We start from the raw sequence: 55356 nt of genomic DNA, 5'->3' as shown, positions 1-55356 counted from the left end.
TTTGGAGCCAATACCAGGGATTTTTTTGATCAATGTTTCAAGATCCGCCTTGCGCTTGTCATAGCGAGGATCAGTACGCAAGCGGTTAAGGTAAGAAGACATCGCCCCTACATTCGGAGAAATTGACATTTCATTGTCATTCAGCACTACAATCAAACTCGTGCCATTATGCCCGGCATGGTTCAAAGCCTCATAGGCCATGCCCCCGGTCATGGCCCCATCCCCGATCACTGCCACAACATGATGATCTTCGCCCAATAAATCCCGGGCTTTGGCAAAGCCCACCGCCGCTGAAATTGAGGTACTGGAATGCCCTGTTTCAAAACAGTCATGAGCGCTCTCTGCCCGCTTGGGGAAACCCGAAATCCCGTTATACAGGCGCAAGGTCTTAAAATCCTCACGCCGCCCTGTAATCAGCTTATGTACATAAGTCTGATGCCCTACATCCCAGATAATTTTGTCGCGCGGACTGGCAAAAGAACGGTGCAAAGCCAAGGTCAGCTCCACTACGCCCAAATTAGGGGCCAGATGCCCGCCATTCGTCGCTACAACCTGAATCATTTCCTCCCTGATTTCCTCGGCCAGCTTCTTAAGCTCGGCATAAGTGAGAGCCCGTAAATCCTGGGGTTTATGAATTTTTTCGAGCAGACTCATTTTTTCTCCCCCCGCGCTTTTTCGGCTTGGTCAAAGTCCATCCTGTAACTTTTTCCACCGTAGCCATTAATCTTCCGACGATCGCGATAATCTCATTCGCTTCTTGCATGGCGAAGGTTTTGCCCGCCGCCTTGCCGGTAATCGTAAGGGATGCTGCCAGAGCGAGCATTCCGGTACTGAGCCAGATTTCATACGCTGCCAAAGTTGGATAATAACGCAGCAAATCGACGACAATCGTGGCTGCGGTGACCCCGCTTAAAGTCCCTGCCACATCCCCCACAATATCATTCGAAAAGTTTGCCACGACGTCTGCATTGCGGACAAGATAAACAGCCTGCTGCGCGCCAAAGACACGGTTGGCTGCCCGCGCATGGTGCGGGGCTTCTGTCGCCGCAGTCGCCGCCATCCCTATGATATCAAAAACAATCCCTGTCCCAATTACTGCGAGCAAAAACAAGCCGGCCATAAGCAGAGAAGAATGGCGCACAAGTAGTTCTGACCCTATCCCTACTAAAGCTGCTGTCAGAAATGTTCCTACGAAAATCAGTAACAGGTGCTTCCAGCCCTTTGTCTTCTTAGAACCCAAATACCATACCCCTCCCAAACCTAAGCAATCAGCCCGACGATAATTCCAAGCAGGGCACCGCCAAAAACCTCAAATGGAGTATGTCCAATCAGCTCTTTGAGGCGCTCCTGCGCCAGGTCAGAACTCTGGTGAAAACGCTCAATCAGCTGGTTGATGACTTCTGCCTGCTTGCCTGCTTCCCGTCTGACCCCGGCAGCATCATACATAACGATCAGGGCAAACACTGCCGCTACCGCGAAGAGCGGAGACTGCCAGCCATAGTATTTCCCAATTCCTAACGCCAAAGCACAGACCATAGCTGAATGAGAGCTGGGAAACCCACCTGAGCTCAGCAGCAGAGTTAAATCGAGCTTTTGCTGAACGAAGAGGGTGATGCCAACTTTTAATACCTGGGCAATCATCCAGGCCGTAAGGGCCGAGACGAGAATCGTGTTGTGCAGTATGCCGGGAAAAATGGTCATTTTTCACTCCTTAGTGTTGACGTTGTTCAATATAGTCAGCCAAGCCGCTGAGAAAAGCAGCGCTTTGCCCTAACGGCTGAAGCGCGCGTTTCGCTTGGGCAATTTGCTCCTGCAGATGTTCTTTTGCACCCTCTAAACCAAGCAAGGACGGATAAGTAGCTTTATGTTGGCGCACATCGCTCCCCGCAGGTTTCCCTAAAGTCTCACTGTCCCCTTCAACATCCAGAATGTCATCTTTAATTTGAAAAGCAAGCCCGAGTGCTTGTGCATATAGGGTAAAGGCCTTCACTTCCTCCTTTGACCCTCCGGCCAAGATTGCACCTAAGCGTGCCGCGGCCACTAATAAAGCCCCTGTCTTGGCTTTATGAATATTCTCTATCTCGTCCAAGCTCAAGGAGTTTTCTTCCCCAGCCAAATCTTGAACTTGCCCTAAGACCATGCCGCTTTTGCCTACAGCAGCCGCCACTTCACGCACTGCTTGCAGTTGCCGCTCAGGGGGAATGGGCAAAGGCTCAGCCAAAAGCTCAAAAGCATAAGTGAGCAAGGCATCTCCGGCCAAAACAGCCATCCCTTCCCCAAAAACCTTATGGTTTGATAATTTGCCCCGCCGGTAATCATCATTATCCATAGCCGGCAGATCATCATGTATCAGCGAGTAAGTATGAATAAGCTCCAAGGCGCACGCTGCCGGTAAAAGCAGCTCTGTCCTACCGCCCAGAGCTGCTCCCGCCGCTAAAGCTAACACCGGGCGAATGCGTTTACCCCCGCCCAAAAGGGAATAACGCATGCTCTCGTTCAGCACATCTTCGCCCCACGGCAGGTTGGAAAGAAAACTCTCCACCAGCTCCTGATAAGATTTATATTCAACAGCGAACATTCTCGGACTTCATCCTTCCGCATGCTTTTAAGCGCTCGTTTACTTAACTAAAGATTGGCCTTTTCCAGCTTAAGCTCACCCTCAGGCCCTTCGAGCAAAATCTGCATCTGTGTTTCCGCCTGGTCCAGCATGCGGTTACATTCCTGCACCAGTTCTATCCCTTCGCGGAAGAGGGCTAAGGCGTTTTCAAGCGGGATATCTTTCTGTTCCAAGCTCCCGATAATTTGCTCCAAGCGCGCTACACCCTGCTCAAAAGAAACTTCATTCGTACTCGTCTCTTTTACCACGAGAATATTATCTACGCTTTCCAAAATCTCAATATTATCTACGTTTTCCATTACCTCACTCGTATCTACACTCCCTGGTTCTTCGAACAGCTCTTGTTGAATCTCTTGTCTTTTTGCGCTCACGCTTCATTCTCCTTTGCCAGCACCTGGCATTTGAGGGCTCCTTCCCCCAAACGCACTCTTACCTCCGCCTGCACTTCCACTTCCCGGGCCGAACGCACCAGATTGCCCCTGGCATCGTAAGCGAGGGAGTAACCCCTCCCCAGAATGGCTAAAGGGCTTAGGAGGTCAAGTTTAGCAGCCAATAATTTTAGTATACCATTTTTATCCGAAACAAATCTAGTCATGCCGTTCGCGAGCCTGTCTGCGAGTATATCCAAGTGCTGGCGGTTCTGTTCGATGCGCCAGAAGGGATTGACCAAGGGGCCTCTCCCCGCCAGGAAGTCAAGCTTCTGCCGCTTGCCCGCTATTTGTCCTGCCAGTGCCTGCCGTAATCCCTGGGACAAGAGATTCACTTCAGCATACAGCTCCTGCAAAAGTGGCGCAGCCAATTCCGCGGCAGCTGACGGCGTCGGTGCCCGCAGGTCAGCCACATAATCCGCAATCGTGACATCCGTTTCATGCCCCACGGCGGAAATTACCGGAATGCTTGATGCTGCAATAGCCCGGGCCACCTCTTCCGTGTTAAAAGCCCACAGCTCTTCTAAAGACCCTCCGCCTCGGCCCACGATGATAACGTCGACCTCTCCGTAGCGGTTAAGTCGGGCCAGTGCCCGCGCAACTTCCTGCGGAGCGGCTTCCCCCTGCACGGCCGCAGGAGCCAGTACCCAGGAGATACGCGGATTGCGCCTGCTTAGGATATTCAAAACATCATGCAAAGCAGCGCCCGTTGGACTGGTGACAATCCCGATACGGCGCGGCACGCGCGGAATAGGCTTTTTGCGGTTGGCGTCAAATAACCCTTCTTCCGCCAACCGCCCCTTAAGCTGTTCGAAAGCCAAATAGAGCGCCCCCACTCCGCTTGGCTGCAATTCCTCCGCATAAAACTGAATATTGCCGTCGCGCTCATACATGCGCACACCGCCCCGGGTCAGGACTTTCATCCCGTCTTGCGGCATGAATCCTATCCGCTCGGCCCGGCTCTTAAACATCACAGCCTTAAGACTCGCATGTTGATCCTTAATCGTAAAATACCAGTGCCCGGACGGGCGGTGATTTTTGAAATTCGATATTTCCCCGCTCACCCAGCAGCTTTGGAAATCCCCTTTTTCAGTCAGGGTGCGCCCGATTTCACTAGCAAGTTCGGAAACCGTCCAAATTTTCGGCACACTATCACCTCATGTCCATCATACACAAAAAAGGGCAGACCTTGCAAGCAAGATACGCCCAAATACCGTTTATCTTATATTAAACTCCGTTAAAGCATTTGCGCCAACAATTCGAGTAATTATTCTAAATTTTCAAATTTAATTTGCTATAATTATAGCAATCATCAAGATTGGAGGTATGGGCTGATGCCTGAAGATAGGCAAGGGCAATTTTGGAACCCCAGGACAGAAACGATGCCACGCACGGAACTTGAACGCCTGCAGCTGCTCAAACTCCAGCGCGTGGTACGGTTGGCTTACGAGCGCAGCCCCTTTCACCGCCGCAAATTTGCCGCAGGTAATTTTCATCCTGAACAGTTAAGAAGTTTAGCTGATCTGGAGCGCATCCCTTTTACTACGAAAGAGGAGTGGCTTGAAGAACAGGAGCGCTACCCGACGTTCGGAGAAATGCTGACTGTCCAGGTGGAAGCGGCCGTACGCTACCACACCACTTCCGGCACCTCAGGCCATACTCCGCTGCGGGTCCTGGACAGTAAAAAGGACTGGCAATGGATTGCGGAAATGTGGGCTTACGCTTTTTGGGGCTTTGGCGTAAGACCGCGGGACATCGTGTATTTCGCTTTCGGCTACGGCTCTTTTATCGGCTTCTGGGGCGCTCACTATGCCTGTGAAAAAATCGGAGCCTTAACCATTGCCAGTGGCGGGATGTCCAGCGAAAACCGAATAAAACAGATGATCGAGGTTGGTGCCACTACCCTCTGCGCAACCCCTACTTATGTGCTGCGCTTGGCCCAGGTAGCCAAGGAAATGGGAATCGACCTCCTCAGACAATCAAAGATTAATAAGATCATCCTCTCCGGTGAACCGGGTGGAAATGTACCCGCAACCAAACGTCTGATAGAAGAAACCTGGAACGCCAAGTGCGCTGATACTGCTGGCATGACCGAAATCGGCACCATCATGGTATTCGAATGCGCAAGCCAGCCAGGGGGCACCCACATCCTCGAGGAACACCTCGTTGAAGAGACCATCGATCCTAAAAGCGGGCAGAAGCTTGGTTATGGAGAGCGGGGAGAACGCGTGATAACCTCTTTCGGGCGCAGCTTTATCCCCTTAATCCGCTACCGCACAGGGGATCTTGTGGAAAGAGTTCCTGCCGCCAGTTGTGACTGCGGCCGCACCTGGGATCTCTATCTGGGAGGTATTTTAGGCCGAGTAGACGACATGAAACTCATCAGGGGCACAAATGTCTTTCCTTCAGCAGTGGAAGGAGTCGTACGCAAATACTCCGAGATCGATGAATTCCAAATTGTCCTTACCCGTGAAGAAGGAATCAGAGATGAAATCACAGTGCTAATCGAGCTTAAACCTGACGTCCAGGATCTTTATGCGGGGCTTTCCCAACGCCTCAGCAAGGATTTAGCCGAAGCTCATGAAAACTTGCGTTTCAATATTGATTTGGCAGTGCCGGGCTCCCTGCCCCGGTTCGAGCTTAAAGCCAGACGTTTAGTTGATAAAAGGGGGATCAGCGCATGAATACAAATCTCGCTTTGATGGACAGCAAAACCAACCTCTTTGGGCAAAGGCTTAATCCTAACGAAGAACGGATCTGGCAAACATACCTCGAGCTCAAAGAACTGGCTGCCCAAACAGACCTCCCTCCGTTCGCTCTTAACAATGTCCGCTCTGCCCTGGCCTTGATGTGGCAGGTCGTAAACGGTCTCAACATTGAATATGAAGAGCTGGATGAGGTCGGAGTCTAGCCCCTAAGCCCAAAGTTACTGGGAGGGCTTAATAAATAATGTTTAATTCTAGAGACAGTTTGATTAGGAGGAGAAAGAATGAAAAGAAATAGTTTCCACAGTTTTAAGCGCATAGGCGCAAGCTTGCTCGCGCTCACACTCAGCCTAACATTACTCTTAAGCGGTTGCGGCAGCTCCCCGAGCAGTCAGGGCAGCACCCAGAACAGCGGCCCCAGTAAAGAGCCCGTCAAAGTCGGGGTCATTGTGCCCATGTCCAACGTCTACACCACTCTTGGGGAAAACCTCGCAAACGGCATGACCCTGTATTTCGATGAAATCGGCTGGAAAGCCGGAGGAAGGGAAATCAAGCTTATCAAAGAAGACGAGGAGAACGATGCCCAGGCCGGCCTGCGTAAAGCCCGCAAACTGGTCGAGCAAGATAAAGTGGATATGCTGACCGGTATCGTGAACAGTTCTATCGCTTTAGCGATCAGGGACTATGCCGACCAGAACAAAGTTCCTTTCCTCGTCTCCCATGCCGGAGCGGTAGATTTAACCCGAGCTAAGAAAAGTGATTATGTTTACCGCTCTTCTTTCACCAATGAGCAAGTGAACTATCCTAACGGCAAATGGACCTATGAAAACCTGGCTAAGAAAGTGTTTATCATTGCTCCCAACTACGCCGCGGGCAAAGAGCAGATGAACGGCTTTAAGAAAAGCTTCACTGACGCCGGGGGCACAGTAGTGGGCGAAGCCTGGCCGCCGCTCAGCACTAATGACTACGGTCCCTATTTACAGCAAATAGCCCAAGCCAAACCGGAAGCCGTGTATTCTTTCTTTGCCGGTTCTGATGCCGTGAGGTTCGTGCAGCAGTATTCCGAATTCGGGCTTAAAAAGACCATCCCACTCAACGGTTCCGGCTGGCTTAACGCCGAGGACGTGCGCCTAGCCCAGGGAACAGCGGTAGAAGGGGTCAAAGGCAGCCTCTACTGGATCCTCACCTTGAATACTCCGGAAAATAAAAAGTTTGTGGAGAATTTCAAGAAGAAATTTGGCAAAGACCCGAGTGGAGAGGCTGTTGAAGGATATGATGCCGCCCGCGTGATTGCTGAGGGCCTAAACCTGGTACAAGGAGATACCTCTGACAAACTCAAAGTCGCCAAAGCCTGGGGGCAAGTTAAATTCGCGAGCCCACGCGGACCGCTTGAGTTTGACCCGGACACCCACATGATTATCCAAAACATCTACCTGGCCGAAACCAAAATGGTCGATGGCAAATTACAAAATTCAGTCATCGCCACCTTTGAAAAAGTGGCCGATCCGCTCAAGTAAAGGAAATTTACTTCAGGTGGAGCTTTAACTCCATCTGAAGTAAGTTGAACTTATCTGCCCGGGGAAAGGAAAGATCCTTATGAACGAGAGCATGGAAATCTTAGTTATGCAGTTGTTGAACGGTTTGGCCTACGGAATGCTTTTATTTTTGCTGGCAGCCGGGCTGTCCTTGATCTTCGGAATCATGGACATACTCAATCTGGCTCACGGATCGCTGTACATGCTGGGGGCCTACTTGGCCTTCAGCATGGCAACTGCCTTTGACAGCTATTGGCTCGCTTTAATCTTCGCTCCCCTCTTGGTCGGACTGGCGGCCATCGGGCTGGAGCTTGTCCTCCTTCGCCCCACTTATAATAAGGGCCACTTGAATCAAGTGCTTCTCACTTTCGGTTTAGCCTATGTTTTCAACGACTTGGTGCGCTGGGTCTGGGGTGCCAGTATCCGCTCCCTAACCCCGCCCACCGCTTTAAGCGGTTCAGTCGAGATGTTGGGACAGACCTTTCCTCGTTATAGGCTCTTTCTCATCTTGTTCGGGTTCATAATAGCCTTGCTCTTATGGTTTTTCCAGGAAAAAACCCGTTGGGGCGCTATTATCCGTGCCGGAGTGAGTGACAAAGAAATGGTGAGCGGGCTCGGCATCAATATCCGCTTAGTCTTTACCCTCGTCTTCGCCCTGGGGGCAGTCCTGGCCGGGTTAAGCGGAGTGGCTGCCGGCCCGGTTTTAGGCCTTTACCCGGGAATGGACTTTGAAATCCTAATTTTTGCTTTGATTGTAGTAGTGGTTGGGGGGCTCGGCTCTTTCACCGGCACCCTGGGCGGCAGCATAATTATTGGATTGGCAGATACTTTGGGTAAGATTTGGTTTCCTCAATTCAGCCTCTTTCTCATCTTCGCCATTATGGCCTTAGTCTTACTGCTAAAGCCCGCTGGCCTGTTCGGAAGGAGGGCAGTCTCATGAAGAAGCAGACTTTCCTTCTTTTTATCGCTTTAGGATCAGCCCTGGCGGTGTTTCCGTGGTTAGCCCCTGCTTACCCTTTAAGCATCCTGACTGAGATCTTAATCTTTGGCCTTTTTGCCGCCGGGTTGAATTTGCTCATTGGCTACACCGGCCTGGTTTCTTTTGGGCATGCCGCCTTTTTCGGGTTTGGGGCTTACACGGCCGCCATCATAAGCAGCCGCCTCACTCCCAATATCTTTCTTACCCTGACCGCCGCCATCCTCCTGTCTGTGGTCGCTTCTTTAATAATCGGGCTGTTGGTTACGCGAGCCTCCGGTTTCTATTTCCTCATGCTCACCCTTGCTTTTTCTCAAATGGTGTATGCTGCAGCTTACCAATGGGAAAGCCTGACCGGTGGTTCAAACGGCTTTTCCGGGATAGCCCGCCCGGAGCTTTGGCCTGGCTTCACCCTGTCCGGCCCTGTTCATCTTTATTACCTGATTCTGATCGTCTTTGCCCTCGTGATGCTCGGACTGCGTCGCTTCCTCGCCTCACCCGTGGGCAAGGTGTTAATCGGGATTAGGGAAAATGAAGCCCGTTTACAAGCCGTTGGTTATAACACCAAGCGCTACAAACTCCTCTCTTTCACGGTGGCCGGAGGGATCGGCGGGATTGCCGGAGCCCTTTATTCTTATTTCAATGGCTTTATTTCTCCCGGAGAGATCTACTGGACCATGTCCGGGCATGCCATTATCATGGTCATCATCGGCGGTGCCGGAACTTTAAGCGGTCCGGTTTTGGGAGCGGCTTTTCTCATCCTCTTCCAGAGCTTTGTCAGCTCATACACTGAGCGTTGGGCCAGCATCGTGGGCTTAGCTTTTATCCTGTTTGTGATTTTTGCTCCCAAAGGAATTATGGGGCTTTTCTCCTCACTCCCCTGGCGCAAGCTCACAGACAAATTAAAAATGCGGGCGTTCCCCAAACTTAAGCAAGGGAGGGAACAGGCGTGACAGCCAAGCTCGGACACGTCAGACTTGATCTATTACAGACAACATTGCGGGTTGAGGGTCTAAGCAAGAATTTCGGCGGCCTGCAGGTTTTAGACAGACTGTCCTTTAGCGTGATGCCCGGCGAGCGGCGCGCAATCATAGGTCCTAATGGCGCGGGCAAAACGACTTTATTCAATTTGATTACCGGAGAACTGCCCCCGTCCCGCGGGCAAATATTTCTCAGTGGCGAAGACATAACGTCCCTGCCTAACTACGAGCGGGCACGCCGCGGCCTTGGCCGCACGTTTCAGAAAAACAACCTGTTTTTAAACCTAACAATACTCGATAATCTGATCCTTGTCCTTCAAAAAAAGAATCACCACTGCCGGAACTGGCATCAACGACTAGACCACCGCAGCTTCCCCCATCTCTATGTCGAAACAGAACAACTTTTGGAAACATGGGGGTTAGCCGAGCGCAAACACCACCTAATCAAGGAACTGTCCTACGGCGAGCAGCGCCAAGTGGAAATCCTGCTGGCGCTGGCCTCAAGCCCTTCCCTGCTCCTTCTTGATGAGCCGACTGCCGGAATGTCCGTAGCCGAGACCCAGCGCATCTTTGAGCTTCTTGCCCAACTGCCGACGACGATTACGATCCTGATCATCGAACATGACATGGATCTCGTCTTCGGCCTCGCTGACCGCATCACAGTCCTCTACTACGGCAAAGTACTTGCTGAAGGAACACCTGAAGAAATCCGCTCCAATCCTAACGTACAGGAAGTTTACTTGGGCCAGTCCGTAGAAGCAGGGGTAATCTGAGGGCTAAAGTGTTCAGCAGAATTCAGCGAAGCAAAGTGTAAGATTATGAGGTTGGATAATTCTGTCGGGGGGGATAGTATGCTCGAAGCAAACGCACTTGAAACCTATTACGGAGAGAGCCATATTTTGAAGGGTGTAAGCTTTCACTTGCCCAAGGGCACCTTGGCAGCCCTGCTTGGCCGCAACGGTATGGGCAAAACCACCACGATCCGCTCTCTTATTGGTTTTACCCCACCGCGCCAGGGCAAGGTAATTTTCCAAGGCAAAGAGATCCAAAAGCTCCCTCCCTATCACATTGCCAAATTGGGCATCGGCCTGGTTCCCCAAGGCCGGGGAGTGTTTCCGAATCTTTCCGTGAAGGAAAATTTGGTCATGGCCGCTCGTGCAGGGAACCGCATGGGCTGGAACCTTGAACGGGTTTATACCCTGTTTCCGCGCCTTAAAGAGCGGGAAGGCCACTTGGGCGCAAAGCTTAGCGGCGGGGAACAGCAGATGCTCTCCGTGGCCCGCGCTTTAATGACCAACCCTGACCTTCTGCTCTTAGACGAGCCCTCAGAAGGCCTGGCCCCCCTGATCGTAAAAGAGTTGGCCAACATCCTGGACGAACTTAAAAAGCAAGGGCTCTCAATCCTCTTAGTCGAGCAGAACATGCACATGGCCTTAGGTATTGCCGATCATGTATTTGTCCTAAACAAAGGAGAAATAGTGTATTCCGGTACCCCACAGCAATTGGCCGCAAATAAACAAGTGCAGGCACAGTATTTGGGAGTCGGGGGATGAGATTTATATTTCCTTCACGCGTTACGGATGCGTTCTGCGATCTTGGCCGCCTTCTCGTTCAACGTAGTCGACAAACAGATCACAAACTCCTCCCCGCCGTAACGCCCTAGAAAATCGCTTGCACGGCAGAGCCCATTGACATGAGCAGCAAACTGTTGCAGCACGCTGTCTCCCGCTAAGTGACCATAGGTATCATTAATGTTCTTGAAACTATCAATGTCAATGAGAATAATGCTCAAAGGCAGTCCTTCTGTTTGGGCTAGCTCAACTTCAAACTCCAGGCGTTCCATAAAGGCGCGCCTGTTCAGCAAATTGGTCAAATAATCTGTTCGTGCCAGGTGCTGCGCCCGATCCCTGGCTTTTTCCGCCTTAACTCGTTCTTCTATCAGTTCAACCAAGCATGATCTGGGCTCACCATAAAACGCGTGGCTGTAAGTGCTCAAAACCCTTAACACAACTACAATATCCATGTCACAGTATGGAGGAACAGTACCATTCGCGATCGGGCCATAGAGAATAATTTTTTCAGGAGTGGCGCAAAGGCGTAACCCCCATGCCTTTAACATTAAGACATGGGGGTTTATTACATGTTCTACAGCAAACCTTTAAACTGACCAGGAAAAACAAAATTCATTAGTCGTTACAGTCTGCTTTGCACGACTTCCACAGTCTCTTCAGCTAGCGTAGCAGCTTGTTCAAACATCTGTGCCCGCTCAGTCTTGACCTTCTTTTGGTACAATTCGTCTTTGATCTGAGGCAGGTTAATGTCCACGCTGAACATCGCGGACTTAAGGGCGCTTTCCGCTAAGTAAGCAGCCACGCCGACATCGCTGATCGCTCCTTTGTTGCCGATGGGGGCCAAAGCATGGGCCAGCTTTAAGACTTCAAAACAGTTGCGGGCGATGCCGAGCGGGGTATCAGTCGCTGAAACCAAAACATCCTGCATCTTGGTAGTGCGGGCCGCTTTTTGCTCATCTGTCTCTTTCGGAAGTTTGAGCACCGCCATAAAGTTGGAAAACTCAGCAATATCCCGGCTTAAGCCTTTCTTTAAGGAGTCAAGCAATTCCTTCCCTTTGCCTAAGATCTCCTGTACTTGCGGTTCAACATCTTTATATTTTTCCTTGCCGACAGTCAAGTTGGCAACCATGCATACCATGGAAGCAGCTAAGGCTCCCACATACGCTGAGACACTGCCGCCGCCGGGAGTTGGGGCAGCACTGGCAGCTTGGTTCAAGAATTCCTCAGCACTCCATTGCCATACATCCATTACCGTCCCACTCCTTGCAGTTTAATTCCTTTAAGGACATTCTTCATGATGAGGGCCGTTGTCAAAGAACCGACTCCTCCTGGAACCGGAGAGATCATGCCTGCCACTTCCTGCACCGCCTCATAGTCCACATCCCCGCAGATTCCGTTCGGAGTCTCGTTTATTCCGGCGTCAACCACAATCGCACCGGGCTTAATCATATCTTTCTTGATAAGCTTAGCTTTGCCCACGGCCGCAACCACAATGTCAGCCTGGCGGGTAAACGCACCCAAGTCAGGGGTCCGGGAGTGGCAAATCGTTACGGTCGCATTATGCTTCAGAATCAGGAAGACGAGCGGTTTGCCAACGGTTTCTCCACGCCCGACAATTACAACATGTTTGCCGGAGATCTCCACCCCGGAACGAAGCATGAGTTCAATACAGCTTTGGGGGGTGGCTGGGAACAGCCCTTCTTCCCCGCTTAGGATATAACCGCGGTTGATGGGGTGCACTCCGTCCACATCCTTCTCGGGTAGGACTGCTTTCATCACGTTCTCTTTGGAAATATGTTTTGGCAGCGGAAGTTCGATCATAATCCCGTGCACGGTATTATCGTTGTTTAAGCGTTGAATTAGGCCAAGCACTTCTGGCTCCGGGGTATCTTCGGGCATTGGAAACAGTTCAAAGGCGATACCCAAGTTTTCGCTTACTTTTTGTTTCGATTTGGCATAAACAACCGAGGCCGGATCATCCCCCACCAAGATAACCGCCAGTTTGGGATTCACGCCTTTTCCCTTCCACTGGGCCACTTCCTGCTGGATTTCTTCTTTCAGAACTTTCGATACTGCTTTGCCGTCAAGCAACTGAGCCAAATAAATTCACTCCTTTCACATAATAACAAGGTAACCCCGATTAAAGGTAAATTTACCTATCGCAAGTTTGCCCAAATTAGAGAAACCTGACTCCACTTTAACCATTGAGGCTGTCCTAAAGTCAGCAATTATTCGTTCAGCGTATGTAAGTGCCGGGCCCAAAGGCCCGACACTTTCTGCTCAGCAATCTGCTATCTTAGTTTTTGCTTTTCAAATAAGCATCGATGGAAGCAGCCGCTTTCTTTCCGGCACCCATGGCCAGGATAACGGTGGCTGCACCGGTTACAATGTCCCCGCCGGCGAAGACTCCCGGTTTGGAAGTAGCTAGAGTTTCTGGATCAGCGACTATATTGCCGCGCTTGTTCAGATCAAGCCCAGGAGTAGACTTGGTTACGAGTGGGTTCGGCCCTTGTCCGATAGCCACAACCACGGTGTCTACCTCGATTTCGAACTCTGACCCGGGAATTGCCACCGGGGACCGACGCCCGGAAGCATCCGGCTCGCCCAGCTCGTAACGCAGACAAGTCATGCTCTTAACCCAGCCGCGCTCATCTCCGTGAATGGCTACAGGATTAGTAAGAAGCCGGAATTCTACTCCTTCTTCCTCTGCGTGCTCCGCTTCTTCTTTACGTGCGGGCATTTCTTCCCGTGAACGTCGGTAAATGATCGACACTTCCTCCGCGCCCAGGCGCAAAGAGGTGCGGGCACCGTCCATGGCCACGTTGCCGGCTCCCAGGACAGCAACTTTTTTACCGACTTTAACCGGGGTCGCATATTCCGGGAATTTGTAGCCTTTCATCAGGTTGGTCCTGGTTAAGAACTCATTTGCGGAATACACCCCATTTAAGTTCTCGCCCGGGATACCCATGAAGTAGGGTAGTCCGGCTCCGGTGCCGATGAAGACAGCATCATAGCCATTTTCCATTAATTCGTCCACTGAGGTTACTTTGCCTACGACCTGGTTCGTGAGAATTTCGACGCCCATCTTTTCCAGGTTGCCGATCTCTCTCTGCACAATCTCCTTGGGCAGACGGAACTGCGGAATACCGTACATCAAAACGCCGCCGGCTACGTGGAGCGCTTCAAAAACAGTAACCGCATGCCCGGCTTTAGCCAAGTCTCCGGCACAGGCAAGTCCCGCAGGACCGCCACCGATTATAGCCACTTTTTTACCGCTCGGTTCCGTTTTGGCGATGGCGCTCTCGCCATGCTGCATCTCATAATCAGCGGCAAAGCGTTCGAGACGACCGATAGCCACAGACTCTCCTTTAATACCCAAAACACACTTGCTTTCACATTGGCTCTCCTGCGGACAGACGCGGCCGCAGATTGCAGGCAAGGAATTCTTGACTTTCAGCACCTCGGCAGCTCCGAAAAAGTCCTCTTCAGAGATCTTTTTGATGAAGTCCGGAATGAGTACTTCCACCGGGCAGCCGGTGCGGCAAAGCGGCTTTTTGCACTGGAGGCAGCGCTGAGCCTCTTCAACAGCCATTTCGCTCGTATATCCTAAAGCAACTTCGTTAAAGTTATGCGCCCTTTCGTGCGCGTCCTGGCAAGGCATTTCATGACGCGGAACTTTCAGTGCCATTAGTGATGCCCCCCTTCACACTCAAGTCTGGCTTTAGCCCGGTTCTCTTCATCTTTGAAGTAGGCCAGGCGCTGCATAGCTAATTCCCAATCAACCAGATGCCCGTCAAATTCCGGTCCGTCAACACAGGCAAATTTTGTTTCGTCCCCAACACTGACACGGCAGGCCCCGCACATCCCGGTACCATCAACCATGACCGGGTTCAGGCTGACAATCGTCTTAATCCCCAATGGGCGGGTATAATCACAGACTGCTTTCATCATGATCATGGGACCGATCGCCCAGATCATATCTACTTTCTCCCCACGGTTAAGGATATGAGCCAAACCGTCAGTGACAAAGCCTTGAATGCCCATGCTGCCATCATTAGTGGCAACTACTATTTCATCACTGGCCGCCCGCATTTCATCCTCCAGAATCAGAATGTCCGCGCTGCGGGAGCCAAGAACAGAGATCACCTTATTGCCTTCTTCTTTTAATGCCCGGGCAATCGGATGAACCGGGGCAATCCCAAGGCCGCCGCCGATGCATACGACAGTACCGTATTTTTCAATCTCGGTCTGCATACCCAGGGGACCGACAAAGTCAAGGAAAGCGCTTCCTTCTTCCATTTGATTAATGAGCGCCGAGGAATAACCTACGTCTTGAATGACGATAGTGATGGTTCCCTTTTCACGGTTGAAATCCATCACGGTGAGAGGAATACGTTCGGATTTTTCATCCATGCGCACAATGACGAACTGGCCAGGCTCAACCTTAGCCGCTACAGCCGGAGCTTCGACTTCCAACAGGACGATCGCGGGAGCCAACTGTCTTCTTTTTACTACGCGGTACACTCTACACTCCTCCTTGTACAATTCTAGAAATTCCTTGGATAATTCATGATGCCTGAGATATTTCCTGCTGATGAAAGGGATCTTAGTCTAGTTGAATATCTTGCAAAATAAATGAGAGCAAATTTTAGGCAACGTAACCTTAATATTAAGCAGGGGCACCGAAAAACGAGCCAAATTCCAAAAAATCGGCTCGTTTATGATCCCTTAATCACCTTGTCTATTATAACACATTTTTTGAGTTTATTAAGATTCAGCAAATAAAAATCAAAAGAGAAATTATTTTGCCTGCAGTGCATACAAATATATTGAGCTAATCGGCATGATTTGATTAAATGCTCTTTTTCAGTTGCCCCTGTTCATCCTCTTAACTTCGCCGAAATCTCTGCGCAGGCCCGCATGATCAAAGTTCCCCACTCCGTAAACCTTTCCGACGTCGAGCGGTTGGATGGCCAAGCAATGCTAATAGCCGCAGCCTCTCGCCCCGGATAACTCTGGACCACTGCAGCAATTGAATGCACGCCATTGGCAATTTCATCCTTGGCGATGGCATAGCCCCGCTTGCGGCATTCCTCTAACTCTTGCATTAAAGCCTGCACGTTTACGATAGTCTTTTTTGTAAATGCTTCAAAGGGCAGGCACTTTGCCAATATGCTTTCTACCTTGTCCTCAGACAGGCTGGCCAACATCACCTTTCCGGCTGCCGTACAATACATCGGAGCGCGGTCACCTACTTTTATTCCGTTATGAATATGAGATGATTCTATCTTTTGCACATACAGGACTTTTCTTTCGTCCAGTACCGTAAGATTGACAGTCTCTTTGGTCTTCTCAGCCAGCTTAGTCATTACCGGCCAGACACACTCCCGGATTCCCGTCTTCTCCAAGACATCATGCCCTACCCGCAAGAACTTATATGCTAGCAAGTAATCCCCGTTAGCAGCATCCTGGTACAGATAGCCGCAAGCCTCAAGAGTCTGAGCCAGCCGGCAGACAGTACTTTTCGGCATCTCAAGCTGAAGACTTAGCTCTTTAAGGCTGATCCTCCCTTTATCAGCCACGCGATCAAGTATTTCCATAGCCTTTTTTACAGATAGAATCATAGCTAGTGCTCCATTCGTAAAATTTTAGCCACAACGGCGAACTACCCCCGCTCATCAATCCACGGACCGTCATCTACTCTGAACTGCTTGTGGCAGAATGGGCACTCTAGCTCTATCCCTGCATGCCTCAACTCGTAGTCGCAATAAAACTTGCCATGGCAATCCGGACACTCGATCCAGAATATTCTGTCCATCTAAGTTCCTCCTTACTGTGCGTGTTTACGCTACCTATACTCACAGCTTATACATACTTTGCTGATACACATTCGCTTTCAACTTAATCTAGCCACTCTTCAGGGCGAACTGCGTCCAAAGCTTGCCCCGGTACGCGAAACATTACCGGAAATGGTTTATCTAAGGGCCGAGTCGCATCAATAATCATCTTACTATACCCCATTTCGGTGTTGAAAACCGAGCGCCCCACATTGTCAATTACGTTTACATCCCTTTTGGGATTAACCATAGAGAGAGCAGCCCAGATTACATCTGTCTCATTAAAAACATCGATGTCATCATCGACCACAACGACAGCCTGGAAGGTCCAAGATTCATTGAGAGCGACGAGCGCCGTTTGTTTTCCCTGTCCTTCCTTTACCTTCTTGATGGAGACATAACACGAAAGCCTTCCGATCCCTGACATAGGCATATGAACCGCCGTGACATTCCCAACTTTGGATTGCAAAGTGTTAAAGACGCTTCCTTCTTTGGGAATGGCACCTAAATTCCAGTGTTCGTGGTGCCCGGAAAAAACGTCCTGCATGATAGCTTCCCGGCGGCGCGTGATCGCTTTGACCTGCATAGCCTGACGCAGGCACTGCGCCTGATAATGACGGGTCACTTCCCCGAACGGATCCACTATTTCTTTAACCCCTGGAATGATTTCCCCTTCAATAATTATTTCGGCATCAGCCGGCACTAGGAAGTCCTTACCCCAGGTCACGGATGGTGCCAGCCTTAGCGGTTCTCCTAAGAAACCGCCGATAGCTTCATAATCATCGCGTTCGAACCCGGTCAGAGCAAGCGACCCAAGATAGAAAGCAGGGTGGTGTCCTAAAATTGTAATAATCGGTGCCGAAATGCCCAACTCTTCATAGCGGTTAAGAATTCTTTCGAGGTGGGGAGAATGGATAGAAACACCCAAATAATCCGGTTTCCCCTTATAAAAGTTCTTGATAAAACTTAGGTCATAGTTGCCGCTGTCCGGGTCTTTCATACAACAGGTCATTGTCAGCACAGGCCCTAAATCCATTTCATAGTGCCGTACGATCGGCAAAGACCCAACATCCACCGCTTCTCCTGTCACGACCACTTCCTGAACCGGTGCTCCTTCTTTAATTAGTTCAGGAAGAGTGAACAGCCTTTCCCGCCGTGCGTATTCGAGACTCAACGGCATTTTGGCGTCTTTCGGCTCTAAATCGAGAGCCAAGGCACAACGCTCCCTGCTGGCAAAAATATTCGAAACCAATTGCATTTCTGAAGAAGCTCCATCTACATTTTCCGTTTCCTTAAACAAAACCGCCGGAAACCGTTCCTGCTTAGTCAGATTCTCGAGCAAGGCTGTAACTTCGAAGTGTTGGGGACTGATCTTTCGTGAGACAGTCTTCAGTTCTTCCGGATATTTCTCCCTGAGTAGTTCTAAAAAATTGCTTAAATCTTTAGGCACCAGGCAGACCTCCTTTAACAAATTTCTTTTTCTTCTGCACGTTCTGATTACGCCTTTCGCCTTTTCCGTTTAATAATGTGGAACGTAGTTTAACCATATGGCATATTAATCGTAGCATGGGCACACCCCTTTGACAATGTAGTTCAAGGGCCATATCGGACTATTCAACACCTGAAAATATTAATTAGGGCGTTATTTGCTTGATAAAACAAAAAAGTAGCCCACCCTGAAACGCAGCTACTTTTTCATTCTCTTTAATTGGCGCCACTTGCACAGCTGGTTATACCAGAGCGGAACGTTCCCTCGTTAGCAGCACTACTCCGATGGCATTGTCACGGCTCCAATCAGGTTTAGCCCAGTAAAGGGATGCCTTTTTACCTCCTGTTTTAGTTAAGCGGCGCTCGATTTCCTCGCGCAGATAGCGGTTGGCTGCCACCCCTCCTACAATTAAAACTTCCCTGATTCCGGTGGATTCAATCCCCTCTAGAATTAACTTGCTAATAGTACGGGCTACACACCCTTCCACAGCCCTGGCCACATCAGCAGGAGGTGTGCCCTGTTCCAACAGGCGGCGGGCTGCTGTTTCTACGCCTGAGAAACTCACATCGAAGCCCTGTACGGAAGACGGGAGCAAAGACTCGGCACCAGGGCGCGCTTGCTGAGCCAACTTTTCTAAGGCAGGCCCAGCCGGAAACGGAAGACCAAGGAGAACACCTACCCTATCTACAAACTGCCCAGCGTGGAGATCGGTGGTGCCGCCAAGAATCTTAATTTTAAAACTACCTGGGCTCTCTTTTTCCACCAGCAGGAGTTCCGTCGTTCCACCGGAAATATGTACTGCAAGTATCTTAGAGAAATTAGGATCATCAACCACTACAGGGACTGAACTATTTAGAAAAGTCCCTTGAGAAGAACTAGTGCCCTCACGCAGATTCGAAGACAGATCACATGAGTAAATCCCCGCCGCCACATGCCCTTCCTGGTGGGTTGTTTCAAAGAGAGTTACCCCCCGAGCGCTCGCAATCCCTGCCGCTACAGCGTATCCCGCCGTGAAGACCGGCATGTAAGAGCCTTCCTGCGGACGCGGTTTCATGCTGACGCCCACACCACCGAGGTCTTGCCATAATTCCGAAGGAATTGTTTGAACCAACTGAGGAAGGTTTTGCACATGCTGAAAAAAAGCGGCTGATTGGGCCAAGCCTGTCTCTCCCTGGGGAACATCGAGGACACGCCTGGCTTCCCAAATCAGCCCGTGCTCATTCACAACCGCGAGCGATGTAGTATAAGCGCTGGTATCTATGCCAAGGAAATTCATCAGGAATCCCCCTGCTTTTCCTTGCCACTCTCATCTAACAACCTGTCAAGAACTCCATTTATAAACTTAGCTGATTCCGCTCCGCCAAAACGTTTTGCCAGTTCTATCGCTTCATTAAGGCTGACCGGACCTGGTATATCCGGACGATAAAGCACTTCGAATGCTGCTAGGCGTAAAAGGTTGCGGTCCACCCCGGCCATTCTCTCAACCTTCCATTCAGGTGCAAGTTCCCCCAGCCGCCGGTCAATTTCCGGTAACTTGTCCAATGTTCCTCGAACAAGTTCCAAGGCGAAGGGAACACTGGTATCAGGCACACTGAATTCAGCAGCCCAGTGTTTAACCACTGTTTCCACTTCTTGTTCATCTTTCGTTAGGTCTAACTGAAAAAGAACCTGCAGAGCGGTCTCGCGAGCCAGTCTCCTACTCATCTTTTGCCTCCAGTCGAAGTAATGTCCTACCAAAAATGTACTCTGCGATTGTGCTACCTATTAAAAAAACGCTCAAGCCAAGCAGGCAGGTCTCTGTGCTCATCATAGCGCTTACCCAGGAAAAAACCGACTATAATAAATAATGACAAAATAACAACCTGCCAAAACCCAATGATCACTACCAGAAAGCCTAGCAAGAGACCTACACCTGTGCCAATCAATTTTCCCGGGTGCGTTTCTAATGCCCAGAGAAAAAACCGGGTCATTTTCTCCCCCAGTTGGGCCCAAAAACCACTCATTTTACGCGGGCTGGGCGCATGTTTTCAAGACTGCGCACCAGCACCTTCACCTCAGCTACCCGGATTCCGGTATAATGTTCAACATCCTCTTTAACCCGAAGTTGCAGTTCTTCCGCAGTTACAGGGATTACTACTTCCGGGTTAAGCTGGCTGATCACTGTTATTTCCAGGCCGTCCTCGCGCGGCTTTAGATTCGCGGACACACTGCGAACCCCTTGTACATTTTGCGCGCCCTGGCTAATGATCTCTTGCACCGCTTCCTGAGTAACCCTGACTTCCCCGTGCTTGGAAATTGTGTTAAAGACCAGAGCAGGGGTCTGGCGCGGGCGAAAAAAGAGCAAAAGTCCGAGCAATAACAGCAGCAAGGCAACTGCTGCACTTTCCCAGGTATTATATTTTATCCAATCCAAGCCCCCGACAAGCACCGCATAGGGCCAAACCCAGCCTGTGGCAATTGCGAAAACCCAAACCGCAATGAGTACCAACAAGGCTCCAAACGCGTATCCTAACATAGTGCCACCTCTTTCAGAAACCCCCCCTGGCTTGCCAGGGGGGGTTTATTACTACTTCAGACGGTGTTCTTCTTCGGTTTTATCCGGCAAGGCCCGGAAGTTGACACCCTGTACATGTACGTTCACTTCCACTACTGCAAGCCCTGTCATACTCTCAATGGCATCCTTCACCGCTTCCTGAACTTTGACCGCCACTTCTGGAATCAATACGCCATATTCAACTACGAGATAGATGTCTACCGCCGTCTCTTGTTCTCCAACTTCAACCTTGACACCTTTGGCTAAATTCTTATTGCGCCCGAGCATGTGCGCCAAATCTCCGACGAAGCCGCCGCTCATGCCTGCAACTCCATCTACTTCAGAGGCGGCCAACCCAGCGATAATCTCGACTACTTCATCAGCAATTCTAATCGCCCCCAGCGAACCTCCCAGTACTTGTTTCTCCATGCCGTCACCTCTTTTGCCGAATTTAACCAATAATTCATTATTTATTATAGCAGAATAACGGGTACCTGGCAAAGTGCCTTTGGGTAAGATTTTTATAAATCAGGTCATCCAGGATTACTCCCCTAAAATCCGGCGCTGAATGAAGTTAGTATACACTTCTCCGCGCCTGAAAAAAGCATTATCCAATACTTTCAGGTGAAAAGGGATGGTCGTTGGCACGCCTTCCACCACAAATTCCTGCAAAGCCCGCTTCATGCGCTGGATGGCTTCTTCACGGTCAGCACCCCACGTAATCACTTTTCCGATCATGGAGTCATAATAAGGAGTGATCGTATACCCTTGGTAAACAGCACTGTCCACACGTACTCCTGGGCCTCCCGGAGGGTGGTAAATTTCCACGGTGCCAGGCATAGGGATGAAGTTCTTATCGGGGTTTTCCGCATTAATGCGGCACTCGATCGCCCAACCGCGGATTTGCACATCCTCCTGGTTAAGATTCAGCGGTTCGTCAGCCGCAATTCTTATTTGCTCTTTCACCAGATCCAACCCGGTAACAAGTTCTGTTACCGGATGCTCGACCTGAATGCGGGTATTCATCTCGATAAAATAAAATTTCCCATGCCTGTCGAGCAAAAACTCTACCGTACCAGCGCTATAATAATTGGCCGCCTGAGCTGCTTTAATGGCAGCTTCCCCCATTTGCGCCCTGAGCTCCGGGGTTAAGGCGCTGGAAGGGGCTTCTTCAAGCAGTTTTTGATTTCTTCTCTGCAAAGAACAGTCGCGTTCTCCTAAATGAATGACATGACCGTGTTTGTCAGCCAATATCTGAAACTCGATGTGCCTGGGCTCTTCCACATATTTCTCAAGATAAATTTCAGAGTTGCCAAAAGCAGCCTGAGCTTCAGCCTGCGCCGCCTGAATGGCTTTACCCAGTTCTTTCGAATTCTGAGCAATGCGCATCCCCTTGCCGCCTCCGCCCGCCGATGCCTTAATCATGACCGGGTAGCCGATGTCGGCAGCGATTTTAGCTGCAGTCTCGACATCCGTGATTAATTCTTTGGATCCCGGAACAACCGGGACTCCGGCTTCGATCATCGTCTTGCGCGCTTTGGCCTTATCGCCCATTATTTCAATTGCCGTGGCCGCGGGGCCGATAAATGTAATCCCGCACGACTCGCAGATTTCTGCAAAACGGGCGTTTTCTGCCAAAAAACCATAGCCGGGATGGATTGCATCCACACCGGTCAGTTCAGCGGCACTGATAATATTAGGGATATTAAGATAGCTCCTAACACTGTGAGCCGGGCCGATACAAACAGCCTGATCCGCTTCTCTTACATGCAAAGCGTCCCGGTCTGTTTCTGAAAACACAGCCACCGTCTCAATCTCCAGTTCCCGGCAGGCCCGGATAATGCGCAGGGCAATCTCGCCCCTGTTCGCGATAAGGATCTTTCTAAACATAACATTCTCCTTATTTTTGAATCTTAAAAAGGGGTTGGCCATATTCCACCGGTTGCCCGTTATCAACTAATATCTCTACTACTTTACCCTCAATTTCAGCTTCAATCTCATTCATGAGTTTCATAGCCTCTATAATGCAGACCGCTTGCCCTTCACGCACATGCTGACCTAGTTCTACAAAGGCGGGCGCATCAGGGGCAGCTGCGCGGTAAAAAGTGCCAACCATAGGCGAAGTAATATATTCACCTTCGTCAGCCTCCGCCCTATTCATTGCTTGAGGGGTCTCAGAAGTAAGAACAGGAGCAACCTGCACAGGTGCAGCCACAGGTGCAGCCGGGGCTGTAACTGGAAGCGCAACGGCCATAGCTGTCCCTTTGCGAATAGAAACTTTTACTCCTTCACTTTCTAGATTCAATTCTGAGATTTCAGTTCCATCTATAATCCGAATTAGCTCTTTAATCTCGCTTAAGTTCATTTTTTTAGAATCCTCCTTTGATCTAAGGGTCGGAGCTGAAATAGGCGCTGATGCTGGCGCAGGCACGACGGGCGCTGGCCTAGCAACTGCAGTTAAAGCGCCGCCCTGCTGCCTTTCTTCCAGAAACTTCTTGGCTACCTGAGGAAAGAGAGCATAGCTTAGGACATCTTCTTTCGAGAGGGCAAATGACGCACTCTCTCTTTCAGCTTTGGCCAAGCCCGGTTCGAGGAGATCAGCCGGTCTCACCGTAACAACTTCATCGTCTCCGATGATTTTTTTCTGAATCTCAGGATTGATTGAAGCTGGCGGGCAGCCGTACAATCCCCGCACATAAGCCTTAACTTCTCCAGGCACTAATTTATAGCGTACCCCGCTCAACACATTTAATACGGCCTGAGTGCCTACGATTTGACTGGTTGGAGTTACCAAGGGCGGGTAGCCCAGATCAGCGCGCACTTTCGGGATCTCGGACAGGACATCATGAATACGGTCAATAGCCTTTTGTTCTTCAAGCTGGGAGATCAGATTGGTGATCATCCCCCCCGGCACTTGGTGTTCAAAGACACGCATATCTGAAATACGCGTAACTCCCCGCTCAAAGCCTTTATTTTTACGCAGATTATCAAAATACTGGGCTAGCCTGAATAGCTGATGAATATCTAGCCCGGAGGAAAACTCCGAATCCTGCAAGGCTCTGACAACTGTCTCCACCGGAGGCTGGCTGGCCCCGAAGGCTAATGGCACACTCGCAGTATCAATTACATCTACCCCTGCTTCCGCAGCCTTCAAATAAGCGCCAACCGCCATGCCACCGATATAGTGGCTGTGGAGCTGGATCATCACTCCCAGTTCACGCTTGAACAGGGACACTAACTCATAGGCCTTAAACGGAGTGAGCAAGCCGGCCATATCCTTGATGCAGAGGGAATCCGCGCCTAACTCCACCAGCTCGCGCGCAGTCTCCAGGTAATGCTCAATGGTGTGAACAGGGCTTACCGTGTACACAACCGCCGCTTGTACATGCGCGCCTGCCTTTTTGGCAGCCTTCATCGGCACGACCATATTGCGCACGTCATTAAGGGCATCGAAAATGCGGATAATGTCAATCCCGTTTTTCACAGACAGAGAGACAAACTCCTCAACGATGTCATCAGGGTAATGCTGATACCCGACTAGAGATTGCCCCCGCAGGAGCATCTGCAAAGGGGTTTTGTGTACATGCCGTTTAATCGTACGCAAGCGCTCCCATGGGTCTTCTCCAAGGTAACGCAAACACACGTCAAAAGTAGCGCCCCCCCAGACTTCAAGGGAGTGATACCCAACTTCATCCAGTTCAGCTAAAACCGGCAGCATGTCTTCAGTGCGCATACGGGTAGCCCAAAGGCTTTGATGTGCATCCCTCAAAGTAGTGTCTGTAATCTTAACAGATTTCACTGCCGTTTCCCCTTTCTTATTCTCCTAAATTTAAAGTCATTTCCTGCTCCGGGTGAATTTTTTCACCTTTAGTTGCCTACATTAAAGTGAAGATAATGACCCTTACGCCCAGATAAGTGCACCTAAACTTAAGATAGAGTTAAAAACTCCATCTCAGGTAAGTCTTCTTTATTATATGGGTCAGCAGGCTCTTTTTCAATTAAATAACGGAAAGTATACAGTATTTGTGCCTTTTTCTGTCCTTTAATGAATCGCCCTTTTCTTAAAGCTTCCGCCCATGACATCATGCACATCGGTTATCGTCACAAATGCATTCGGATCGGTTTCATCAATAATTGATTTAAGTTTCGCGACTTCCAAGCGGGTCACAACGGAATAAAGCGCCCCCTTTGCTTCTTTGCTGTAGCAGCCTTTTCCTTCTAACCTAGTAACTCCCCGTCCTAAACGAGCCATCAATCGTTCAGAAATCTTTTCCGGATGATCCGATACGATCATAACCGCTTTTGATTCATCCAACCCTTCGATCGTCAGATCGATAACCTTAAACGCAATAAAATAGGCAATTAAAGAATACATGGACTTATCCCAGCCAAAAACGAAACCAGCACTGCTTAGAATAAAAAGGTTAAAAAACATAACAATTTCTCCAACCGAAAAGCTCGATTTTTTAGAGAAAATGATCGCTACTATTTCCGTTCCATCTAACGAACCCCCATATCGAATAATTAGCCCTACCCCTATACCTACGATAATCCCACCGAATACTGCTGCTAGAAGCACATCCTGGGTCAAACCCGGCACAGGGTGAAGAACAGATACTCCGATCGCGAGGCTGCTTACCGCGAAAGCAGTGGAAAGCACGAAGGTTTTTCCGATTTGGTAATATCCGAAAATTAAGAAAGGCAAGTTTAAGATAAGAATAAAAATTCCCAAGGGTGTTTTCGTAAGATAGCTTAAGATAATCGATATCCCAATAATCCCGCCGTCAACAATGTTATTCGGAACTAAGAATATTTCTAAGCCCACTGAAGCAAAGGCTGCACCCAGTAACAAAAAGCTATATTTCTTTATATTGCGCCAAACACGCTTTTTTCCCATTCTCTTCCTCCTTTTCAAAATCCCAGTCTAGAAATATTTTATTATAAAATCCCTAGGCGCACAACTATACAGGTCTTAGGGCGGTCAATAAAAAAGGCTGCCCTACTTAACAGCAAGGCAACTTCAAGAATTAGCATTAAAAAGTTGGCACGATGCATGCCCTGTACAGCCGACAACCTCTTATAATACCGGTTATTTCCTAAAGGAGCTTTAGGGCAAATACTTAGTGACAGTCCTTAACAACTCTTCCGGTCGGAAAGGCTTCACCACAAAATCGAGTGCGCCCAGCTTCAGGGCCTCCCGTACCATGCTTTCCTGAGCAATGGCGCTGCACATCACTACCTTGGCCTTGGGCTCGAGCGCGAGCATCTCTTTAAGAGCGGCTAATCCGTCTAACTCAGGCATGGTAATATCTAATAATACAAGCTCAGGCTTATGCTCCCGAAACAGGCTCACAGCCACTTTGCCGTTTTCTGCTTCCAATATGTCCGTATAACCCCGGCGAGCCAGTATTTGCCGAATCATCAACCGCATAAAACTGGCATCATCCGCTACGAGAATCGTGCTCATACCCCGACGCCCCTCACTCTCACGACTTAAGCAGACGAATTTTTTATTATACCGTATCATACAAAGTTCGATATTTTCAATCGAAACCCCTATGTACTAATAAGTCAAAATACTTCCTATGCTACATCAATAGATAGATTCGCGCTTAATCCTAAATTTCCTTCCCGCTCCCTAAACTTCTATCTACATTAACTTCTATATACATTCTTGTCCGCTGACCAAGCGCAAATTCTTTATGACTAATGCCGGGAAAAGATAGCAATCCGCTCTACTCTGGTCTTTGTAATACGCACTACGACATCTTGAATCAAGTTAACTTCCTCAGGTGTGAGGCCGGGAGTGTAAACAACTACATTTACACTGTCTAAAGCCAAATTCGCGATTGCGTCTTTGAAGCCTTTAATTTTTAAGAGGTTTTCAATTTCACTCTCCTTTTCTATTTTATAACTTAGTTCGAGCCACTTTTCCTGGGCTTGCTGCCTAGTGCTCTCCTCTGAAGAATCCAAAAGTGCCGCGAGCATGTTTTTGCTTTCCTGGCGGAACTTTTCCCGCTCCAAGCGGTAGTTAACAAAATAGTTCTCACCCTTGCCTTCCGGTGGGATAATTTCACTCTGAAAAACAATATTTGATGCGGGGAAGGCATTTACAGGCAAACTGTTCTTCTGGGGAGAGCCGGGAACTGACTCTTTCTTAGCAGTAAAGGCAAAAAGAGCTGCTACCGCAAATATTGCTATGAAAGCTAAGGCCAAGAAGATAATACGCCGCCGTCCTATGATCATGATCACAGGCCTTTCGATCTTGGCCATTTATGCTCCTCCCATCGGCTGTACCGCAATCTTGGCTGCCGGAATGTTGAGCAGGGTACGGACTGCGGTGTGGATTGCTTCCCTGACTTGAGCATCGCGTGCTCCCTCAGCCACGATCAAGACTCCGGCAATTTCCGGGCGTTCCTCCATCACGATGGCCGGCTGAGAAGCTCCGTTGGGTATGACGACCTGGTTGTTTTCGTTTACTTCAGTGGTTTCCCGGGTTCCGCTCTCCTTATCTGTTTCTTTGCTCGTCCGTTTAGTGACATTTTCGTTTCTAACATATTCATTTTTTAAGCTGGTTTCGAGAGTAACAGTGACCTGTACCTGACCCACACCAGCCATCCGCGCAATGGTCGACTGAATTTTGTTTTCTAAATCTTTTTCCAGGGCATTAAGCTTGGTGGTCTGAGCTGTTTCCGGAGTGGTTTTGACTGGGGCCGCGCTAGGGATTGCACTATCCTTGCCAAAAAGAACCAACCCCCCTGAAGCTACGACCACGACAGCGGCTATAACCAGCATCATCACCTCGCGCGGAACAGGCTGATTAGCTTTCTTGTCATTCTTTCCTTCTTCCTTTTTAGCCCCTTCTTTCTTCAACTCCTGCTTATCTTTGCCCCAGATATTAATTTGATTCATAATCTTGCTCATGACGCCGTCCCTCCTTATCATTCCTCAACTATCACCTTATCCTCCGGCAGGCCCATAAAGGATGCCACCTGCTTGCGCATCTTCTGCGCCCGTTCCGAAAGCTCGCTGGGCGGCTGCCCGATCTTAACCGGTTCAATAGGCTTCACTCCACTAAGCTTAATCTTAATCAAGGAAATGCGCGGCTGATCAGTTAGATCCCTTCCGCCCTCTTCCAAGTCAACCTCTACTTGGGCTTCGCTAACTCCCTTTACAGTCATAGCTAGGGCCTGTACCTGATTGACGATAATCCTCCTGAACTGCTCCTGCACCGCATCCTGCCCAGCTCTGGCTCCCTGTCCGTCAGCCATAACCGGCAAATCCTGAGGCGCTGTCATCGTCCAAGCCGGCACCTCCATGGCCAGGGGTGTACGCAAAAGGTCCGTGATCGGTCCGAGCACAGCCGAAATCACGAACAGACCCATCACCAGCTTGACAAAACCGCGCATGGATGTGTTGGGCAACAGCATTTCCAAAAAGCCTGCCAACAGCAGGACTACCGCAATATTGCGCACCAAAGTATGCAAAGTTTCCATCATCTCTAATGACACCTACCTAACTCAACGCAGCATAACGCTCAAATTGCCGGCTCCTACAACCACAGCTACCGTCATAAAAAACATAATTGCCACCGTTGCGACCGAACCTGCAATATTAATCAGGCTCTTAGCCATGCTCTGCAGGCTGTCGGCTAAAGCCTTTTCCCCCAGGGGCTCGATGAGGGCGGCTGAAATCCGGAAAGCAAACATAATAGCCAGAATCTTTATGATCGGGCTTAGGCAGATAAAAGCAATTGCAATAATCGCCACAATTCCCAGGGCATTCTTGATCAAGAGTCCGGAAGTTACCACCAATTCCACAGCATCCTTAAAAAATTTTCCTACCACCGGAATTAGATCGGCTGAATATTTCGCTGTTCGAAGCGCAACCCCGTCCGCAACCCCGCCGGTCACTCCCTGAATCGCCATCAGTCCGATAAACAAAGTAAGGGTAAATCCGAGGCTGATTTTCCCGATAAACTCCATGAACCCGGCTAGCTTGCTCACTTTGAACTGCTCTGAGATATGATTAAACAAATGGAGCACCGCACTTAAGAAAAAAAGAGGCAAAACCACGGTTTTAACTATGGTAGCGAAGAAAGTAAGGCTTCCCATTACCAGTGGCTTGAACAGCGCCGCTGTCGTAAAGTTTCCCATCGTCAACAGCAGGGTCAACATCACGGGGAACGATGCCTGCATCAACCCCACCATTTGGTCAATAGCGTCCCTGCTCATCTTCATTGTTTCTTGGAAAGTGGCTAAAGCTATCCCAAGTAAAACCAGATAAGCCATGATCTCTGACATCTTGCCGATACTGCCCCCGAAGGCGGACTGCAATTGCTGCAGGACGGCACACAAAACAGCTAGAATAAGCAATTTTCCAATTAACGGCCCGGTATTAAGAATCTCACGCGTTAAGAAGGTGAGTAGGGCTTTGCCGAGTTTATCCGGCTGCAAGCTCAATTTTCCTTGTTTTAAATCCTGGAACATTTGACTTAAGGAAAATCCGGGCAAAGAACCCTGCACATCAGCATCTATCTTTTCTAAGAAACCCCTGACTTGCGTAAGATCCAGCTCTTTGGCAATGTCCACACTCCCCGTCGCACCCTGCTCACCGCCTGCAGCCCTTGCGTCCGGGGCTGCCGCTGTTAAGCCTGAGCCCAGAGCAGAGTCTGCCGCCAGCACCGGGGAAGTTGTCCCACTGGAAATTAAAAAAAATAAGAGCATGATCAGAAAACGTACCACTTACATCACCTCACCCTAAGAGCCGGATCAAAGATTCAAGGATGGCCGTAATAATCGGAATTGCCAAAATCAGCACCGTTACTTTGGCTGCAATCTCCACTTTGCTGGCCAGCGCTCCTTCCCCTGCGTCGCGGCAGATTTGGGCTCCAAATTCCGCCACATAAGCGATGCCCACGATCTTGAGCACAATCAGCAAATAGTAAGAACTAATGCTTGCCTGATCAGCCAGGTTTTGGAGAAGGTCTATGATAATTTTTATTTTCCCAAGAATAAGCAAAAATATTGTGACTCCGGCTAGTATGGTCAACTGAAGAGCAATTTCCGGTCGGAACTGGCGCAAGACTGCGCCGAATACTGTGACAATCAGGGCCAGGCCTACGATTTGCCAGATATCCACCATGATCCTCCTAATATAACTGGAATACGCTTTTAACCAAGCTGAACAAGTCCGAAATGGACTGGACCACAATATAGAGGGCCACGACCACTCCCAAAATCGTTACAGCCTGCGCCATTTCGCGGCGGCCTGACTCATTGAGCAGCATCACTAAAATTCCCACCAAGATACCGATCCCGGCGACTGTTAGCACAATGTTAAAACTCATACCCCATCTCCTCCTTGTCAAATTAGAATGATTACTCCGGCAAGGCCGCAGAGAAAACCGAGATAACTCCACATTTTCGCCTGCTTTTCCGCCCAAATCCCTGCTTGTTCCTGGAGCAGAGCGAGCTGCCTTTGCACAAGTTCGAGCTGTTTGTGCTGCTGCTGGCGGTCAGATTGCCCTAAACCCTTGCCGAGATCCTTAATCACTTGCCAATCCTCCAGCTTGAGTGCAAACTGTCTGGATTGTGCCCTCACAACACCCTTCCAGGCCATGGCCGCACTTTCCCCGCTCAGCAGACGGTTCTTGAGTTCGCCGAAGAATCCTTGCCAAGGTCTCTCCACTCGTTCTTCCAAAGATGCGAAGGCCTCGGGCAGCGGCGTAGCTCCCCAGACTATTTCCGTATCCAAAAGAGAAAGGGCCGTCAGGAATTCCCGCAGTTCCCGGGGTCTGCGCCTAATGCGCCCGGCAATGATTAAGCCGATTCCCCCGCAGCCCGTAATTAACCCTACACACCCGAGAATAAGCATAGGCTCCTCCTAAAACTCCAATTACTAAACAATCGGCCCTAGCCCTGCCTTAGTTCCTATCGTCTCTGATCTAGTTTCTTCATAAAGATTACGTCCTGTCAGGGTATCAATAATCCCCGCGATCGTCCCGGGCCCGTGCTGACGGTTTAAGAGCACTATCCGCGTAAAAACTTTCTCCGTAAAGAGGATTTTCAAGGTCGGCCTGTGTAAAGCTTCGTCCCAGGAAGAGGCATGAGCTGTCGCTAATATTTTCACCCCTGTGCGCAGTGCATCGGCGAGCGCAGATACATCATCCGGATGACCCAATTCATCCACTGCTATAATCTGGGGAGCCATTGAGCGCACGAGCATACTCATCCCTATCCCCTTAGGGCATCCGTCTAAAACATCTGTACGCGGTCCAAGATTATACGTGGGAATTCCCTGGCGCATCCCGGCCAATTCCCCCCGCTCATCCACAACGCCGACAGTCTGACCCCTGAGTCCCAGCTCAGGGATCCCTGTGCTAAGGAGGTAAATCAAATCCCTTAGCAAAGTGGTTTTACCCGCCCGGGGAGCAGAGAGCATAAGAGTATGACAGAAATCTCCGTCAGACTTTAACAGAAAAGGTATGACCCCCCTGGCACTGCCCCTGATTTCCCTGGCCAGGCGAAAGTTAAGCGCGGATATGTGCTTGAGGGTTTGGACTTCCTTGCCTCTTAAAATAGCTTCTCCGGCAATCCCGACCCTGTGCCCCCCCGGCAGCGTAAAAAAGCCTTGTTTCAATTCCTCCTCCGCCGCATACAATGAGCTTTGCGTCAGCCGTTCCAGGGTTAAAGCCAAGTCTTCACGACTTACTAAGTAACCTTCTTTTTGGCGGCTAGGGACTCCGAGAGCATTCAGAAAAATGTCGCGCCCGCTGCCTTGAAGCAAAAGAGGTTGTCCGACACGCACCCGGATTTCCTCAACTTCCGCCAGAGCAACCTTTCTGATCTGGGCAAAGATTATATTTAAGTTCCCTCCAAACCAGGGCGTCACCCCAGCCCATTCAAGCGTTGAGGATAGATTAGTATGCAGCAACAACCTTTGTCCCTCCTTAATAGAAAAGGTATGTGCAAGTTGTTCGTTTTAGACATGCTTTAGATGCGGGACTTGTCATTTTAAATTAGTTAGAGCCCGGTTTTATAACCAGGCTCGTTATCGAATAAATGTAAGTACTCAGTAGCCAGGAGTCAGAATGAGATAATCGGTGAAAACATTTGAGGACTTGATGGTATCGCAGAAGGCGGACTTATTCTGAGTACTGATCCATTCGGCCATGAGCTAAATTTCTAGGCCTCATGGCGTGAATGTTTCCTTAGCCGTTAAGTCATTCATTGATAGTCAGGGGCTTCGGCGATAATGTCCACAGGACACTATCGTACTGGACATTCACGTTACTGAATTCTGAATACCTGAATCTGTTATAATTCAAGTAAAATCGGCAGTATCATGGGCCGCCGTCTCGTCTTTTCCCACAGGTATTTGCTGAGAGACTCATATACAGCCCCTTTGAGGATGCCCCATTCCCAGTTGTCCTGGCGCAGCTGCGCTTCCAGAGCAGAACCCACTACCTTTTTTGCACCCTCTACCAATTCTCCCGCTCCTTTCATAAAGGTAAACCCCCGCGAAATAATATCCGGCCCGGACGAAATCTTATACGGGTTACCCTTGCTCAGAACAGCCACCACGACCACTACACCGTCCTGAGACAACTGTTGCCTGTCACGCAACACAATTTGCCCGACATCCCCGATACCCAAGCCATCGACATAGACACTTCCTGCTTCCACACTTTCCCCTAAAAACATGTCCTCAGGCCCCAGTTCTACCCGCGATCCTAGTTCCGTGATGGCAATCTCCTTGTCACTGTAGCCTAAAGAGAGGCCGAGCCGCCGGAATGCTGCCTGGTGCCGCACTTCCCCGTGATGAGGGATTAGAAAACGCGGTTTAGTGAGCCGAATCACCAGCTTGATCTCGTCCTGGCTGGCATGACCGGACACATGAACTTGCGCCAAGTCTTTACTCACAACTTCCGCTCCAATTTGGTAAAGACGGTTAATCGTGCGTCCGATCAGTTTCTCATTGCCGGGAACAGGAGTAGCAGCGATTATTACTAAATCTTGAGGAAGCACGTTCACTTGGCGGTGATTCCCGGTAGCCATCCTGGTCAAGGCGGCCATAGGCTCACCCTGACTGCCTGTGCTTAAGATCAGCACGCTTGTTGACGGTATTTTGGTGGCATCCGCACTGTCAATCAGGATATCGTCCGGCAAATGCAGATACCCCAGTTCGCGCGCCACATTCACCACCTGCTCCATACTACGCCCGACTACGCTCACCTTGCGCTTATAATGCTCGGCAGCGTCAATCGCCTGCTGAATGCGGTGAACATTGGACGCAAAGGTGGCCATAATAATTTTCCCTTGCGCCCTGCCAAACCAATCGTGCAAGGTACCTCCTACGACCTTCTCCGACATCGTAACTCCCGGACGTTCCGCATTGGTGGAATCACAAATGAGGGCCAAAACCCCTTCCTGACCCCAGGCAGCGAGTTTGCCCAAGTCCATCTCCATTCCGTCTATTGGGGTATAGTCAACTTTGAAATCCCCGGTGTAAATCACGCGTCCGACCGGTGTCAGCAGGGAATACCCCACAGCATCCGGGACAGAGTGAGTCACTCTAAATCCCTCAACTTCAAACGCTCCAACCTGCACCGGCACCCCGGGTTCAATAATATTTAGATAGGACTCAGGATAGCCGCTATTGTCCCTGAGCTTTTCCCGGGCTAAGCCAATCGTCAATTTAGTGCCATAAACCGGTATGTTCAGCTTGGGCAGAATGAAGGGCAAGCCCCCAATATGATCCTCGTGGCCGTGCGTAAGGAAAAGGGCTTTGACTTTATCCTTGCGTTTAATTAAATACGAGATATCCGGGATAACCAGGTCAATTCCCAGTAGCTCGTCATCCGGAAACTTAACCCCGCCGTCAACGACAACGATCGAGTCACCATACTCAAAAACAATCAGATTTTTCCCGATTTCACCGGTCCCACCGAGGGGAATCACACTTAATTTCATGGCAATAAAAAACCTCCTGCGCTGGCAAATACATTCAAATCTTGCCCCACAGAAGGTATTTTAATGCTTCTTAATTTAGGCGCGTTGGACATAGCTGCCGCTGCGGGTATCAATGATGAGATCGTCCCCCTCATTCACGAAGAAAGGAACTTGCACGATTGCTCCGGTTTCCAAAGTTGCAGGTTTGGACCCGCCTGAAGCCGTATCCCCTTTAATTCCCGGGTCAGTAGCCACAACTTTTAAGACCACGGTATTGGGCACATCAACGCCGATAATATTGGTACCAAAGAACAATGTTCCTAAGTTCATGTTTTCTTTCAGATACTTAATACCATCTCCGATTTGCTCAGCAGTCAGAGACATTTGCTCATAACTTTCCGTATCCATAACAATGTAAAGGTCACCGTCTTTATAAAGATACTGCATTTCCCTCCGCTCCACATGGGCTTTCGGTACTTTCTCACCGGCATTGAATTTGCGCTCGGTTACGCCTCCGGTCTTGACATTTTTAAGCTTAGTGCGGACAAATGCGGCACCTTTGCCAGGTTTAACGTGCTGGAACTCGACAATCGTAAACACATCTCCGTCAAGTTCGATGGTGACTCCGGTTTTGAATTCATTTGAAGAAATCATAAATTCCCTTTCCCCCTCTATAAAAGTTGTTATAATTAGCTTGTCCAGGTTAAAGCTTCAACTATCCGCTCTTAAGCCTAACTCCTACTCAATAATTATCAAATCTTTAGGCGAGTGCGTCAAGACCTCACACCCGTTCTCAGTCACGAGCACCATATCCTCGATTCTGACCCCGCCAAAGTCCGGAAGATAAATTCCAGGCTCAACTGTAACTACCATTCCAGGTTCAAGCACCCTTTCTTCACGCGGGCTTAAATTCGGGCCCTCATGAATGGCCAGTCCTACAGAATGGCCGAGGCCGTGCCCGAAATACTCGCCATATCCGGCATCTTCGATGATCTTACGGGCAACCCCGTCAATTTCTTTGCCGGTACGCCCTGGCCGCACGGCTTCAATTCCTGCCTTGTTGGCAGCAAGCACTAGGTCATAGATGGCGCGCTGTTTCTCATCCGGCTCTCCCAGACACAGAGTGCGGGTAATATCTGAACAATACCCCTGATAAATGGCCCCATAGTCCAAGGTCAGGAATTCTCCCCGCTGCACTCTCTTGGAACTTGCAACCCCATGCGGCATCGCCGACCGCCAGCCGGAAGCAGCGATAAAATCAAACGAAGGCCCGCTCGCTCCCGCCTGCCGCATCTTAAACTCCAAGTGCAAGGCTATCTCTTCTTCCGTTTGGCCAACAGCCACAAACTGTAGAATATCACCGAAAGCATCATCCGCGATCCGCACTGCCTGCCTGATCAGTTCAAGCTCGGAAGCGTCCTTAACAGAGCGCAAATCATTAATAAGGTCGGGACGCGACACAAGCTGGGTCTGAACCAAAGCTTGCTCAAGCTTGGTGTAATCTTCGAAGGTAAGGAAATCCCCTTCAAACCCAAACCGCTCAATATCCTGGCCGACCTCAGGCAATTCCTTAAAGAGTTCGCTCCCGATTTTTACGACTTGGAACTCAGCAGCCTGGTCGGCGGCTTGCTTAAGATAGCGAAAATCAGTTAGAAGAATAGCCTTATCCTGAGTAATGAAGAGCATTCCCGCGCTGCCGGTAAACCCGCTGAGGTAGCGCCTATTCTCCGGGCGCATAGACAAAAAAGCATCAATGTTTTCCACAGCCATCTTCGCCCGCAGTCTCGTCAAACGACTCACTTTGCTACCTCCTGGCTCTTAAGCCACCTAATGGCGTATTCCATGGCCAGCACATAACTATCGGCCCCCAAGCCGGAGATCTGCCCCCGGCAGACAGGGGCAATCAGGGAACGGGATCTGAACTCTTCACGGGCATGAATATTAGACAAGTGCACCTCAAGTGAAGGCACACTTACCCCGGCAATCGCATCCCGCAGGGCATAACTCGTGTGGGTCCAAGCTCCGGGATTAATAATCAGGAAATCCTCCTGGGTAAGCGTATGGATCCAATCGAGAAGAACTCCTTCATGGTTGGTCTGACGGCAATCTGCTTCAAAGCCCGCAGCCTGCGCCATCTCAGCCAAGCTGGCGTTAATTTGTTCTAAGGTCAGCCGCCCATAATGTTCCGGTTCCCGGCGGCCCAGCAGATTTAGATTAGGACCATTAAAAATACGGATTTTACGCACTTAACCACTTCCTTGTCACTCACCCCAAAATTTTAACACAATTCCTCTCCCTAGCATAGTCTTTTCCGGCATTAAGGAAATTTACTCACTGCGCTTATCTCGAGAAAACTTTGCTCTTTGAATTTTTCTACAGATTCCCGACTGCAGTCATGTTTACCGGAACTGCTGCCCGGGTGGAATGATCATGGTATACCCGCCATTCGTACCTTCGGTTCTCTCAGACCCCTGCTGCTTCTCAAATCTACCAAAACTGCCGGCTTTATCTGTCTCACCTGTTCGACCTACTTTTTCGGCTCTTTCAGCCTTCTCCGCCCGCTCCGCTTTATCTACTCCCTCACTCATTAGGCGCGGGGAATGAACAATATTTACATTGCTCAACATGATTTGAACCTCAGTGGGTCCGTTTGGTCCTGAGGGCTGGATTTGGCGGATTTCGGCACGCGGCATAATTAAGTGAATTTCATGCGGAATCTTGCTTTCCCCAATTCTTTTTACCTTAAACTGAACTCCCGCCACTTCCATTTCTATCTCATCGAAATGCTCCCCGGCAAATTCCTCTCCGGCACCGGTGCTCATCTCCGCATACTGCTCTTTGTTCCTTAGCTCCGCTTTAATCTCGGGCATCACCACTTTTTGCCCAACCTGCAGCATCACCGGATTAAGCTGTGCATTAGCCCTGATCCAGTCCTCGCACGTTCCTCCCAGACGCTGGGCCAAAAGAAAGAAGTTGTCCCCGGGCTGAATGATATATTCTCTGTGCATTGCAATCCCTCCTTATCCAGATTATGGGATCAGGAGAATGTCTTGTTACACGGTTATGATTGGACTAATTCTGAAAGTTCGTATGCCGCTAACCTTTTCAATAGTAAAAATCAGAGTCGAATCAGCAAAAATAAGGAACAACCAAAGTTTTTTCTGCGAAATTTAGCGGCAATAATCAGAATATCAAGAATTTTATACTGTGACTAACATTATCTGTAATGGTATACTTAAAGAAAAAGGGAAACAGGAGATAAGCTGATGATTAGTGTAGCAATCGTGGAGGATGATCTCTTCTTTCAAGAGGAGTTAGCTAAACTCCTGGCATCCGTTCCAGAAATCGATCTGGCAGGAACTTTTACCAACGGAGAAGAGTTTTTATCCTTCGTCCAGGAACACAGGCCGCAAATCCTCTTCTTAGACATTGGTTTGCCTGGAATATCGGGAATTGAGGTCGCCGATCGTGTTCGTAAGGATTTCCCTTACATGGAGATCGTTTTTATTACAGCCGACGAGAATCATGGTAGGGATGCGATTCGTTTATATGCCTCGGACTACATTAGTAAACCTCTGGATTCGAATAGATTACATGAAACATTGACTCGGATTATAAGAAAACCTCCTGTCCCGGAAAAGAAAATCGAACTAAAGTGTGAGGAAAAAATAGAGATATTGAATCAGGAAGATATCTATTTAGTGGAAGCTATTATGAAGAAAACTCTGGTCTATACAGGGACCCATATTCTTTCGTGTACGCAATCACTGAAAGAGATGGCTGCTCAATTGGATACTCTCATGTTTTTTAAAACCAATCGTTCTTACTTAGTAAATGTGAAACTTGTAGAGTCAATTAAACATAGTTCCCGTACATCGTATCAAATTTATTTCAAGGGGAAAGAATACCAGGCTTACCTGCAAAAAAAGTTATACCCGGAGTTCAGGGAAAGAGTCAAATTCTTCTCCGGCGAAGGAGTGAGTAACTATAAACCACGGACTGGTTGAGACAATTATTTTTTCCATCCCTGAAGCTATAGTTATCGTTCTTTTAGCCTCTAGCATCCTCGAACAAAAATTTACAGGGGGCCGTTTGGTTGCCATGGGAATTATTTTCGGCTCAGCCTCTCATTTGATCCGACAGGTTACAGGAAGCTATCTTCTAAATATTATAATCTCGAGTATCGTACTAATTGCTATAATAAAGCTATTCGGACCGCGCCATATCTTTGAAGCGGTGACAGCGGGTTTGATGTCTATTTCACTCTACCTGGCCATTGAGTTCCTTAATGTGAAAGCCATCCAAATGTTTACTGGTATCGATCCAATCCGTATGGAACAAGATTTTCTCCTACGAACGCTGTGGTTCTTTCCGCAAATTCTGGCGGCAGTCGCTCTGGCTCTAGCTATTAGGTATTTTCACTTTCATCAATCACATGAGTCAAATGCAAAGGATTAAGTAATGAAGAAAAATGCCTATAATACGGCCGCATTCTTTTTTACCATTCAGTCGATCTTGATGGTAATATTGGTAAACAACAATTATATGAAGAAATATTCTTTCCTCCAATTTTACCATCCCGAACTGGTGGAATTGTTCTTTGGCATAATTATTCTGTGTCTAAACTTAGTAGCATTAATTGTCGTGAGGAACCTCTATCTCAGTGGTTTGGAAGCACAGCAATTGAAAACAACCGCCCTCAAGTACACCCACATTGTTGAGCAAAACCAGATTTACCGGCAGCATCATCATGATCTTAAGAATCACCTTAACGTAGTTCTTGGTTTGTTAACACTGGGCAAGTATGATGAATTGAAGGACTATCTGAACTCTTATCTTCGCACCATCGATGGCGACTTGCTTATAATTGAAACTGGCTTAGACGAAATCGACGTCTTGCTCTCGTCTAAATATTATCTAGCGAAGAGTAAAGCGATTCAATTGAATCTAACCATCGCAGCAAATATTAATTGTAGTAGGAAGTATATTATGGATCTGGTGTCGATCCTGGGAAATCTTTTGGACAACGCCCTGGAAGCTGTTGAAGGTCTCGAGCAACCTGAGCCTTTGGTAAGTATTCATTTCCGGCAGGACCCCCTGGAATATATCTTCGAAATAGCCAATCCGCACAGTACACCAAGTCCAAGTGAACCAGAAATTTTTCTCAAGGAAGGTTTAAGTACTAAGCAAGAGGGCAGAGGGCAAGGTCTGTTTATTGTGAAAAGGTTGACAGAGAGATTAGGTGGGAGCGTTGCAATTAACGCAGGTGACGGGCAGTTTAGAGTAAAAATCGAAATTCCCAAGCATAGATTGGAGGATTGAAGTCTTTTGTTTGATCTAGAGAGCACTGCCCATCGCCTAACCGGTCATTTGCTAAAAAATACTCCGATTGAGCCTGTGCAAAAAGCCAAGGTGGAATATGGCTTATCCTTGTTGCTGGGCGTTGGAACAGAACTGGTATTGACCGTGGCGGTGTCAGCCCTTTTTGGCACCGCTCTTTATACGCTAATTATTATGTTGTCAGCTTTATCCCTGCGGCTATTTACCGGCGGAGCCCATTGTTCTAGTTTCCGCCGGTGTTTCGTTTTAACTATGGTCTATTTTATTGGATTGTCCTTTCTCGTGAAAGCCGCGTCAACCAACATGGAATTTAAGGTGCTAATGTGGATTTCAATGCTTTTTGTCCTAGTGGCCATGCCGTTCATTTGGAAACCCAAGCGTTTTACTTTGTTGATATGGATGATATGCGCCAGTCTTCCTATTATTGGATTGCTAACCGACCCCGGGACCGGCTGGCGAATTCTGACTCTCCCCGTAGCTGCAGGGTTAGCCTTTCAAGCTTTTATGTTGAGTACCCCGGGTCGAAAAATTGTTTTGCAAAGCGACAGAATAATGCAACGTCTCGGGATATAACATGAACTGTCTTTTCATTCCCAAAAATGACACTTTCATTCCGAAATCCCCAATTGTTGGGGTGGATGTAGTAAAATGTCTACAAGGGATATCCCGAAAATCTAATAAAAGAAAGGAGAGGACGAATATGAAACCCGAAAAAAGGGTTATATCTTCGTTGCTTACATCTGTGCTGGCTTTCGTTGGAACATTGGGCATCACAACCCCTACTTGCCTGGGATGGTTCTATGAGCCAAAAAAACCGGAAGGGTTGAAGTAACTTAAGAATACAAAATCTCTGGCAAGTTACGGATGGAGGAAACAACACAAAAAGTAAAAAGAAAGGGAAGTAAAAATAATTATGAAAAAAGTAAAAATTCTTACAGGTTTAAGTATAGCTACTTTATCAGTTGCACTCCTAATTGGATATTCTAATGTGGCTCTCTCTGACAGTAAATATTCAGAAACTGAATACGCGGACCAAAAAAGAGTTATTAATACTTTTGATTTAAACACTAAAGATTACAAACCTCTGTCTATAAGAGAGGTATACGATAATAATATTGCAACAGAATCTTCTGAAATAAGGGGGAAAATAGCATATGCTATTCATATCTTAACTCAGGATGAGGACCTAAAAGTAGGAGACTCGAAACCCACAATTTTTCTCGAAGGAAATGATAAAGTTTCTATAGGTATCAAACATCCTGATGGAACTATCACTCTTACGCAATTTGATATATCTAAAGAAAAACCAGAAAAAATCGCAAAACGAATTAAGGAGGCTAAGAAATGAATAGAAAAATAACTAAAACTCTTGTTATAACCGTAACTTTGATATTAAGTTTAACAGCAGTTGCTTATGGGTTTTCATATGATAAGTATTCCGTAATAAACACCAATATTTTTACAGTGACAGGTACATCGGTTACAACTAGCAGTGAAAATGCTGACCTTATTACAGATACTTTACTATACCGAGATGGTACTATCGTAGCCACCAATTCTGCTGACCAATGGTATGGTACTTATCAACAAATATCAGCAAATGCAAGCAATCAAATTTATCTTCAAGATTGGGAATCTGTTGGATGGCATTATGTAAAATATGGCGGAGAACTTTATAGTGCAACCAGTTACGCATATAAATCATATTAAATATAATCTTTTAATCAAGTGAGCAAATGCTGCACAAATCTGTGCAGCGTTTTTCCTCAAACTCGAGTTAGCCCTTGAATCGGCTCGTGGAAGGTCTCCGAAGTTTGTCTTCAGAGACCTTCCTTTTCCTCCCAAAAATGGTCTGGTACTTCCCGGAATTTGTCTTATGAATCGACGTTGAGGGTGGAATCGCTCTCTTGAATATTTAGGGCTTGCTAGCCAAACCCAGATTTTTTGTCAACCGACTAAAATCTCTTTTGTCAGAAGAACCAACGGGAAACAAACTTTACTGGGAGTCTGCTCCTTTGTATAGCTGGGAATTCGGATCTTCCCCGGATAAATCAAAATATATTCTGTTGACCGGGAAAAGAAATACACTTGAGATTCATGAGACGAAGACTGATAGGTACAAGCTATCGTTTACATACCCGGTCCGTATTTTGGAGGCAGGCTGGTTGGATAATGAAAACGTCTTTTTGGCCACAAGATATAGCCTTTTCATAGTGAATATTGTTAATGGCGAGCAAGTCCAGGTAACAGCAGACAGCTCTGAGGTTTTCGCTAAAGCAACCCCGAATATCGAAGAACCATATATTTCCTGGGCAAAAAACGTTAAAAAGATAGGTGACAAGCTTTATTATAACGGTGTCCGTGATCTTCCGCATTTAAGATCCAGTATTATATATCGCGGCGACAAATCCGGAGAACAAGAGTTACTAGAAAACGCAATCCTACGGATACCGGTAGATAATCAGCATTTCGTCTACTTTAAGCAAGCAGAAGATGGATATGATGGCACATATTTATATAATATAGAAACGGGGAGGTCCTCACTTATTACTTCGGAAGACTTACTAACTAAGTCAGACGGCGTATATGCTATTTCAAATTCTAGAGACGTTAGGAACTTATCCCATTTGCCAATATGTTTTGGAAATTTACGATTAATGACCTTAGAAACCTCAGTGATTGAATAACTGCAAATGATTAAATGGTGTTTCTCAATGAGTAGAGTTAATAGTTTACTGGATAGGGATGAATTGGATAACACAGCCGACACCAGGATATTGGAATCAATAAATACCCGCAAGGCATTACTTTTTCCGTTCATTCCACATTTCCTCCCGAACCACTTCTAGTTCATTCAGAAGATCTTGTTCGGTAATGCCCTTTTCCTGTGCCTCTTTACTTAGGGTATCTTGTAGCTCACGTAAAGCAATTAAGCTGGCCTTAGTGATCACAACTTTGCCGTTGTCTTCCAGGAAAGCAACTCGATCACCCTCGTTTAAGTTTAATAATTCTCGAATGCTTTTCGGAATTGTTACCTGTCCTTTAGAGCTGATTCTTGATACTTCCACAGCGCAACCACCTTTCTACGTCCTTACTTCTTTACTTTCTTTACTTTAAGTATACTTTAGCAAACGAACCAGTGCAATTCCTAAGTTCCGAAAATTATTTTGGTAATGGCACCTCGTAAAAAATCTGCAGGAGTAAATTTCCGCCGCCTTCATTAAGGGTAAGTTCCTGGACATGGATCGCATAGGAATCGTGTTTCTCCAGCTCGCTGACAGCGGCAAGAATCAGGGGCCAGGATCCCTTTAAGCGGAAGCGGAATAAAGCTCCCTCCAGTGTCTCAGAATTCTGAGCACTGTTTTGTTTTTGCGTGGTAGTTTGGCTTTTGCCGCTCACACTCTCCATGTTTATGCTTGTTGCATCCACGCCTTGGGCCCGAAAAGTTTCTTGGCAAAGCCCAACAATATTCGGCAAATCCTCGATCCGGGGAAGAAGCAGCGAATCCAGTGAAGATTTACCGGAGACAACTTTCTCCCAAGATAGTCTTTCTTGCTCTAAGGACTCAATATTTTGAAGAACAGGCCTTAATCCCAGCAAAGACAAAGAAAACAGGGCTATTCCCGTAATCATAGCCCCCACCAGCATTAACCGCAAAATATTGTCTCCGGAATTTGTTTCCGCCTCTTTATTACTTCGAAGATAGAGAAGTACTGAGCGTAAATTCAATGTTTTCCCCCTCCTGACGGTAAGAGGTGAGGAGAGGCTGACGCCAGCCCATATCCTTCAGCCCTTTCATAATATCTTCCACTTCCCCGGGAGCTGAGGCTCTCCCTTTTAAGTTCAGCCCTCCCTGCCTGTACTCCAGGCTCGTAAAAGCTATCCTGGGAGAGAAACTTGTTTGAATTTTAGCCAGGCCGTCTCCCACTTGCACAGGATGAAACAAAACATTCTGCCAGTCTTGGGCCAGGGATGCACGCTTTTCTTGCTCCAGCTGAATACTTTGCCCTTCCTGCCGCAATATTCCCACTTCTTTGGCCATGGCTAATTCTTGTCTGTGCAAAGGTATCAGGGAAAATACCAGCAAGATCAGAGACAAAATCCCCGCTGCCAAAGCAGTACGCCAAAACTTAAACTTTCTCTTTTTTTGCTCATACTCATGCCAAAGATTAAGTTTATTGCCCTTCATGCTACAAGCTACAGCATAACTAAGAAGTGTAAGCGTAGGGCCTACTGCTTCGTTTGTCTTAGTGGCCTCCATGCTATTGGTTTGAGCATCAGCAAAAGAAGAAAAAGCAGAAGCTTCTTCCCAAAGTGGGGCCAGTCCTTCTTGCACCAAGCGCACTGCCAGCAGCCGCGCCTCCCCCCCGTTGGCGATAATCTTTGTAAGCGCGCTCCGGTTCTGTTGAAGGGCATAATACATAAGAACCCGGCGCACGAGAGAGGCCTGTTCAGAAATGTCGGAATCCGTGGTAAATGTCCGTACAACCTCCGGAATCTTCCCGTTAAATACCACTAACTGGATTTGCCCCTGTTCCACTTCCACATAGATAACCTGTTCGTCACTTCCGCTTTTGAGCATGTGCCCAAGATGCACTAAGGCAAGCCCCACACCCTGCACCCGCAAACCTGCGTTAAGCAGCGGAGCGGTATATGATTCCACTATGGAGTGACGGGCTGCTCCGATCAGAATGTGCCACCTGTTTTCCTGTGGGCTTTCCTCCAATGTCTGAAAGTCGTAGAGCTTGTCCCCTGCCGGAAAAGGCACTTCTTCTTCTACAAGATGGCGAATCGCCTCTTGCCTATATCTTACAGCAATCCATGGTAACGAGAAATGCCGGATAAATCCGAATTGTGTAGGCAGGGAGAGAAAAGCAGGAAGTTCTGATACCCTATGTCCCAGCTTGCCCAAATGTTCTCTTAAAGTTGAAGCAAGCTCCGCGGGCCGCTGAATGACCCCTTGTGTCACCACTCCTTGCTCCAGCGAAATCCGGTCATAAATGACTTCGTTCCTATTTAATATGCCGTTAAAAACATCTCCAGCATCTCCGAAGTTCCGTCCCATAGGAAAGCGGAGCAGGCGAACTTCTTTATCCGTAATTTCAACGACTAACCCTTCTTTGTTCACCACAACGCTCCTTTCTCAGGACGAAAAGATCAAAGACCAATAGAGGGCAATAATACCCTGACCCCAAAGGAGGCAAACCACTGCACCTAAAGCCAAAAACGGCCCGAATGGAATCTGCTGCCTGAATTCCAACCGGCGCAGCAAGAAGAGAACCCCACCGATAAGCGAACCGGAAAAGCTAGCCAAGAAAACAGCCAGAACGATCAGTGGGAAGCCCAAGAAGGCACCTAAGGCGGCAACCAACTTTACATCCCCCAGCCCCATCCCTTGCGGATAAATTAAAGCGATCAACCAGAACAAAGCTCCTGCGCCCAAGGCACTGGCCAGGCTTTCCCATCCCGATGGGCCTCCCGGAACAAGAAATGCCGCCACCAATCCAATTCCCAAGAGCGGCAAAACCAACACATCCGGTAGGGTCAATGTATCGATATCGATGAATGTTAAAGCAATAAGAATAGAAATAAAGACTAGGTTAATGCCCAAACGCCAGTTCAGCAACCCCTCATTCTGCCATGTTGCCGCAAAGAATAACGCGGCAGTCGAAAATTCCACTGCGGGATAACGCCAGGAAATAGGGGAGCGGCAGCTTCCACAGCGGCCTTTAAGCATAAGATAACTAAACACAGGCACTAACTCCCAAGGTTTAAGAAAATGCCCACAGGCAGGACAATGGGAAGGAGGAACTGCCACTGATTCTCCGCGCGGCAACCTATAAATAACTACATTTAAGAAACTGCCGATCAGTAGTCCGAATATGCCACAAACGATACTATAATAAAGCAATCTTAGATCCCCCCTAATTGGTGTCTGGCGAAAAAGTCCCGATCAAGGGGCTTTTCACCACGATCTAATAGGCCGATGTCCAGAGCACTTGGGACAGGTCTGAATTATAGGTGCAAACCTCTGCTCCTGAACCATCAGGTGTAAGGTAAATCACAATAAGGTTAGAGGGTGTAGTATCCGGCCAGCTTGCCGGAATCTGCTTCACTCCGAAGCCCTTGTCCTCATCGGCCGCTCGCTGCTGGGTCGTGGACTTGTCCAACTTACTTATATATTTAGGTACAAAATTAGCATTCTCAATTGCGCCATTATTTACAGCATCATTCATTTCATCTATTGTAGGGTAAACACCGTTTTCCACCTGGTAGCGGTCCAAAGCCAGCTTAACCTCGTGCCCGGTTGCAATATCAGCATTTACGCGCGCTGTTTCCGCGGCGGACGTAAGTTTGGGGATGGCCACAGCAGCTAAAACAGCCAAAATTACGACCACTGCCATTACTTCAACCAAAGTAAAGCCTTTGTCCGGCGAGTTCCTCAGTTCCTGTGAGTTTGCCAGTCCATGAGAATTTGCCGCTTCCCGTAAGTCAAGCATCCGTCCGACCTCCTCTCACTCGTTTGATCCCTGTAATTTACTATCTTGCTTTCTTAATAATGACTTATCTTCGTATTAGTGTATCAACTTAGTGGATCAACTTGTCCTTAATCAACCGCTTGGTGGTATTAACAGCCTGGCTGCTAATTTTAGTTTAAACGAACAGTTGTCTCAAACACAGGGAGCAGTACCCCGACTGCGGTCATCCCAATCACAAAAGCCAAGAAGCTGATCAAAGCCGGTTCCAACATGCGCACCAGCCGTTCCAGCTTAGTTTCCAGTTCACCACGCAAGATCTTAGCCAGCTGCTTGAACATATAATCAAGCCTGCCGCTTTCTTCTCCGACAACGATCATCTCAGCAGCGGCAACCGGAAAAAGTCGGCTGGCCCTGATAAACGGTGCGAGCGACTTGCCTTCATGCACTCCCTGACTAAGGTCATTAATCAGAAGCTGCATCTCGAGGCTGCGCACACTGGCAGCAGCCAGACGCAGGGAATCAAGCAAGGATATGCCCGCATCCAAAAGCCCTCCGAGAATACGGCTGAATTGCACTAAGTCAGCCTCACGGTAAAGAGTGCCAAAGAACGGAACAAGGGCCAATGTTTTTTCGAGACGAAGTTTCCAACTGCGGCTATAATTAAATCTGCGGGCCATAAGCACGAGAGCGAAGACACCGGCGAGCAGCCACAAAAACACCGGAATCTGTTTTCCTAATCCAAAAATGACTCTAGTCAAAAAAGGAAGCTCCGCATCCATCCCGGCAAACAATTGCTCATACATGGGGAGTACCCACCAGCTCAAGATATGGATAACAGCCAAGCTCCCCGCCAGCAAAAGCAGGGGATAGGCCAGCGCACCCTGAACTTTGCGCCAAAACAAGTATTCCTGCTCCAATTCCGCTGCCGCTTCATGCAGAAACTCCGCCAGACGTCCAGTGCGTTCCCCGGCCTTCACCATAGCCGTTAGATAAACTGTGGGCGCAGGAGTCAGAAATTGGAGTGCCTCAGACAAGTCACTTCCTGATTCGATCTTGGCGGCAATTGTTTGCCACTGGTCCTGCTTATGCTTATCCTTTTCCTCAAGGGAGAGGATGTGCAAAGCACGCAATAAGGGGATACCCGCTTCTAATAACACCGCCAGCCTGCGCGTGAGACTGACCCATACATATTTTGACTCTCTTAAAAGCCAAAGGGTTTCCAGAATCTGCTGGCGAGGAGTGATACTCAGAGGGTAATAACCCTGTTTCCTCAACCAAGCACGGATTTCCTCCACCCCGCTTAAACTTGAGACACCGCCTCGCAGCCGTCCGCTTTCATCGACGGCCTTCCAGTCATAGGACAAGGGTTTCATCGCCGCATTCCCTCGGGGTTAAGCATTTTCTCCTGCGCCACCTCCGGGCTTACTAATCCCTGACGTACCAAATCCTGCAACGCTTTGTCCATTGTTTGCATGCCTAACTTGCCGCCGGTTTGCAGGACTGTAGGAATCTGATGGGTTTTTCCCTCCCTGATTAAATTGCGGACGGCCGCAGTTGCCAGCAAAACTTCAATGGCAGCTACCCGGCCCTTGCCGGATGCTTTAGGCAAAAGCTGCTGGGACATAACTCCCTGGAGCACTGCTGCTAATTGCACCCGGATTTGCTGCTGTTGATGGGGTGGGAAAACATCGATGATCCTGTCTACGGACTGGGTCGCATCATTTGTATGTAAGGTGCTAAACACCAAGTGCCCGGTTTCCGCGGCACTGATGGCCGTACTGATAGTCTCCAGGTCGCGCATCTCTCCCACTAAGATAACATCCGGATCTTGGCGTAAAACCGCCCGCAATGCATTGGCGAAAGAATGCGTGTCACTACCTAGCTCCCTTTGATTAACCAAACTTTTCTGATGGGTATGTAAATATTCGATTGGATCTTCAACTGTCATAATATGACAAGCTCTATTCGTGTTAATGTAATTAATCATAGAAGCGAGCGTGGTCGACTTGCCGCTCCCAGTCGGCCCTGTCACCAGCACCAAACCCTTGTGCAAACGCGCAAAGTCCAGGCTCACCGGCGGCAGTCCCAGAGACACGGGCGCAGGAATAGTAAAGGGAATGAGCCTGATAACCATGCCAAATGACCCGCGCTGGCGGAAGGCATTCATGCGATAACGCCCAAGTCCGGACACACTGTAAGAAAAGTCAAGCTCTCCTATTTCCTCAAATCTTTTTAACTGCTCATCGTTCATCACCGAGCGCACGATCTCAGCCATTACGGCTTGAGTCAGTTTTTCATAAGGAAGGGGCACTAAAGATCCATCGATGCGAAAAACCGGCGGGCTCTCAACGGTAAGGTGAATGTCTGAACACTTTTTCTCAGATGCCTCCTGTAAAATACCTTGTAATGACAACATCTCTTTCTGCCTCCTTAATTCCCCTCGACGCCCAAAGCCAGAGCCTCTTCCAATGAAGTCAGACCGGCAGCCGCTTTCAACAATCCGTCTTCACGCAAAATAACCATCCCTGCTTTTACTGCTGCCCGTTCAAGGGCACGGGAGCTGTGTTTAGCCAAAACTAACTCCTTAATATCTTGATTATATAGTAAAAGTTCGTGTACCCCAATCCTTCCCTGAAAACCTGTGTTCCTGCACTGCGGGCACCCGCCTGGTCTGTAGAGAACGTCAAATTCATTCCTAAGCCCCAGTGCTTTCTTCTCCGTTTCCTCAAGCACATACTCCTCTTTACAATGCTCACACAGCTTACGCACCAGGCGCTGAGCTACAACTGCACTGATTGCACTCGCCAAGAAATAAGGTTCTATGCCCATCTCGATTAACCTTGTGATAGCTTCCCCAGCCGTATTGGTATGGAGAGTGGACAAGACCAAATGTCCGGTTAAGGCCGCGCCAATGGCGATACGCGCAGTTTCTTTATCCCGTATATGATAACAATGTATATAGAGTCAGACTTCCATGCTGATACGCAGCACCACTGATGAATGTAACAGGCAAGCTACCTTGCGGAGCGAACCGTAGAGCAGAGGAGCGTCGTGAGCGCAATCGACGAAGCGTGAAGCCGCACCACGGGACTAGTCCATGGATGGACTGATGCCGCGGGTGCCACTGATTCAAATACCAGTAATAGCTCCAATACATCGGCAGCTCAATCCACCCCGCTAAGCGGCAATCTCAAGGTGCATTTTATCGACGTTGGCCAGGCGGACAGCATCCTCATCCAATCGCCTTCCGGCACCGCAGTTTTGGTCGACGCCGGCAACAATGCTGATGGTACTGAGGTGGTCAATTACCTCAAGGCTCAGGGCGTCAAAGAACTTGCCGCCGTCGTGGCCACCCATCCGCATGAGGATCATATCGGCGGGATGGATACGGTGATTAAGAGTTTCCCGGTTAAACAAGTTTACATGCCAAACGCGACCTCTAACACAAAAACATTCGAGGACATGATTGCGGCCATTAATGCAAGCGGCGCAAAGCGGATCCAGACGAAAGCCGGTGTAGTTCTCGATGTACCCGGAATATCCGAAGTATTCTTGGCACCTAACAGTTCTAGCTACAGTGATACAAATAACTACAGTGCGGTACTCAAGATAACCTACGGCAGCACATCATTTCTTTTGACCGGTGACGCTGCTTTTGACTCAGAAAATGAGATGCTGAGAAGTGGCAACAGCTTAAAAGCAACACTCCTTAAAGTTGGGCACCATGGAAGTAATACCTCCACCGGTGACTCGTTTCTTAAGGCCGTATCTCCGAAATACGCCGTTATCTCAGTCGGCGCTGGGAACAAATACGGCCACCCAGCCCAGGCAACACTGGATAAGTTAGCATCTGCAGGGGTTACGGTATATCGTACTGACCAGGCCGGGACCATTGTCGCTACGAGTGATGGTAGTACGATTACGATTGATAAAAACGCATCTCCGATCAAACCGCAAGCTCCTCCGTCCCCTAGTCCGAGTCCTACACCGGCTCCAACTCCTGCCCCATCTGCCCCGGTTTCTTCGTCCGGATCTGTCAGCATTGCGAGCGTGGACCTGAGCGCCGAGGTTGTCACGATCTCCAATAGCAGCGGATCTGCAGTGGATCTAACCGGGTGGAAATTAGTCAGCGTAGAAGGCAATCAGACCTATAACTTCCCAGCCGGGACTTCAATACCAGCTGGAGGAACTCTCAAGGTGGTTAGCGGTAACAAAGCCCAGGCAGGACCAGGAATACTAGTCTGGACCAAGTCGTATATATGGAACAATGACGGAGACCCAGCGGCGCTGTACAACGCCCGGGGGGAAGTGGTCTCCAGGAAATAGGAGAGGTGATACATTTATGAGCGGCGCTGCAATGGCCGCCCTGCTGCTTTATGGCCTGGGCCTTTTGCTCTTTTACTTTATCGTCAAAGTGGCCGTCCGTAATGGAGTTCGCGAAGCTACCGAAAAGACGCAGCAATCCATTGAAGAGATCCGCGACCTAGTGCAGGCTAGTGCCAAAGCCCAATACGAAAAGCCCCGGGAGTGATCCCGGGGTTGTTTTTAACCTGCATATCCGGATATACAAATCTACCAAACTCTAATTCTTTCGCCAGGATAGATAAGATGAGGCCGGCGGCGAAGATGAGGATTTATGCGTAAAAGATGGTGGACACGTCTTCCGTGACGTCTAGCTATTTTATGCAGGCTATCTCCATGCCGAACAATGTGATGCATTTTGCAGTCTCTCCTTCTAGTTTTATAGTATCCCTTTTATTTCCAATCTCACTTTATTATTATGATCGGACAAAATTTTGCTGTGCAAGTCTATATGAATTTTTGCCCGAAACAAAAAAGGCTATGATCCCAGCCACCACAAAAGTTTTTTCTATAAAACTTAAGCGAATTCGCTTGACATTATGAGCGAATTCGCTTATTATTATCTCAAGAGATATCAGTTCCCCGCCGGAGCCGAAAGGAGAATGAAAATGTACTACAGATACACGAAACGAGACAATCCGATGTCAGACTGGGGGCACGCAATGTTTTGCAACGACCAGGAGCGCGTCGAAAATTACGGCGAATATGGATGGGCGTTTGACGAGAATAACGGCGTCAATATCGCAGACATTAGGGATGCAATCATAGAGGCATGGGAGCTAGACAGAGAGCAAGGATTTACCGGAGACTTTGGCAACCAAGTGTTTGAGGGCAGCGCGTACTATGACATGACAGGCGAGGAAGTCGCCGACAGCTTTGACCCCGAGGACATAGTCGATAGTGCTGAGGCTTATGATGATACCCTAGTTGTCTGGCTCTGGGAACGCATTTTGTCCGAGCGCGGGATCGATGCAGTGATTACCGGTAATGGAGCAGTTGTCTTTGATGAGTCCCTTATATCCCGGATCTAAGCGAAAGAGAAGGGCCGGGAGCAATCCCGGCTCCTATTAGGAGGCGCGAATTATGAGTGACATATGGCAAGGCACAGGACCATGGCGGGGCTGGCGGCTTACTCCCGACCACGCCCAAAGCAGCTACGATCAACCCGTCTTAGTTAGCCCACAAGGGCAAGTATTTGGGCCAGCTGATATTATAACAATAGACGATGTAATAACCGTCCCGGAGGCGGCGGAAGAATGGGGCAATGTCACAGAGCCCACGCTTAAGCGCCAACTGGCCGGAGGACGATTTGCGGGAAATGAAGCCCGTAAGGCCAGAGGGAGTTGGTTAGTGACGCGTCAAGGTATGCAGCGTGTCTTCGGTAACTCCGGGAGTGATGACGATGCTGACGGCAAAGACTTGTAAACAGTGTGGCAAAACCTTCTCCGGCGGTCCACGCGCCTGGTACTGTCCGGCATGCCGGGAAGAAAGGCGTGCTAAGCATGATAAGGATTATAAACGCCGTAAACGTACTGGTGCTCACCGTCCTCTTGGCAGCATAGATCAGTGTGTCATCTGTGGCCAGGATTATACCGTGAATGCCGGACAACAGCGATACTGCCCTAGATGCGCTGTAGGGGCAGTAAAGGCAATCGATAGGAGTCAGGGATTAAGTTACTATCATGTTAACAAGGATGCCATTAATCCAGCTCGAAATCTCAAGCGTCGCAAAGGATTAAGACAGTGTCCCATATGTAAAACGCAATTTGATACCCGTAGTAAAAGGATCTGTTGCAGTGATGAGTGTCGCAGAGCGTATATAAACGCTAACTGGCGTGCAAGATATCATCTTCGCAAGGCAAATAAATAGCCCCGCCTGATGAGCGCACCAGCGCCTACGGACCGGCTGGGAACTGGTCGAAACCGATGATCCGGCGTTATGCCGGGGAGGTCGCGGGAACCCGCATCGAGCTGGCTTTGCAAAGTCGGCCTTTACATATATCTGATCTTTGAAAAATAAAAACCCCGGCGCGGTAACCGGGGCATGAGAGCATTGCTAATCTTCAGTTATAAACTGCTTAGCAAAATCAAATATCGGTAAGATAAGTTTTAGGAACTCCCCCTCCGGGAAAACCTTGTAGCTAAACACTGATCCATCTTTAGTCAGAAGAAGTCTAAAAGGCTCTTGGTCAGGGTCGTCATTAGGATAATCTACTCGCATTGCTGATATAAGACCATTAGTTTCATAACGATCCCAATCCTCACTGGTAGCCACGTCACTACCTCCTATATAAGCGACGTCTACATTTAACAGCTGTATGCGACTAAACCAACCACCTTTTATTTGCGGACCCTCTGCTTGTTGGTCATATGAATCTTTCATTCTTAGGAGGTCTATACCTACTGGCTTTGCTCGCAACTGACTCTCATTGGCGTCTATTGGCATCCATGCCCGTAAGCGTTTGAATGCTGCATTAAAAACTTGTTTAGAAGAATAGGCACTAATTAGCCATTGTCGCCCATCGTCCACAAAAGCTGGAAATGCATTTTCACTCGCAATGTGTATTAGGTCATCAATCCTTCCTTGTTCTTTTGAATACCCAACTCCTTCAAAATCGTGCCCTAAATCGTGTGTGATTTGTAGTTTGGTTAAGGTTCCGTACTCACTATGCCCCAGCAATTCAACTTTTGTTCTTAAGGTAATATTGGTCTGTGAGTTAGCTGTTGTAGGCATAGTCTCGATTGGTAAATTAACAGGATAGCGCTCAATGTGAAATAGTTTTGCTGAAATTGGCAAAACATTACCCCCTTCTCCTTAAATTGACAATTTGAAAAGAAGGTTCTTCACGCTTATAACTAAATCCTGCCTGTTAGAAGAATATACGTATATTCTTTTTTCGCTAGCGTGCACAGAGCATCGGCCTGGTTTTTTTTGCAGATTAAATTTATCAACTTCTTGACCCTCTATTCCTTTTATAAAGAGTCTCTTAAAATAATCGTGATCTTGCTCTCCCGATTTTATTTCAAGTGCGAATTTTTTATGTCGGATATCTTGAAGCGATTCCTCTAAACCAGAGAAAACGCTTGTTATAAACTCATCCAGCACATCTTTAGTTTTTCGATATCTAACAAGCGTTTTACCCTTAACTGTTAAATGCATCGCAGTGTTATTTTCAAAATCTTCTATGCTATCTCCTTGAGATTTAATAAATTCAAGATTTACCCCTATAGGATCAAAGGTAATAATACTTTCCATACCATTTTTGCGAGAAAAATACTGAATATCTTGCTTATTATTTTTAAGATTCTTATTTTGACTGATTGCCGTTGTAATTAAATTTCTCAAAAATCTTTCATTAATAATTCTCAGAGAAGCCGATGGGACTAAAAAATCAGCAGTATAATTCCAAGAAAATTGAATGTTAGTAAACCAAAAATACATAAAAAGTAACAACCTTTTTAATGGTTCAAGATTTTGAATTAGTGTCTGAAGAATCGCTATGAAAACTGTTACCGTTGCCACATCATAACCATTAACAGGGACAACGACGGCTAGTCTGTACACCAAAATAACACAATACAGAAGTAACAATAAAACCCACCAGTACTTCTTCAACCGCTTAAAGGCCATGTTACTTCACCTCACATAAAATATTTGCTTATATATTCTATATTTAATTCACTTTACCTGCTCACACAATTGAACAAAATAATTCTTTTATTAAGCAAAAAACCCTCCCCCGCCTAAGCGAGAGAGGGCTCTACTAAGTTACATACTTATACTATTTTCCCCGGGCGGTTCTTCTCCCCGGTCTCCAGCCGCCTGAGAACTCGCCCCGGGCACAATAACTGGCGGGTTCACCTCATAAACTTGTGGCTTACTTATAATTGGCTCAAATGTATTAAGAGTGGCGGTAAGTTGTTGCGTGCTGGGCTGACTCAAATCATGCATCCCTGCTGCAGTTATTGCTATAAGAAACGCATTAAGCACGGCCAAGCCGATGGCCTCTACCGTGAAATTGCCGCCGACATACAGCACGAACAACTGAATGGCTGCTGCGATAAATACGGAAAGCAGGCGCACCCACCAGTCACTCAGGTGCTGGCGAATCGGTTCCTTGAAGAATTGCACCAGCAAGTAGGTTGCGGCCACCAGGCCGGCAAAGGAGCCCAAATACGAGGTCGTAAATAAATCACTAGGCATAAACTTTTCCCTCCTTATAATGTTTGAGCATACTGTGCCGCCAGGATCGCCGTCTCAGGTGCCCCAGCTCCGCAGCAATTTGTGACATTCGGGTGGTCCTTGACTTCAGGCCCGCCGATAATCACCAGATGCTTTGCCGACTTCGCTTCCGGATGAACTGCAGACTGGCCATTTCGGCAGAACATCGCACATCCGCCAAGCTTATCCGAAACGATCCTTGCGCTTGAAAAATCACGGTCCGTAAAATAAACCACCGCATGATCTAACACGTCTTCACCCCCTCCCCTAATACGGGTTATCTCCGCATCAATCGCCGCAAGCAGTTGCTCCCACGTGCGCCCATATCGGGCCAGGTACCCGATCGGGTCAGTGTGATCTGTTTCACCGTACATGGCCGATATGCCGCGGTGCGAAAATACGTTGTCCTTGGTATTCCAGCCGTACCGCACACAGGCGTCAGCCACGAGCCAAACGGTCCGCTGCCAGACCTGCTCAAACTTAGCCTGGTCTGTGCCCTTGGGTTCGCACATTTCCACTGAAAGAAACCGGCTGTTGGCCGTCTTGCCCGCGTGCCAGGCTTGCTCGTTTTCCGGGATACACCGGATAATTGTCTCCCAGTCCACGAAATAATGGGCAGATGCTCCTCTGTCCCCGGAGTTGAAGTAATCATGCTCATTCTGCGCTGTAGCTCCAGGAGTTGCGGTACTGTGAATCACAAAGCCCTGGGGATAGAGAGACGTGCCAGGGCGGTTGTACCGTATGAGTTGTTCTTGAACTGGATAACTCACTTAGAAGACTCCTTTCACTTAAAAATTGCCCGCGCGGCAATACCGGCGGCAATAAAGGTGCTTGCAACTGTCCGCCAGAGCCACGTGTTGCTTTCTTCAAGCTTATTAATGCGGTGGGTGTTTGATTTTGCCCGGGCATCGGTTTCGGTTGCTTTAGTATCGATAGTATCAACTTTTTCCCTTAACCCGTTATAGGAGTCAAGCTTGCCGTTTATCCTTGAAACGTCAGACTTGACTTCAAGTAAAATTTTAATTATTTCATTGTCTTCCAACTCCCACCGCTCCTTTCAGACATAAAATTATTATTCTGGTATCCCCTTTTCGAATACCACCCGCACCTGCCCGTCGGGCTCCTTCACACAGAAATGCCCATGGGCAAATACCCCCTCTTTCCGCATCTCATGATTCGCGGTGTTTGGTATCCACCGGCGGCAAGTATAACAAAAGAGAGAGTACGGTCCTCCCTCCCTGGGGCGAACGTCGGAGTAGGTCTTATCTTGTACCGTTCGAGCTCACCTCTTTCGTAGCATAAAAATAACGCCCTGAAGGCGTTATTGAA

General features: G+C 48.4%; 66 protein-coding genes and 2 pseudogenes (1 of these 68 only partly in view). 18 read left to right on the top strand and 50 right to left on the bottom strand.

Going from position 1 to position 55356, the window contains the following annotated elements:
* The 6 genes in view from dxs to xseA are tightly spaced (at most 47 nt apart) and all read right to left on the bottom strand, a layout consistent with a single transcriptional unit that may run on beyond the window.
* A protein-coding gene (gene dxs, locus ACYQ2N_RS17110) for a 1-deoxy-D-xylulose-5-phosphate synthase (protein ID WP_460000630.1) crosses the window boundary here: on the bottom strand, positions 1-654 show its beginning. 1233 nt of this gene lie to the left of the window's left edge; 654 of the gene's 1887 nt are visible here — the first part of the coding sequence; its start codon is at positions 652-654; its stop codon lies beyond the left edge, outside the window.
* Positions 629-1240, bottom strand: coding sequence for a hypothetical protein (locus ACYQ2N_RS17105; protein ID WP_460000629.1), 612 nt, complete (start codon positions 1238-1240; stop codon positions 629-631). The genes dxs and ACYQ2N_RS17105 overlap by 26 nt, the downstream gene beginning before the upstream one ends.
* A gap of 20 nt (positions 1241-1260) precedes the next feature.
* Positions 1261-1701 carry a divergent PAP2 family protein gene (locus ACYQ2N_RS17100; RefSeq protein WP_460000628.1) on the bottom strand — a complete coding sequence of 147 codons (441 nt, stop codon included), beginning with the start codon at positions 1699-1701 and terminating at the stop codon, positions 1261-1263.
* A 10-nt stretch (positions 1702-1711) separates the two neighbouring features.
* Positions 1712-2578: a polyprenyl synthetase family protein gene (locus tag ACYQ2N_RS17095; protein ID WP_460000627.1), complete on the bottom strand. Its 867-nt coding sequence runs from the start codon at positions 2576-2578 to the stop codon at positions 1712-1714.
* A gap of 47 nt (positions 2579-2625) precedes the next feature.
* On the bottom strand, positions 2626-2988 hold the full coding sequence (gene xseB, locus ACYQ2N_RS17090; RefSeq protein ID WP_460000626.1) for an exodeoxyribonuclease VII small subunit: 363 nt from the start codon (positions 2986-2988) through the stop codon (positions 2626-2628).
* The gene (gene xseA, locus ACYQ2N_RS17085) at positions 2985-4193 is read right to left on the bottom strand and encodes an exodeoxyribonuclease VII large subunit (protein ID WP_460000625.1); all 1209 of its coding nucleotides are present in this window, start codon (positions 4191-4193) and stop codon (positions 2985-2987) included. The genes xseB and xseA overlap by 4 nt, the downstream gene beginning before the upstream one ends.
* Before the next feature lie 186 nt (positions 4194-4379).
* Between xseA and ACYQ2N_RS17080 the strand changes: the two genes are divergently transcribed.
* The 7 genes from ACYQ2N_RS17080 to ACYQ2N_RS17050 all read left to right on the top strand — a co-directional run bounded on the left by ACYQ2N_RS17080 (position 4380) and on the right by ACYQ2N_RS17050 (position 10794).
* Positions 4380-5729, top strand: coding sequence for a phenylacetate--CoA ligase family protein (locus ACYQ2N_RS17080; RefSeq protein WP_460000624.1), 1350 nt, complete (start codon positions 4380-4382; stop codon positions 5727-5729).
* The gene (locus tag ACYQ2N_RS17075; RefSeq protein ID WP_460000623.1) at positions 5726-5956 is read left to right on the top strand and encodes a hypothetical protein; all 231 of its coding nucleotides are present in this window, start codon (positions 5726-5728) and stop codon (positions 5954-5956) included. Before ACYQ2N_RS17080 ends, ACYQ2N_RS17075 begins: the two co-directional genes overlap by 4 nt.
* 78 nt (positions 5957-6034) lie before the next feature.
* Positions 6035-7267, top strand: a complete 1233-nt coding sequence (locus tag ACYQ2N_RS17070) for an ABC transporter substrate-binding protein (protein WP_460000622.1) — start codon at positions 6035-6037, stop codon at positions 7265-7267.
* 79 nt (positions 7268-7346) lie between these two features.
* Positions 7347-8225: a branched-chain amino acid ABC transporter permease gene (locus ACYQ2N_RS17065; protein WP_460000621.1), complete on the top strand. Its 879-nt coding sequence runs from the start codon at positions 7347-7349 to the stop codon at positions 8223-8225.
* On the top strand, positions 8222-9214 hold the full coding sequence (locus ACYQ2N_RS17060; RefSeq protein WP_460000620.1) for a branched-chain amino acid ABC transporter permease: 993 nt from the start codon (positions 8222-8224) through the stop codon (positions 9212-9214). Before ACYQ2N_RS17065 ends, ACYQ2N_RS17060 begins: the two co-directional genes overlap by 4 nt.
* Positions 9211-10014: an ABC transporter ATP-binding protein gene (locus ACYQ2N_RS17055; RefSeq protein WP_460000619.1), complete on the top strand. Its 804-nt coding sequence runs from the start codon at positions 9211-9213 to the stop codon at positions 10012-10014. The genes ACYQ2N_RS17060 and ACYQ2N_RS17055 overlap by 4 nt, the downstream gene beginning before the upstream one ends.
* A gap of 78 nt (positions 10015-10092) precedes the next feature.
* A complete protein-coding gene (locus ACYQ2N_RS17050; protein WP_460000618.1) occupies positions 10093-10794 on the top strand; it encodes an ABC transporter ATP-binding protein in 702 nt (233 codons plus the stop codon).
* A gap of 14 nt (positions 10795-10808) precedes the next feature.
* Here the strand turns inward: ACYQ2N_RS17050 and ACYQ2N_RS17045 are convergent, their stop codons facing one another.
* The 29 genes from ACYQ2N_RS17045 to ACYQ2N_RS16905 form a co-directional block, all read right to left on the bottom strand.
* A complete protein-coding gene (locus ACYQ2N_RS17045; protein WP_460000617.1) occupies positions 10809-11192 on the bottom strand; it encodes a GGDEF domain-containing protein in 384 nt (127 codons plus the stop codon).
* 242 nt (positions 11193-11434) lie between these two features.
* Complete coding sequence (locus ACYQ2N_RS17040) at positions 11435-12061, bottom strand: cyclodeaminase/cyclohydrolase family protein (RefSeq protein ID WP_460000616.1); 627 nt, start codon at positions 12059-12061, stop codon at positions 11435-11437.
* Positions 12061-12912: a bifunctional 5,10-methylenetetrahydrofolate dehydrogenase/5,10-methenyltetrahydrofolate cyclohydrolase gene (locus tag ACYQ2N_RS17035; RefSeq protein ID WP_460000615.1), complete on the bottom strand. Its 852-nt coding sequence runs from the start codon at positions 12910-12912 to the stop codon at positions 12061-12063. The genes ACYQ2N_RS17040 and ACYQ2N_RS17035 overlap by 1 nt, the downstream gene beginning before the upstream one ends.
* A gap of 196 nt (positions 12913-13108) precedes the next feature.
* Positions 13109-14500, bottom strand: coding sequence for an NADPH-dependent glutamate synthase (gltA, locus tag ACYQ2N_RS17030; RefSeq protein WP_460000614.1), 1392 nt, complete (start codon positions 14498-14500; stop codon positions 13109-13111).
* Positions 14500-15336 (bottom strand): sulfide/dihydroorotate dehydrogenase-like FAD/NAD-binding protein, encoded by an 837-nt coding sequence (locus ACYQ2N_RS17025; RefSeq protein ID WP_460000613.1) that lies wholly within the window; start codon positions 15334-15336, stop codon positions 14500-14502. Before ACYQ2N_RS17025 ends, gltA begins: the two co-directional genes overlap by 1 nt.
* Positions 15337-15692: 356 nt before the next feature.
* The gene (locus tag ACYQ2N_RS17020; protein ID WP_460000612.1) at positions 15693-16436 is read right to left on the bottom strand and encodes an IclR family transcriptional regulator; all 744 of its coding nucleotides are present in this window, start codon (positions 16434-16436) and stop codon (positions 15693-15695) included.
* A 277-nt stretch (positions 16437-16713) separates the two neighbouring features.
* A complete protein-coding gene (locus tag ACYQ2N_RS17015; RefSeq protein ID WP_460000611.1) occupies positions 16714-18099 on the bottom strand; it encodes a UbiD family decarboxylase domain-containing protein in 1386 nt (461 codons plus the stop codon).
* Between the two features lie 280 nt (positions 18100-18379).
* On the bottom strand, positions 18380-19414 hold the full coding sequence (locus ACYQ2N_RS17010; protein ID WP_460000610.1) for a Kae1-like domain-containing protein: 1035 nt from the start codon (positions 19412-19414) through the stop codon (positions 18380-18382).
* Positions 19414-19842: a transcription antitermination factor NusB gene (nusB, locus tag ACYQ2N_RS17005; RefSeq protein ID WP_460000609.1), complete on the bottom strand. Its 429-nt coding sequence runs from the start codon at positions 19840-19842 to the stop codon at positions 19414-19416. The genes ACYQ2N_RS17010 and nusB overlap by 1 nt, the downstream gene beginning before the upstream one ends.
* A gap of 53 nt (positions 19843-19895) precedes the next feature.
* Entirely contained in the window at positions 19896-20108 is a 213-nt protein-coding gene (locus ACYQ2N_RS17000; RefSeq protein WP_460000608.1) for a DUF2273 domain-containing protein, read from the bottom strand.
* Positions 20109-20137: 29 nt separating this feature from the next.
* Positions 20138-20653: an alkaline shock response membrane anchor protein AmaP gene (gene amaP, locus ACYQ2N_RS16995; RefSeq protein WP_460000607.1), complete on the bottom strand. Its 516-nt coding sequence runs from the start codon at positions 20651-20653 to the stop codon at positions 20138-20140.
* Between the two features lie 51 nt (positions 20654-20704).
* A complete protein-coding gene (locus ACYQ2N_RS16990) occupies positions 20705-21100 on the bottom strand; it encodes an Asp23/Gls24 family envelope stress response protein (protein ID WP_460000606.1) in 396 nt (131 codons plus the stop codon).
* Positions 21101-21214: 114 nt separating this feature from the next.
* Positions 21215-22561: an acetyl-CoA carboxylase biotin carboxylase subunit gene (accC, locus tag ACYQ2N_RS16985; RefSeq protein ID WP_460000605.1), complete on the bottom strand. Its 1347-nt coding sequence runs from the start codon at positions 22559-22561 to the stop codon at positions 21215-21217.
* A 10-nt stretch (positions 22562-22571) separates the two neighbouring features.
* Positions 22572-24470 carry an acetyl-CoA carboxylase biotin carboxyl carrier protein gene (gene accB / locus ACYQ2N_RS16980; RefSeq protein ID WP_460000604.1) on the bottom strand — a complete coding sequence of 633 codons (1899 nt, stop codon included), beginning with the start codon at positions 24468-24470 and terminating at the stop codon, positions 22572-22574.
* 243 nt (positions 24471-24713) lie between these two features.
* Positions 24714-25568 (bottom strand): YitT family protein, encoded by an 855-nt coding sequence (locus ACYQ2N_RS16975; protein ID WP_460000603.1) that lies wholly within the window; start codon positions 25566-25568, stop codon positions 24714-24716.
* A 210-nt stretch (positions 25569-25778) separates the two neighbouring features.
* Positions 25779-26138: a response regulator gene (locus ACYQ2N_RS16970; RefSeq protein WP_460000602.1), complete on the bottom strand. Its 360-nt coding sequence runs from the start codon at positions 26136-26138 to the stop codon at positions 25779-25781.
* Positions 26139-26377: 239 nt separating this feature from the next.
* Positions 26378-26944, bottom strand: a complete 567-nt coding sequence (locus tag ACYQ2N_RS16965; RefSeq protein WP_460000601.1) for a SpoIIIAH-like family protein — start codon at positions 26942-26944, stop codon at positions 26378-26380.
* On the bottom strand, positions 26945-27595 hold the full coding sequence (locus ACYQ2N_RS16960; RefSeq protein ID WP_460000600.1) for a stage III sporulation protein AH: 651 nt from the start codon (positions 27593-27595) through the stop codon (positions 26945-26947).
* A gap of 17 nt (positions 27596-27612) precedes the next feature.
* Positions 27613-28167 (bottom strand): stage III sporulation protein AF, encoded by a 555-nt coding sequence (locus tag ACYQ2N_RS16955; RefSeq protein ID WP_460001744.1) that lies wholly within the window; start codon positions 28165-28167, stop codon positions 27613-27615.
* A 24-nt stretch (positions 28168-28191) separates the two neighbouring features.
* Entirely contained in the window at positions 28192-29415 is a 1224-nt protein-coding gene (spoIIIAE, locus tag ACYQ2N_RS16950; RefSeq protein ID WP_460000599.1) for a stage III sporulation protein AE, read from the bottom strand.
* A gap of 10 nt (positions 29416-29425) precedes the next feature.
* Entirely contained in the window at positions 29426-29812 is a 387-nt protein-coding gene (gene spoIIIAD, locus ACYQ2N_RS16945) for a stage III sporulation protein AD (RefSeq protein ID WP_460000598.1), read from the bottom strand.
* A 10-nt stretch (positions 29813-29822) separates the two neighbouring features.
* Entirely contained in the window at positions 29823-30020 is a 198-nt protein-coding gene (gene spoIIIAC, locus ACYQ2N_RS16940; protein ID WP_460000597.1) for a stage III sporulation protein AC, read from the bottom strand.
* A 17-nt stretch (positions 30021-30037) separates the two neighbouring features.
* The gene (locus tag ACYQ2N_RS16935; RefSeq protein WP_460000596.1) at positions 30038-30547 is read right to left on the bottom strand and encodes a stage III sporulation protein AB; all 510 of its coding nucleotides are present in this window, start codon (positions 30545-30547) and stop codon (positions 30038-30040) included.
* A gap of 24 nt (positions 30548-30571) precedes the next feature.
* Positions 30572-31609 (bottom strand): stage III sporulation protein AA, encoded by a 1038-nt coding sequence (gene spoIIIAA / locus ACYQ2N_RS16930; RefSeq protein ID WP_460000595.1) that lies wholly within the window; start codon positions 31607-31609, stop codon positions 30572-30574.
* Between the two features lie 380 nt (positions 31610-31989).
* Complete coding sequence (locus ACYQ2N_RS16925) at positions 31990-33645, bottom strand: ribonuclease J (RefSeq protein ID WP_460000594.1); 1656 nt, start codon at positions 33643-33645, stop codon at positions 31990-31992.
* Between the two features lie 75 nt (positions 33646-33720).
* A complete protein-coding gene (gene efp, locus ACYQ2N_RS16920; RefSeq protein WP_460000593.1) occupies positions 33721-34278 on the bottom strand; it encodes an elongation factor P in 558 nt (185 codons plus the stop codon).
* Between the two features lie 84 nt (positions 34279-34362).
* The gene (locus tag ACYQ2N_RS16915; protein ID WP_460000592.1) at positions 34363-35424 is read right to left on the bottom strand and encodes a M24 family metallopeptidase; all 1062 of its coding nucleotides are present in this window, start codon (positions 35422-35424) and stop codon (positions 34363-34365) included.
* On the bottom strand, positions 35421-35870 hold the full coding sequence (aroQ, locus tag ACYQ2N_RS16910; protein ID WP_460000591.1) for a type II 3-dehydroquinate dehydratase: 450 nt from the start codon (positions 35868-35870) through the stop codon (positions 35421-35423). Before aroQ ends, ACYQ2N_RS16915 begins: the two co-directional genes overlap by 4 nt.
* Positions 35871-36023: 153 nt before the next feature.
* Complete coding sequence (locus ACYQ2N_RS16905) at positions 36024-36632, bottom strand: LysM peptidoglycan-binding domain-containing protein (RefSeq protein WP_460000590.1); 609 nt, start codon at positions 36630-36632, stop codon at positions 36024-36026.
* A 258-nt stretch (positions 36633-36890) separates the two neighbouring features.
* Here ACYQ2N_RS16905 and ACYQ2N_RS16900 point away from each other — a divergent pair, with 258 nt between their 5' ends.
* From ACYQ2N_RS16900 to ACYQ2N_RS16870, 7 genes are all read left to right on the top strand, one after another.
* The gene (locus ACYQ2N_RS16900) at positions 36891-37631 is read left to right on the top strand and encodes a LytR/AlgR family response regulator transcription factor (RefSeq protein ID WP_460000589.1); all 741 of its coding nucleotides are present in this window, start codon (positions 36891-36893) and stop codon (positions 37629-37631) included.
* A gap of 94 nt (positions 37632-37725) precedes the next feature.
* Complete coding sequence (locus ACYQ2N_RS16895; RefSeq protein ID WP_460000588.1) at positions 37726-38082, top strand: hypothetical protein; 357 nt, start codon at positions 37726-37728, stop codon at positions 38080-38082.
* A gap of 3 nt (positions 38083-38085) precedes the next feature.
* Positions 38086-38946 (top strand): sensor histidine kinase, encoded by an 861-nt coding sequence (locus ACYQ2N_RS16890; RefSeq protein ID WP_460000587.1) that lies wholly within the window; start codon positions 38086-38088, stop codon positions 38944-38946.
* A 6-nt stretch (positions 38947-38952) separates the two neighbouring features.
* Positions 38953-39537, top strand: coding sequence for an accessory gene regulator ArgB-like protein (locus ACYQ2N_RS16885; RefSeq protein ID WP_460000586.1), 585 nt, complete (start codon positions 38953-38955; stop codon positions 39535-39537).
* A 127-nt stretch (positions 39538-39664) separates the two neighbouring features.
* Positions 39665-39796: a cyclic lactone autoinducer peptide gene (locus ACYQ2N_RS16880; RefSeq protein ID WP_460000585.1), complete on the top strand. Its 132-nt coding sequence runs from the start codon at positions 39665-39667 to the stop codon at positions 39794-39796.
* Between the two features lie 81 nt (positions 39797-39877).
* A complete protein-coding gene (locus ACYQ2N_RS16875; protein ID WP_460000584.1) occupies positions 39878-40312 on the top strand; it encodes a hypothetical protein in 435 nt (144 codons plus the stop codon).
* Positions 40309-40674 (top strand): hypothetical protein, encoded by a 366-nt coding sequence (locus ACYQ2N_RS16870; RefSeq protein WP_460000583.1) that lies wholly within the window; start codon positions 40309-40311, stop codon positions 40672-40674. Before ACYQ2N_RS16875 ends, ACYQ2N_RS16870 begins: the two co-directional genes overlap by 4 nt.
* Positions 40675-41437: 763 nt before the next feature.
* On the opposite strand, the gene ACYQ2N_RS16865 is transcribed toward ACYQ2N_RS16870, so the two are convergent.
* From ACYQ2N_RS16865 to ACYQ2N_RS16825, 9 genes and pseudogenes are all read right to left on the bottom strand, one after another.
* Positions 41438-41785: a PIN domain-containing protein gene (locus tag ACYQ2N_RS16865; RefSeq protein WP_460000582.1), complete on the bottom strand. Its 348-nt coding sequence runs from the start codon at positions 41783-41785 to the stop codon at positions 41438-41440.
* Positions 41769-42032 (bottom strand): AbrB/MazE/SpoVT family DNA-binding domain-containing protein, encoded by a 264-nt coding sequence (locus tag ACYQ2N_RS16860; RefSeq protein WP_460000581.1) that lies wholly within the window; start codon positions 42030-42032, stop codon positions 41769-41771. Before ACYQ2N_RS16860 ends, ACYQ2N_RS16865 begins: the two co-directional genes overlap by 17 nt.
* A 94-nt stretch (positions 42033-42126) precedes the next feature.
* Positions 42127-42693, bottom strand: coding sequence for a hypothetical protein (locus ACYQ2N_RS16855; RefSeq protein ID WP_460000580.1), 567 nt, complete (start codon positions 42691-42693; stop codon positions 42127-42129).
* Positions 42656-44092, bottom strand: a complete 1437-nt coding sequence (locus ACYQ2N_RS16850; RefSeq protein WP_460000579.1) for a hypothetical protein — start codon at positions 44090-44092, stop codon at positions 42656-42658. Before ACYQ2N_RS16850 ends, ACYQ2N_RS16855 begins: the two co-directional genes overlap by 38 nt.
* Before the next feature lie 15 nt (positions 44093-44107).
* Entirely contained in the window at positions 44108-44875 is a 768-nt protein-coding gene (locus ACYQ2N_RS16845) for a prepilin peptidase (protein ID WP_460000578.1), read from the bottom strand.
* Positions 44876-44939: 64 nt separating this feature from the next.
* Positions 44940-45464 carry a type II secretion system protein gene (locus ACYQ2N_RS16840; protein ID WP_460000577.1) on the bottom strand — a complete coding sequence of 175 codons (525 nt, stop codon included), beginning with the start codon at positions 45462-45464 and terminating at the stop codon, positions 44940-44942.
* Between the two features lie 149 nt (positions 45465-45613).
* Complete coding sequence (locus ACYQ2N_RS16835; protein WP_460000576.1) at positions 45614-46816, bottom strand: type II secretion system F family protein; 1203 nt, start codon at positions 46814-46816, stop codon at positions 45614-45616.
* On the bottom strand, positions 46813-47859 hold the full coding sequence (locus tag ACYQ2N_RS16830) for a type IV pilus twitching motility protein PilT (protein ID WP_460000575.1): 1047 nt from the start codon (positions 47857-47859) through the stop codon (positions 46813-46815). The genes ACYQ2N_RS16835 and ACYQ2N_RS16830 overlap by 4 nt, the downstream gene beginning before the upstream one ends.
* A 14-nt stretch (positions 47860-47873) precedes the next feature.
* A pseudogene (locus ACYQ2N_RS16825) lies at positions 47874-48386 on the bottom strand (GspE/PulE family protein); the annotation flags it as partial.
* Positions 48387-48626: 240 nt separating this feature from the next.
* Here ACYQ2N_RS16825 and ACYQ2N_RS16820 point away from each other — a divergent pair.
* From ACYQ2N_RS16820 to ACYQ2N_RS16805, 4 genes and pseudogenes are all read left to right on the top strand, one after another.
* Positions 48627-49769: pseudogene (locus tag ACYQ2N_RS16820) on the top strand (MBL fold metallo-hydrolase); the annotation flags it as partial.
* 16 nt (positions 49770-49785) lie between these two features.
* A complete protein-coding gene (locus ACYQ2N_RS16815; RefSeq protein WP_459996631.1) occupies positions 49786-49974 on the top strand; it encodes a DUF6019 family protein in 189 nt (62 codons plus the stop codon).
* A gap of 439 nt (positions 49975-50413) precedes the next feature.
* Positions 50414-50836, top strand: coding sequence for a hypothetical protein (locus tag ACYQ2N_RS16810; protein WP_459996633.1), 423 nt, complete (start codon positions 50414-50416; stop codon positions 50834-50836).
* 52 nt (positions 50837-50888) lie between these two features.
* Complete coding sequence (locus tag ACYQ2N_RS16805) at positions 50889-51230, top strand: helix-turn-helix domain-containing protein (RefSeq protein WP_459996635.1); 342 nt, start codon at positions 50889-50891, stop codon at positions 51228-51230.
* A 631-nt stretch (positions 51231-51861) separates the two neighbouring features.
* Here the strand turns inward: ACYQ2N_RS16805 and ACYQ2N_RS16800 are convergent.
* The 6 genes from ACYQ2N_RS16800 to ACYQ2N_RS16775 form a co-directional block, all read right to left on the bottom strand.
* Positions 51862-52602, bottom strand: coding sequence for a hypothetical protein (locus ACYQ2N_RS16800; protein ID WP_459996637.1), 741 nt, complete (start codon positions 52600-52602; stop codon positions 51862-51864).
* A gap of 18 nt (positions 52603-52620) precedes the next feature.
* Positions 52621-53436 carry a hypothetical protein gene (locus tag ACYQ2N_RS16795; protein WP_459996639.1) on the bottom strand — a complete coding sequence of 272 codons (816 nt, stop codon included), beginning with the start codon at positions 53434-53436 and terminating at the stop codon, positions 52621-52623.
* Between the two features lie 138 nt (positions 53437-53574).
* Entirely contained in the window at positions 53575-54009 is a 435-nt protein-coding gene (locus tag ACYQ2N_RS16790; protein ID WP_459996641.1) for a hypothetical protein, read from the bottom strand.
* 14 nt (positions 54010-54023) lie between these two features.
* Positions 54024-54797, bottom strand: a complete 774-nt coding sequence (locus tag ACYQ2N_RS16785) for a peptidoglycan recognition protein family protein (RefSeq protein ID WP_459996643.1) — start codon at positions 54795-54797, stop codon at positions 54024-54026.
* A gap of 14 nt (positions 54798-54811) precedes the next feature.
* Positions 54812-55069 carry a hemolysin XhlA family protein gene (locus ACYQ2N_RS16780; protein ID WP_459996645.1) on the bottom strand — a complete coding sequence of 86 codons (258 nt, stop codon included), beginning with the start codon at positions 55067-55069 and terminating at the stop codon, positions 54812-54814.
* 83 nt (positions 55070-55152) lie between these two features.
* On the bottom strand, positions 55153-55356 hold a 204-nt coding region (locus ACYQ2N_RS16775; RefSeq protein ID WP_460000574.1), incomplete at its 5' end, for a hypothetical protein.

Source organism: Paradesulfitobacterium aromaticivorans, assembly GCF_054657415.1.
Note: the sequence above shows the minus strand (reverse complement) of the source record. Positions and strands in the feature narration are given on the sequence as shown.

What these genes read in the sequence shown, in the direction of transcription:
- ACYQ2N_RS17100 (WP_460000628.1), bottom strand. Translation starts at nt 1,701, where the DNA reads ATGACCATTTTTCCCGGCATACTGCACAACACGATTCTCGTCTCGGCC.
- ACYQ2N_RS17095 (WP_460000627.1), bottom strand. Translation starts at nt 2,578, where the DNA reads ATGTTCGCTGTTGAATATAAATCTTATCAGGAGCTGGTGGAGAGTTTT.
- ACYQ2N_RS17080 (WP_460000624.1), top strand. Translation starts at nt 4,380, where the DNA reads ATGCCTGAAGATAGGCAAGGGCAATTTTGGAACCCCAGGACAGAAACG.
- ACYQ2N_RS17075 (WP_460000623.1), top strand. Translation starts at nt 5,726, where the DNA reads ATGAATACAAATCTCGCTTTGATGGACAGCAAAACCAACCTCTTTGGG.
- ACYQ2N_RS17070 (WP_460000622.1), top strand. Translation starts at nt 6,035, where the DNA reads ATGAAAAGAAATAGTTTCCACAGTTTTAAGCGCATAGGCGCAAGCTTG.
- ACYQ2N_RS17065 (WP_460000621.1), top strand. Translation starts at nt 7,347, where the DNA reads ATGAACGAGAGCATGGAAATCTTAGTTATGCAGTTGTTGAACGGTTTG.
- ACYQ2N_RS17060 (WP_460000620.1), top strand. Translation starts at nt 8,222, where the DNA reads ATGAAGAAGCAGACTTTCCTTCTTTTTATCGCTTTAGGATCAGCCCTG.
- ACYQ2N_RS17050 (WP_460000618.1), top strand. Translation starts at nt 10,093, where the DNA reads ATGCTCGAAGCAAACGCACTTGAAACCTATTACGGAGAGAGCCATATT.
- ACYQ2N_RS17040 (WP_460000616.1), bottom strand. Translation starts at nt 12,061, where the DNA reads ATGGATGTATGGCAATGGAGTGCTGAGGAATTCTTGAACCAAGCTGCC.
- gltA (WP_460000614.1), bottom strand. Translation starts at nt 14,500, where the DNA reads ATGGCACTGAAAGTTCCGCGTCATGAAATGCCTTGCCAGGACGCGCAC.
- ACYQ2N_RS17020 (WP_460000612.1), bottom strand. Translation starts at nt 16,436, where the DNA reads ATGATTCTATCTGTAAAAAAGGCTATGGAAATACTTGATCGCGTGGCT.
- ACYQ2N_RS17010 (WP_460000610.1), bottom strand. Translation starts at nt 19,414, where the DNA reads ATGAATTTCCTTGGCATAGATACCAGCGCTTATACTACATCGCTCGCG.
- nusB (WP_460000609.1), bottom strand. Translation starts at nt 19,842, where the DNA reads ATGAGTAGGAGACTGGCTCGCGAGACCGCTCTGCAGGTTCTTTTTCAG.
- ACYQ2N_RS17000 (WP_460000608.1), bottom strand. Translation starts at nt 20,108, where the DNA reads ATGACCCGGTTTTTTCTCTGGGCATTAGAAACGCACCCGGGAAAATTG.
- amaP (WP_460000607.1), bottom strand. Translation starts at nt 20,653, where the DNA reads ATGTTAGGATACGCGTTTGGAGCCTTGTTGGTACTCATTGCGGTTTGG.
- ACYQ2N_RS16990 (WP_460000606.1), bottom strand. Translation starts at nt 21,100, where the DNA reads ATGGAGAAACAAGTACTGGGAGGTTCGCTGGGGGCGATTAGAATTGCT.
- accC (WP_460000605.1), bottom strand. Translation starts at nt 22,561, where the DNA reads ATGTTTAGAAAGATCCTTATCGCGAACAGGGGCGAGATTGCCCTGCGC.
- ACYQ2N_RS16975 (WP_460000603.1), bottom strand. Translation starts at nt 25,568, where the DNA reads ATGGGAAAAAAGCGTGTTTGGCGCAATATAAAGAAATATAGCTTTTTG.
- ACYQ2N_RS16970 (WP_460000602.1), bottom strand. Translation starts at nt 26,138, where the DNA reads ATGAGCACGATTCTCGTAGCGGATGATGCCAGTTTTATGCGGTTGATG.
- ACYQ2N_RS16965 (WP_460000601.1), bottom strand. Translation starts at nt 26,944, where the DNA reads ATGGCCAAGATCGAAAGGCCTGTGATCATGATCATAGGACGGCGGCGT.
- ACYQ2N_RS16960 (WP_460000600.1), bottom strand. Translation starts at nt 27,595, where the DNA reads ATGAGCAAGATTATGAATCAAATTAATATCTGGGGCAAAGATAAGCAG.
- ACYQ2N_RS16955 (WP_460001744.1), bottom strand. Translation starts at nt 28,167, where the DNA reads ATGGAAACTTTGCATACTTTGGTGCGCAATATTGCGGTAGTCCTGCTG.
- spoIIIAC (WP_460000597.1), bottom strand. Translation starts at nt 30,020, where the DNA reads ATGAGTTTTAACATTGTGCTAACAGTCGCCGGGATCGGTATCTTGGTG.
- ACYQ2N_RS16935 (WP_460000596.1), bottom strand. Translation starts at nt 30,547, where the DNA reads ATGCTTATTCTCGGGTGTGTAGGGTTAATTACGGGCTGCGGGGGAATC.
- ACYQ2N_RS16925 (WP_460000594.1), bottom strand. Translation starts at nt 33,645, where the DNA reads ATGAAATTAAGTGTGATTCCCCTCGGTGGGACCGGTGAAATCGGGAAA.
- efp (WP_460000593.1), bottom strand. Translation starts at nt 34,278, where the DNA reads ATGATTTCTTCAAATGAATTCAAAACCGGAGTCACCATCGAACTTGAC.
- ACYQ2N_RS16905 (WP_460000590.1), bottom strand. Translation starts at nt 36,632, where the DNA reads ATGCACAGAGAATATATCATTCAGCCCGGGGACAACTTCTTTCTTTTG.
- ACYQ2N_RS16900 (WP_460000589.1), top strand. Translation starts at nt 36,891, where the DNA reads ATGATTAGTGTAGCAATCGTGGAGGATGATCTCTTCTTTCAAGAGGAG.
- ACYQ2N_RS16895 (WP_460000588.1), top strand. Translation starts at nt 37,726, where the DNA reads ATGGGAATTATTTTCGGCTCAGCCTCTCATTTGATCCGACAGGTTACA.
- ACYQ2N_RS16890 (WP_460000587.1), top strand. Translation starts at nt 38,086, where the DNA reads ATGAAGAAAAATGCCTATAATACGGCCGCATTCTTTTTTACCATTCAG.
- ACYQ2N_RS16880 (WP_460000585.1), top strand. Translation starts at nt 39,665, where the DNA reads ATGAAACCCGAAAAAAGGGTTATATCTTCGTTGCTTACATCTGTGCTG.
- ACYQ2N_RS16875 (WP_460000584.1), top strand. Translation starts at nt 39,878, where the DNA reads ATGAAAAAAGTAAAAATTCTTACAGGTTTAAGTATAGCTACTTTATCA.
- ACYQ2N_RS16870 (WP_460000583.1), top strand. Translation starts at nt 40,309, where the DNA reads ATGAATAGAAAAATAACTAAAACTCTTGTTATAACCGTAACTTTGATA.
- ACYQ2N_RS16865 (WP_460000582.1), bottom strand. Translation starts at nt 41,785, where the DNA reads ATGAACGGAAAAAGTAATGCCTTGCGGGTATTTATTGATTCCAATATC.
- ACYQ2N_RS16840 (WP_460000577.1), bottom strand. Translation starts at nt 45,464, where the DNA reads ATGCTTGACTTACGGGAAGCGGCAAATTCTCATGGACTGGCAAACTCA.
- ACYQ2N_RS16835 (WP_460000576.1), bottom strand. Translation starts at nt 46,816, where the DNA reads ATGAAACCCTTGTCCTATGACTGGAAGGCCGTCGATGAAAGCGGACGG.
- ACYQ2N_RS16830 (WP_460000575.1), bottom strand. Translation starts at nt 47,859, where the DNA reads ATGTTGTCATTACAAGGTATTTTACAGGAGGCATCTGAGAAAAAGTGT.
- ACYQ2N_RS16815 (WP_459996631.1), top strand. Translation starts at nt 49,786, where the DNA reads ATGAGCGGCGCTGCAATGGCCGCCCTGCTGCTTTATGGCCTGGGCCTT.
- ACYQ2N_RS16810 (WP_459996633.1), top strand. Translation starts at nt 50,414, where the DNA reads ATGTACTACAGATACACGAAACGAGACAATCCGATGTCAGACTGGGGG.
- ACYQ2N_RS16805 (WP_459996635.1), top strand. Translation starts at nt 50,889, where the DNA reads ATGAGTGACATATGGCAAGGCACAGGACCATGGCGGGGCTGGCGGCTT.
- ACYQ2N_RS16795 (WP_459996639.1), bottom strand. Translation starts at nt 53,436, where the DNA reads ATGGCCTTTAAGCGGTTGAAGAAGTACTGGTGGGTTTTATTGTTACTT.
- ACYQ2N_RS16790 (WP_459996641.1), bottom strand. Translation starts at nt 54,009, where the DNA reads ATGCCTAGTGATTTATTTACGACCTCGTATTTGGGCTCCTTTGCCGGC.